This window comes from Lachnoclostridium sp. An181 (assembly GCF_002160325.1).
Classification (GTDB): Bacteria; Bacillota; Clostridia; order Lachnospirales; family Lachnospiraceae; genus An181.
The window spans coordinates 1-44,260 of record NZ_NFKJ01000017.1; the positions used below are offsets into that span (position 1 = coordinate 1).

Consider the following 44,260-nt stretch of genomic DNA (forward strand, 5'->3'; position numbering starts at 1 on the left):
CCTCTAAGTCGCCACGCTTCACTTGATTGTAGATTGATGTGTCTGTCCCTGTAAGGTCAACGATTTTTCCGTCCTCTGTGATTTCAAATTCAATCGGTTTCGCCCCGTCCGTCAGATAGCCCTCTGGAGCTTTGCTTTCCTCGATACGGTATTTTCCGTAAGGTAACAGGTCGGCAGAAGTAGAAGCCACGCCCTCAATGTCGGTAAGGATTGTCTTTACCACTTCGCCTTTATTGTAGAGCTTGCCCTTGACAAGTACAGCGTTGTCATTCAGAGAGATGATTTCAAATTCAGCGTCTTTCAAGGTCGCACTTCCTTGACCTTTGGTATCGATGGTTTCTAAATCTCTTTTCTGGATTTTCACACCGCCACGGATAACCTTGTCTGATACATGGTACTGATTGCTTCCAGACAGTACGGCAAGGTCGCCGTCCTCGGTAATCTGTGTAAGGTACATTCCTTTAATCTGTTCCTCGCTACCGTTTGCCTGCATATATGCACCGTCAAGAAGATAGCCATTAGGAGCTTTTGTTTCCTCAACGGTCAGCGTTCCTAAAGGAAGCACGTTCTTTCCGTCCTGTGTATAGAAGCTGTCCCCAGATACCTTGTATTCATCAGAAAGGCGGGAAACGTAATGGATAGTGCCGTCGCTGTCCTTTTCAGCGATTGTCTTTGTCACCCATGTCTTTGTCGGCTCGCTAGGAAGATTGTCAGCAGTATAGTGTCCCGCATAGAATTTCCATGTGAACTCCGCACCCTCTAAGGAAGCGTCGCCCTGTGGAGCGTCTTTCTGTGTTTCCATGTCAATCTTGAAAAGCTCAATAAGGGTATCTGTGACCTTTGGTGTATCTGATACATTGAGTGTCGCTGTCTTGCCAGCTTCCACATTTAAGGAATAGACAGTGCTGTCTACCTTATAGCCAGCAGGAGCAAAAAGCTCTTTGATGTAGACTGTACCAGCCTTTACTTCCACGGTATCAGTATTTCCGCTGTTATCAGTCGTAAGGGTGGCAAGCTGTTTCGTACAGTCCTTATCAGAATAGACACCATAGGTCGCACCAGCGATAGAGTAGAGCCCGTTCCCGTCGGTAATGCTGGCATTACTGGAAGTCTTTTTAAGTGTGGCATTTCCTACGGCAAGTTTCGCCCAGAACTGTCCAATGTCCTGTCCCTCGCCAGAGTAGATATAACCGCCACATTCATAGCGTCCCTTGTTCTCACTGGCAAAAGCTTTCGCCCCAGCGTAAACCTCGCCCTGTATAGCTTTAGGGATTTCATCATAGGAAGCTCTGACGTTATCGCATTGCCAACCAAGATGAACGCTCAATCTCTGCCATACGACGCACTGTTTCAAAAGATAGATATACTGACTGCTCAATCCGCTGTGGCTCTGCACATACTGATTAACATACTCGATTGAGAGGGCAACATCTGAAATCTGGTCGTAGCTCATGCGTGTGCTTGCGTCGGCTCTGGTCTTGTAGCCGTTGCGGAAGTTGGTGTTAATATCCACGCAGAAAGCGTCCTCTCCCTCAACGGTCATGTGTCCCTCATTGAACGTTGAACCGATAGAACCGTCATTCATTACTTTTTCAACGATACCGACACGCTCTGCACTTTCTGTCCAATATTGCTTCTCGGAAGCATGGACGGCTGTTGTCGGAAAAGCGGTAACGATAGTCGCAAAGGCAAGAAAGCCTGTGGCTAATCGCTTCAATATCTTTTTCATAGCTTTAATGTCTCCTTTCATTTTTGCAAAAAAATAGACGCTCATTTCTGAACGTCTATACAGTCTGAAAGGCTTGTCCTCTCTCAATATTTAATTGTTATAGGTACAACAGTTGCCTTTCTATAATAATGTACTTTGACTTGCGCTATTGATATCCGCCATGCCCGGCATCCAACATGATTTTATATGCCATAAAAAACTCCTGCATCTCTTTTTAGATTATGATATGCAGAAGTTTTCGTTCCTGATACTGTTCTTATTTATTTTATCAACATCTCCTCAAGTTCTTGCACAGAGGCTGCTATATTGTCTGCTCCTGCGTGCAAAAGTTCTTCTCTGCTGCCATATCCATACAGAACTCCAATGGCATTGATACCGACTTCTTTCGCCCCTGCTATATCATGCATCCTGTCTCCAACCATAACTGACTCTTCCTTGACAATCCCTTCCAACTGCCCCATGGCATAGCGGAGGACATCTGCCTTTTTCACCCGGATCTCCTCCAAATCCGCTCCTGCGATAAGCTCAAAATATCCATCCATACCAAAATGTGCTAAAATACGTTCTGCCATCACTTCTGGTTTGGAAGTGGCTACAAAGAGGCGTTTCCCCGCGCTTTTCAGTTTTCCGAGCAACTTTTCTATTCCTGGATATGGCCGATTTTCCTTCCATCCAATCTTCTCATAGCGCTCCCTGAATTTTTGGATCCCCAAATCTGCCTGCTCTTTAGAAAACCCGTAAAACTCCATGAAGGAATCGCGCAACGGCGGTCCAATGAATTTACACAGACTTTCTGTATCTTCCACCCCGATTCCAAACGAGGAGAGCGCATACGCAGCCGACAGGGTAATCCCTGTCTTAGGGTCTGTCAATGTTCCGTCCAAATCAAAAAACACATAGTTCCAGTCACTCATACTAACATATTCCTCCTCTTTTGATTTCCTATTGTACCATCTGTTTTTGTTTTCCACAATTCCTTTTCCCGAAAGAACAAAGTGGTCAAGCCCACATCAACTCCCCTTTCCCTCAATCTTGAGGGGCTTGAACACTTTGCGCGCCGCCACAATACCGCAAGGCGGTAACATACCTCATTGCGGCGTGTGCATTCCTCCCGGAGGGCTTTTTATTCTATAGGACAGTCCGAAGGACTTTCCTATAGAATAAAAAACACTGTCCTCACATTTCCTGTGATGAACAGCGTTTTCTTTGTTTTCATTATTTACAACTTTCCTTTTCTCTGACAATATTTAAGATACCTCTGACATCGCGCACCACATAGTCTGCGCCTGCATCCAGGTACACTTTTTCCGCTTTTGCAAAAGCAGCCTCTTTCTCGGCATCACTCATTCTTTCGTACTCTTTTTGTGACAGCCCCATCACGGAACTTCCCTCCACAATGCCGACAGAAATCATTCCCGCATTTTTTCCTTCTTTGATATCTGCCACCGTATCCCCGGCCTTGATGACCTTTCTCACATCCAAAAGCCCAAGAGCCTCCATGTTTTTGAAAATCATATAAGGATATGGGCGTCCTCTTTTTCCCGTGGAATCCGGACTGCACCAAAAATCAGGATCATATCCTTTTTCTTTTGCAGCAGGCACAACAACAGACATCATCTCATCCGTATATCCTGTGGTAGAACCGATTTTTAATCCCATAGCTCTTAATTCATCCACTGTCTCTTTTACATAAGGTTTCAGATCCGTGAAGTCTTTAAGGATTTCCATGATCTTATTTTCGCTGCACTCGTAAACCTTCTGCACATCCTCTTCTGTCCACATTTTTCCGTATCTGTCAACCCACAGATCCTGGATCCTCTCCATGGAGAGCATGGTGCGGATATGATCTATCTTGAGCATTCCCATCGGCTTTCTCACTTCCTCTACAGTCGGAGTGATCCCAAACTCTTTGAAAGCCTCAATAAACGCCTGTACGGGTGCAAAACTGCCGAAATCCACAGTTGTTCCGGCCCAGTCAAAAATAATTCCTTCTATCTTCATCTTTTACCTGCGCTCCTCTAAAAATGTTTTGATTATCTCATACAATTTTTCAATATCCTCTTTGTAAATCTCACCAATATTTCCCACACGGAAAGTGTCGGCATCTGTCACTTTTCCAGGGTAGATCGCATACCCTCTCTCTTTGATATACTCGTACATCTCAGGGAAAGAAAAAGCATGATGCTCCGGATAGTAGAAAGTCGTAATGATCGGTCCCTGAAACTCTCCTCCAATATACGGACGGATTCCAAGTTCACCCATTTTCTCGATCAAAAGCTTATTGTTCTCCTCATAACGCTTTGCTCTGGCAGGGATTCCGCCTTCTTGCTCCAGCTCTTTGAGCGCCTGCGCAAACGCCAGCACCACATGCGTCGGTGAAGTGAATCTCCACTTTCCGTCTTTTTGCATTGTCAGCCACTGATCGTAAAGATCAAGAGAAAGACTTCTTGCTTTTCCTTTGCTCTCCTTAAGTTTCTGACTGTTACAGATAATGAAGGAAAATCCTGGCACACCTTGAATGCATTTGTTCGCACTGCTTACAATAAAGTCAATTCCCAGTTTGCCAACCTCAATGTCCACACCGCCGAAACTTGACATTGCATCTACGATAAAAGTTCTTCCTTCTCCTTTTACTACGTTGGCCACGCTCTCAATGTCATTTAAAATTCCGGACGTTGTCTCACTGTGCACCATTGCCACGTGAGTGATCTTTGGATTCTCTCTCAACATCTCTCCAATTTTTTCTGCGGACGGAACTTTATCATAATCCTCTTTATAAAGGACATAGGAAATGCCCGCATGTTCAGCGATATCCACCATGCGCTCTCCATACGCTCCGTTTGCCGCGATCAAAAGAATATCCTCATCTCCGACAACACTTGTGATGACAGACTCTACTCCGAATGTTCCGCTTCCCTGCATGAGCACGACCGTATACTCCGGCTCACTTACATGTGCAAGCCCAAGAAGTTTGTCGCGGATTTCCAGTGTAATCTTTTTGTAGTCATCATCCCATGTGCAGTGGTCAAAGAGCATCTGCTCTTTGACCGTTTCTGTTGTTGTCAGTGGTCCTGGTGTTAATAATTTGTATTTCATGTTTCTTTCCTTCTCTTTCCTATTCAATTTCCGCTTTTGCAGCCTCTGAAATTTCCTCATGTTTCTTTAAAAGATCTACAGTCAGTTTTTCCGGGAATACCTTTGGATACTGTGATGCATTTTCCGAATTTGTTGTCTCCCCTTCATACAGTGCATTCGGATAACTCTTCATAAGTTCCTCTCTGCCTTTTTCAATGATACACTGAGCCATTTCCTGAGCCTTTGGATTTGTGTCATCGCCTTTATCCACAACTGCAATGGACTCTGTCAAAGAGAAGTTTCCTTCTGTAGGATCCACATAGTCAACCGGAAGTCCATCTGCCTTGTCTGCAACTGCCTGCTGACGGAGTCCGAATCCGATCGCCACCTCTCCTGCACGTACTTTTTTAAGCGGCGCAGAACCGGAATCCTCGATATGATCCCCTGCATTTTTATAAATCCCCGCAAGTGTTTCCTTTGCTCCATCCTCACCGTATTCACTCACCAAAGCCTGAACCAGAAGCCAAGCTGTTGAGGAACTCTTGATATCTGTTACAGATATCATGTCCTTATATTCTTCTTTTGTCAAGTCTTTCAGACATGTCGGTTTATCCAGATTGTTCTCTTTTAGCATCTCTGTGTTCACAATGATCGTTCCCTCCTGGGAAGTGATCGGAGCACAGTAATCAGATTCTCCTCCGTCGATCAGTTTATAGTCAAAATCCAGTTTCTGGAACATATTCTGATCTTCCTGTGCACTGTCCACATAAAATGTACTTAAGGTGATCAAATCTGCCTCTATATCTTTTCCTTCTGCCATTACTTTTCCGCCAAGCTCAGATGTTCCGAATGTCTGGAAAATATAATCTCCTTCATAGCCATTGTCGTCAAGAGTTTTCTTCATAGCCTCAATTGCCTCATCATCTGCATTGGAATAGATGATCACCTGTTCATCACTGCTGTTTCCTCCGCCATTACTTCCACATCCGGTAAGACCGAACGCAGAAACCATCATTGCAGCTGCACATACAAATGCCAATACTTTTTTAAACTTCATTTTATTTTTTCTCCTTTTTCGCTTTTTTACTTTTTCTATTTATTACAAATCCAAGGACACCTTTTACGATCAGGTTGGTCACCAGGATGAGTAATGACAGAACAAACACTTCGTTAAACTTTGTATAGTACTGAAGTTCTTTGATTTTTGTCGTGATCACCATGGTCCTCGCTCCTGCGATAAAGATCACCGCACTTACTGTCACCATCGCGTTTACAAAATAATAACTGAATACTTCCAAAATGGTCGGTATCATATTCGGTGTCACGATCCTGAAGATTGTTTTTGCCCAGGAATCTCCCATCAGCGCAGCTGTTGTCTCCCAGGAAAGATTCAGCTTGGAAAGCGTATTCTTCATCATCAGGTAAGGGGTTGAGAAAAAGTGCACCACATTACATACGATAATAAGAAGGAATGTATTTTGAAGAGAAGTTCCTGAAAATACAAGCATGAACGCAATACCGATGACCATACCTGGTATGGTGTTTGTGATGAGCGCAATACTTTCGATCACGCCTTTCCACTTTTGTCCGAGCTGGCTTCTTGCCGTGGCAAGCGCCGCTCCGTATGTAGTCACAAGTCCGAGAAGTGACGTACAGACCGCCACAAACAATGAGTTTTTGTATACTCCAAACAAGCTGCCATCCTCAAGTACTGCTTCCACATGCTCCATGGTAAAGTTTGTCCTGTACGGCCACTCTTCCACAAGCGGTACCACAAAGATTACTGCAAAGATGGAAAGCATTACAGCCAGAATGAGTACTGACACTACTGAGCATACCCCATCTCTCGCATAGTTTTTTTTGATCTCAACATCCGAAATTTTATTGTAACGGACATTGTACTTCTCCAGATAATGCAGCAACGTAATACTGATGATGGAAGGTATCAGCATCATCATCGCGACAACCGCGCCTCTGCCAAAGTCCGGAACACTTCCTAACATCTCGTTGTAAAGCACAGTTGCAACTACCTCGTATTTTCCACCCACAGACGCCGGAATACCGTAATCTGTAAAACTTAAGAAAAAGCACTGTACCATGGATGCTGCCAAGGTTCCAAGAAGAGGGCGTATCACCGTCTGCATGAATGTTGCAAACGGTTTATCACCCATGACCCTGGAGACTACCATAAACTTTTTATCTATAAAGCCCATGGTGTTAAAAATCAGAAGGAATGAAATCGGAAGTGTATAGATCACATAGCCGAACAGCAGTCCCCAGAATCCATATATCTCAAAAAGCTGGCGTCCGAAAAGTCTTGTCAGCAGCCCCTGTTTCCCAAAAGAATAAATTATAGCGAACCCGTAAGTGATGGTTGGGAGCAGCATAGGCAAGACTGCCAGCAATCGTATCAGCTTCTTAAATTTTTTATTTACATTTGTGTAGTGAATCGTGTACGCCAGAAAAAATGCAAGAACTGTTGCAATGACAGCTGCGGACAGCGACACGACCACACTGTTGCCAAGAGCCTGCAAAAAACCTCTCTCGCTGATGATTTCCACGTAATTGGACAGTCCGACCGCCCCGTCCCCCCTAAAAGACTGGAGCAGTAGCTGTATGATCGGAATTGCAAGAAATCCTGCAAAAACTAAGAGGACATACACATATATAATTTTGATCTCTCTCTCTTTGCGTTTCATACATTGACCACCTGTAAGTTTCTTCGGATGTCATTCTGGAACAAAGTGAAAATATTGTTTCTCTTTATCTCCAGCTGGTTCAAAATAAAGTCTTTGACAAATTTATTTTTTGGTTTTGCAATGATTTCCTCCGGTGTACCAAACTGTGAGATTTTTCCTTCATTGATGATCAACACTTTGTCGGACAATGTCAGCGCCTCTTCCGGATCGTGCGTTACAATGATCGTAGTTAAGTGATAATCCCTTGCAATCTGTTTGATCTTTTCTTTGATAGACTCCTTGATAACTCCGTCCAAAGCACTCAAAGGCTCATCCAAAAGAAGAATCTTTGGTTTCATTACCATTGTTCTGGCCAAAGCCACTCTCTGTTTCTGTCCCCCGGAAAGCTGTTCGATCTTTTTCTTTAAATGTTCTTCCAGCCCCAATAACCGAATCAACTCATCTACCTCCTCTTTTGTGGAGATATCCGGCTTATTTCTAAGTCCGTATGTAATATTCTGGTATACATTCAAATTCGGGAAAAGAGCATAATCCTGAAATACGATGTTAAATCCTCTCTTTTCCATTGGAACTGCTGTGATATCTTCCTCGTCAAAAAAGATATGTCCTTCATCCACATCTGTAATCCCCAAAATCAAGTTTAATAATGTCGTTTTTCCACATCCGGACGGTCCCAATATGGATACAATCTCTCCGTCCTGGATTTCCAGATCAATATTCTGTAAAATCGTTACGCCGTCATATGATTTTTTAATGTGCTGTAACTCTAACATTGTTTTTTCTCCTTTCGCTCTTCGCATTTTTATTTTACCGTCCAACACCCGCTCCTTTCTATCGCATTGCTGTTATATCAAAGTTAAATCATCGTAAATAAAAAACGCGGATTGTAAACAATCACTCGTTTACAATCCGCATTTTCCCTTTTTTTCACTTTTTATGTGAAATATCTATTAAATCAATGTCTCCCACTCATTTTCTTTAAACCCTGTGATAATACCTTTTTCCGTGATCAAAATCGGTCTTTTCACGAGCATTCCGTCTGTAGATAAGAGCTCATACTGCTCTTCCTCACTCATGGCAGGAAGTTTATCCTTTAATTTCAGTTCTTTGTACTTCAGACCGCTTGTATTAAAAAACCTTTTCAACGGAAGTCCGCTCTTTTGATGCCACTCTCTAAGCTCTTCCTTTGTCGGATTTTCCTCCACAATATGCCTGTCCACAAAAGATACTTCTCTCTCTTCCAGCCATTTTTTTGCCTTTTTGCAAGTACTGCATTTTGGGTATTCAATAAACATTGTCATTCTGACAACTCCTCCTTTTCTAATCGTAAATAGACTCCTGCTCCCAGCTGATAAACTCGCCGTTTTCTGCATTCATCTCAAACTCATATTTTGTCTCTCCGGATACAACACTGCCTTCGTATACCTGCATTCCGTCATCAACCTCAAGGTTCATGCGGATATTTTCCTCCTTTGCTCCCTTTGCTCTCTCCAAAACTGCTTTCTTTGCATCTGCCTCGGAAATTCTGGTGCCGGATGTGTTGGCTGTATTTCCCCCATTGTTAAAATCATTTTCCACATCGAAATCCGCACTTAAAATGCTGCCGTCCGCTGCACTGATTTCGTAATCATACTCTTTTGTCCCCGCATAGAATTCAACATTATATAAAGAAATCCCGTCGTCAATTTCTTTTTTTACCTGGATGGCCGTCACATCATTTTCCGCAACTTTTGCGTTTTCCAAAGCGATCTTCTTAGCCTCTTGCTCCGTGATCTCGCCGGATGTGTTTTGGCCGGATCCTTGCTTTGTACCTGCATTCCCTGACATCTTTGTTCCTTCTGTCTTTGTGTTGTCATACTCCGTGTAACTTTCCTTGTCTCCGCATCCTGCCGCTAAAATCATCAATCCTGCTGCAATTGCCGCTAATACCATTTTCTTATTTCTCATAAAATCATCCTCCATCTTATCTGTACCTATGTTTGTATTCTTTATCTTGAGGTCAGTATATACAGGAAAGATGAAAATAACATTAAATCTTTTTACTTTTTTATTTTTTTTGCGGAAACCAAAAACCAAAGGTACTTCCCTTTCCTTTTTCACTTTCTGCCCAAATTTCTCCTCCGTGCATCTGGACAATCCATTTCACCATCGGAAGACCAAGCCCTGCACCGGATTCATCCGGGCGATTTCTTGTTGGGTCTTCCTGATAAAACCTCTCCCATATATGAGGAAGGGCTTCTCTTGAAATACCGATTCCATTGTCTTTTACAGAACCGCAGATCCGCTCCCCTTCTCTCCATAGAGCAAATTCCACTATCCCTCCTTCCACGCCATAGCGCACTGCATTGCCAAGTAAGTTCACAAAAAGCCGTATCAGCATCGTTTCATCCGCATACCCCGTGAGCTCTGGTTCAACTTTTGTATAAATGATAATGCTTTTCTTGTCCGCAATCTCCTGCTGATCTTCTGCTACAATTTCCGCCAGCATACTCAAATCCACAAGTTCCCTGTTCAGTTCCAGCCGGTTTTGGTCCGCCCTGGAGAGCATCAAAAGCTGTGAGATCATCCTGGACATGGCCGCAGCTTTTCTTTTTATGACTTCTACATCTTCTCTGAACTTTTTGGGCATCTCCTCCTCGTCCAAAAGATTTTCACACTGGGAAAGTATGACTGCCACCGGCGTGCGAAGCTCATGTGAGACATCCGAAGTAAACTGTTTTTCCCTTGCAAACGTTTCTTCCAGCCATTCCAGCATCTGATTGAGACATTGAATAAGTTTGTGCAGCTCATCATTTCCCCTTCCCTCCGGAATACGTTTGCTCAAATCCCCACTTTCGTAAATCTCTTCAGCTGTCCTTGCTGCTGCATACACTGGTCTCATCACTCTTTTTGTAAATCTATATCCAATAAACGCGGTCAAAAGAACCATGAGCGGAAGCAAGATCAATGTAAAGCGCAGAAAAATCGTAATGCTCTCCTCTGCCCTTGTCACTGACACAATTCCCCGGACATACAATTTCCCATATCCCTCTATTTCAGCGCTGCTGTCATAAACATACCACCTTGTACCCGAATCCTGCAGAGTCCTTAACTGTCCTTCCTGCATTGGCGGTATGTCCATGAAACCGTGGGGGATTTTTCCGTAAATGATTTCTGAATTTTCATTGTACACGGAAAGATAGATACCTTGTTCCACTTCCATAATGTCATTGTCTATATCCAGCCCTCCGTCATCCCACCCGATATCCTGAAATGCATTTTCCACACTTTCTTTCAGCTCTGTCTGGATGGATGCCAAAATCGTTTCATTGCTCAGGGAGAGGAGGATCGCTATGATAACACAGGCAAGCAAAGTCATAAAGAAAGTATACAAAAGCGTCAGTTTCCATTTTACCGAAATTTTCATTTTACTTCTTTTCATTTCTGCACCCTCAGCACATACCCCGCGCCCCGGACAGTGTGAATCAGTTTTGGCTCAAATCCGTCGTCAATTTTCTTTCTCAAATACCGGATATATACATCAATGACATTAGAACCTCCTGCATAGTCATAGTTCCAGATATGCTGCTCGATCTTATCTCTGCCAAGTACGATGCCCTGGTTTAAAATCAAATACCTTAAAATAGAAAATTCTTTGTTTGACAACACAATCTCCTTATCGCCTCTAAATACCTGATGTGAATCCAGATATACCTTTAAATCCGCAATCTCATATTTATTTGTCTTCTGTTTCATCTGTTTCCTTGTCATCACACGGATTCTGGCAAGCAGCTCCTCAAAGGCAAACGGTTTCACAAGGTAATCATCAGCCCCGGTATCCAGTCCTTCCACCCTGTCCTCAATACTGTCCTTTGCTGTCAAAAACAAAACTGGAAGTTTTTCCCCTTTCTTCCTGATTTCTTTTAATACTTCAAGTCCTGATTTTTTCGGCATCATGATATCGAGAATTGCTGCATCGTACTCCGTTAATTCAAGATAATCCGCCGCCTCCTCCCCGTCAAAACAGGCATCCACCGTGTATCCTTCTTTTTCCAGTCTATTTTTGATAATCTTGTTTAAATCCTTTTCATCTTCCGCAATCAATATCCTCATTTCCATCACCTCCGAATGTTTTCCCTGCTATTTGTATTGTACCACATCATTATAATGACGAAAGATGAAAACAAAATGAAAACAAAAAGGAGCACATGGGAACAAATAACTGCGCCCCATGTGCTCTTTTTAGTTCTTTTGATTATCGTCTCCGATTATCTTCTTTTTTTCCATACAAACGCTGCTGCTACTGCTGCAAGGATTCCTGCTGCTGCCGGTAACGCTGCATTTGCCTCGTCTCCTGTCTTAGCAGATTTTGTTGTTGTTCCTTTTGCTGCGTTTGATGTATTGGCTGTATTTGTATCTTTCTTGTCTGCAGATGTGCCCTTATCGTCAGAGCTTGTCGTTGAACTTCCTGCATTTGCCACTGTACTTCCGTCTGTGCCTTTTGCAGGTGTCAGTTTTGCGATTGCTCCCTCAAGCGTTTCGGCTGCTGCGTTTACTTCTTCTGCTGTAGCCTGCTCATCTTCATAAACTGCTTTTGCATCTGCAAATGCTGTTCTGAATGCCGCAAAACTTGCTGTCTCGTAATCAGCCTCATTCAGTCCTTCCGCCTTATTCAAAAGTTCTTCCAGAGCGGTCTTGTCCGGAATCTTCTGAAGTCCTGCCATAGCTGTGAGAAGTTCTTTCCATGCTGTGTTGACTTCTTCCTGCATTGCATCGCCGTCTGCCTGCACTGCTTTTGCAGCCTCAAGTGCTGTCACAAACGCTTCTTTTCCATCATCCAGATAGGAATCAATGTTGTTATTCATCTCTTCTGCAAGCGCGATCACTTTCGCAAGGTCTGTCTTGTCTCCCTGTTTGAAGGACAGATACTGCATTGCACTGATGAGCTCTTTCCATGCATTGTCGACCATTTCCTGAGTTACAGTCGTATCACCATCCTGCACTCTCTTCAGAATGTCTTTTGCATTTTCAAGCGCTGCATTGTATCTTTCCACTACAGATTCCACTACACCCTCTGTACTTACGTTCTCTGTAAGAGAAAGTGCATACTCAAGAACTGCTGTGGAAACTTCTTCTGTTGGTTCTTCCGGCTGATCCGCCTCGTTTCTGTAAAGATTGAATTCAGCAGCACATCCATGCGTACCATTTTTATCTCCGGTTCCATCTTTTGCAATAAATTTTACAAATCTTGCCTCAACCGGATCAAATTTTACAGTCTTCAAATTTGCATTAGCTTCCCATGTGCCATCAGCAATAATCTGTGTCCAGTCTCCGTCTTCGCCTGTCTGGCTGACAAACAGATCATATTTTGTGATCTGACCATTTTTGCTGCCATCCTGTCTTGGAAGATAACTGAACTTATCAATGGAGATTGTATCATTCATATCGATCACGATCTCTGCCGGAAGCCCTTTATACGGACTCCACTGTGAATGCCAGAATGTGGACTCATCCCCATCAAATGCGTTGGTAATTTCTCCACCCGGCTGCTGATTATCTGTTGTCACAGTAAATGTAGAAGAATCGATCATTGTAGGATCTACATATTTACCCTTAGTAACAGATACATTGTCGATCACTGCATGCACTGCATTTTCTTTGGAACCAATTCTCTCGATCGGCAGCCTGAGTGTGGAAATGGAGATATTGTCCGCTTTCTTCATGCCGGCATCTGTATAGGAGCCTACTGCACTATAAGCGTCACCATCCACGTAAAGTGTTGTCTTTGTTCCTTCTGTTGCGATCACAAGGTGAACTTTTTCATTGACCGGAAGTTTGTATCCAAAGGAGTAGTCATAGTTCTCTCTTGTAAATCCAAGTGTGCCATCTTCCATGATGCGGATATCATGTGAATCATATTCTGCATCTGTCTCAAAAAGAATCTGGCCTGGCTGCGCCTCTTCTGTCAACGTGATATCAAAAGAGAGCATATTTCCACTGCCAAGTTTATCAATTGGCGTGCTTACATAACTTTCTTCTCCATTCAGTTTCAACTCTCCATTTTCAATGGTTGCGCCTTTGCCTTCTGCTAAATCTCTTCCATTTTCAGAGCTGTCTTTGAACTCTTTTCCTTCCTCAAAAGAGTAGTCCATGTATTCATTGTTGCTGTCCGCATCTTCCACAGCGTATGGATTGTTTGTCGGAGCTTCTCCGATTTCTTCTACTGCTGCCTCCATCTCCTGGAAGGTAAGGTCTTCGCCGTCTCCCCACAGCTTGCTTGCCATTGTCGGAGCTGCATCTGCAAATCTGTCGTAAATGTCTGCCTCGGAAATACCGTTGGAACGTTTGTCCACGCTGTCGTTCCAGATAGCATAAGCACTTCCCAGCATCTGCTCGGAACCTGCCGGAACAACGGAACCTCCCATGTTGTTTGGCTCCCAGGTATTGTAAAGATTCTGTGTATTCAGGTAATCATAGTAATATCCGGCTGCCGGAACCATGTAGAGTGTACCGTCCACCATATTGATCAGATCATAGCCGTCGTTGTACATCTCAATTGGATTTGCCCATCCAGTGTTCCAGATGTTCATCTGAACATTATCGCTGCGAACCGGAGTTTCTCCTTTACGCATAGAGAGACTTCCCCACAGACGAACTGTACGTCCGGAATCCTGCACATATTTCAACATATCATCCGTGAATTTTCTGAACTGTTCTGCATATGTACCATCGTATTCGTCTGTACCTACATTTACGATTGTATTTTCATCAAATACCGGATTCTCTCCATTTAAGTACTCATCCCAGATGGACTGTACAAATTCAAGGGATTCATCGTATTTACTGTACAGATTCAAATGGTCTGTCTCGCGGCCATTCTCACCAAATTTCAGATCCGGGCGAACCTTTGTAAGTGCAAGGGAATGCGCCGGTGTATCGAATTCCGGAACAATATCAACGCCTTTCTTTCTTGCCTCCTGAATCCAGGAACGGAACTCATCCTTTGTATAGAACAGATCCTTGCTTGTCATATCTGCTTTGTTAAGGCCGCCGTTGCCGCCTTCTTTGATATCTGACTCCAGACGGAATCCAGAATATGCAAGCATCTCATCCTCTCCGGCATTCTGATAGTCTTCAAGGAAGATGTAGTTATCATTTAAGTGAACCTGGAAGTCATTCATCTTATACCATGTCATCTCTTTTAAGATGGAATTCAATGTCTCTCTGGAAATTGGTTTTCTCGCAACGTCCAGCATGAAACCTCTCAGTTCGTATTTTGGATAGTCTCTCACTTCACCTTTTGCAATGGTGTTGCCTGTCTGGCTCAATACCTGAAGGATGGAACGAGTTGCCCAGTAAGCGCCCTGCTTGTCCACAGCTTCTGTCTTTAAGACATCGCCCACTTCCATATAATATCCTTCTTCTTTCAGGCCAGCGTCTTCGCTTCCAAGTGTAAAGTAAAAATCATGTGCTTTTGCATCGCTTTCTGCACCGTATACAATTTCAATGTCTTTTCCTGTCACATCTTTGTAGTCCTTTTTGAACTCTTGAGCCATGTAGGAAAGATCATCTTTGTATGTCTCGTTGATCACAATCCTGGAGGCATCGCTTGTCTCAAAATTTCCTTCTGCGCCTGCCCACTCAGCAAGTTCCGGTACAACAACCGGTTTTTCATTTCCAGTGTTTTCCGTGATCTTTCCCGGAACAGTTACCTGGAATGCAGAAGTCTCAAGAGTCTCTTCTCCTCTTTTCAGTCTGAAGTTTACTTCCACTGTGGTATCTACCAATGGCTGATAAATGGTCAAATCTCTGTCAATAATCTGCTCATAGTCTGCACCGACGAATTCGATCTCAACTCCAGCCGGAACTTCAGGCATCACAAACTTATCCTGCCCTTTCTGTACCTGCGGAACCTCAAGCGTGGATGCAATTTCGCTTAAGGACTGATTTTCCTCAATATCTATCACATCCGGATAAGCTTCAAACTCATATACAGATACCGTATCCCATGTCACACCTTCTGAAGTGGAATCAAATGCATTGACATACAGTCTTACATATTTTGCAGTTTCCACCTGATCAAACGCAATGGTCTGTGTCTTTTCTGCCGGAGCAGCTGTAAATGATTTTACATCTTTCCACTCCTGTCCATCATTGGAAACCTGGATTTTGTAATCTGTTGCATTTCTTCTCTCCCATTCAAGCACAACAGTTCCTATCTTGGTCTCTTCGTCGAACTCCAGCTGCAGCCATTTCTGACCTTTGCCCACATCACTTGCCCACCTGGATTTCGTATCATCCTCTGAACCTTTTCCGTCATTTGCCTTGTCAGCAGTAAACGCAGTACCTGATTCATAGCCGTTGGCTGTCGCAGTTGCGTCAAGTGCTAGGTTGGCCTCTGTCTTTTCCTGGAGGATTTCAAATTCGTAGAGTGAGACAGACTGCCAGTTCAGGTCTCCCGGTGTATAGCCGTCAACTACCAATTTTACGAATCTTCCTGTTGCAGGTTTTTCAAGCTCAATTCTGGTGGTCAAAGACGAAATCTCTTCTTTATCCGGTTTGGTATAAACCGTGCTGTACTCACTTCCATCTTCCGATACCTGGATCTTAAAGGATGTAATGTTCGTGCGTTCCCATTCAATTACAAAACTGTCAAATGTCTTGCTCTCGTTAAGGTCAACAGTGAGCACTTTTTCGCCCTGGTTTGTGTCCTGGTTTGTGGACCATCTGGACTGTTCCGGTTTCTCCGCATCGCGGTTCACGATACCGTCAATCGCCTTGTCCGCACCCCAGTAATCTGTCTCTGCATCATTCACCGTAGCTGTTCCGCCAAGTGCATGGTTCACAGTGTAGGTCAAATCTCTTGCAGCCAGCTCACGAGCGCTTGCCTGGAACGGCATCACGGATGTAACAAGCATGGAGGCTGCTACTACGGATACCACTCCTTTTTTTAATTTTTTGTTTTTCATAATGCTTGTCCTCCTTTACACATTGTCATCTTACCACAATCTGGTTTGAAAAAGAACCCCTATTTCTATAATATTTCCCCAATCAATTTCTTACTTTTTTGATTTAACACATCTTCTTTTTATTCATTATTTACATATATAATAAATGTAAATATTCCCGTTAAAAAGTTTTGTTAAAATAGGAATTGACAAACAAATTTTATCACTATATACTGTATATGCTGTAATTAGTTAGGTAGCGAACAATTTATTTTGGAGGTGAATCAAATGGACTCAACATCTGAGGGCATTGCCGATAAAAAGAATTGTAAAGATGCCGGGCGACTTATCAATATTCTTTCCAATCAGCTCAAGCGCCATTTTCTATTGCCGGACGCAGACAGCGGTCTGACACATATGCAGCGTAATATTTTACATTTCATTTTATTCGCCAGCCTCCACAGGGAAATTTACCAAAAAGATATTGAAGAAGAATTTCAAATCCGCAAATCCACTGCTACAGGGATTCTGCAGCTGATGGAGAAAAACGGATTTATCAAAAGAGAGAGCGTTGCCAGAGATGCAAGGCTAAAAAAACTTCTCCCAACTGCAAAATCTTTGGCTCTGCGAAACGACATTCTCCAAAATATCCAAAAAGTAGAACAGAAAATGCTGCACGGCATCCCTGAGTTTGAGCTGGAAATGTGTATGAACACATTGCAGAAAATGTCCGAAAATCTGATGATGGACGAACAGAAACTAAAACAAAATAATCAAGGAGGACGACATGAACAGAAAGTTATTTAAATCCATCCGGGAATACAAGCGCGAATCCATTCTTGCACCTGTCTTTGTCATCCTGGAGGTTCTCATGGAAGTACTTATCCCTCTGCAGATGGCAAAGATCATCGATGTGGGAATTCAAAACGGAGACCTTCCTTATATCGTAAAAATGGGTGTAATTTTGGTCATTCTTGCTATGCTTGCCCTTTTCTTTGGCGCAAAAGCAGGAAATTATGCTGCTATCGGAGCTGCGGGCTATGCCAAAAATTTAAGGCATGATATTTTTTATAAGATTCAGGATTTTTCCTTTAAAAATATCGACCGTTTCTCCACACCAAGTCTTGTTACAAGACTCACCACAGATATCACTAACGTACAGATGGCTTACATGATGAGCATCCGCCTTCTGGCCAGAGCTCCGATCATGATCATTCTTTCTTTGATCATGGTTCTGACGATCAATATAAAGATCGCATTGCTGCTTTTAATAACCATCCCGATTCTTGGCGGAATCCTCATCTTTATTGCAAAAAAAGCGCATCCGCACTTTGTCCAAGTATTTGATGAGTATGACGTACTTAACAATTCAGTACAGGAAAATGTCAATGCTGCCCGTGTTGTAAAGGCATATGTGCGTGAAGACCACGAAATCAAGAAATTCCACGGAATCTCCACCGTTGTATTTAACCTCTTTACAAAAGCGGAAAAAATTGTTGCGTGGAACTCTCCGACAATGCAGTTTACCATGTACACAGTCATCCTTTTCATGGTCCTTATCAGCAGCGAGGCGATCGTGACTGGTACTATGGAGACCGGAGAACTTACAAGTATCATTGTGTATGCACTGCAGATCCTGATGTCGCTTATGATGGTTACCTTTGTATTTGTCATGATCATGATCGCGGAGGCTTCCTCGGATCGAATCGCTGAAGTGCTTGATGAAATTCCAGAGATGGAAGACCCTGCTGATGCAGTCAAAGATGTGCCGGACGGATCCATTGATTTTGAAAATGTAAACTTCAGCTATGCCGGAAAGGGCGGTACATTATCTTTGAAAAATGTGAACCTTCATATTAAATCCGGCCAGACGATCGGCATTATCGGAGGAACCGGTACTGCAAAATCAACCCTTGTACAGCTTATTCCTCGTCTGTATGACGTAACGGAAGGCTGTGTAAAAGTCGGCGGCATAGATGTGCGCAAGTATGAACTTGAAGCGCTCCGCGACCAGGTATCCATGGTGCTGCAGAAAAACGTACTTTTCACGGGAAGTATTTACGAGAACATCCGATGGGGAGACGAACACGCCACAGATGAAGAAGTGCAAAGAGTATGTAAACTTGCTCAGGCGGATGGATTTATCCAGGAATTTCCGCACGGTTACCACACTCAGATTGTAGAGGGAGGAAACAACGTATCCGGTGGGCAAAAACAAAGGCTTTGTATTGCCAGGGCTTTGCTCAAAAAACCGAAAGTACTCATACTGGATGATTCTACAAGCGCTGTCGATACAAAAACAGATGCATTGATAAGAAAAGCATTCAGGGAAGAGATTCCGAACACGACCAAGATCATCATTGCCCAGAGGGTATCGTCCGTGGAAGATGCAGATCAGATCATTGTCATGGAAAACGGCAAGATCAATGGTATTGGTACTTCAGAAGAGCTTCTTAAAACAAATAATATTTATCGTGAAGTTTATGAATCTCAGGTAAAAGGAGGTGCGGAGAATGAATAAAAGAGACGGAAGAGTTTCTAAAAATACAATTAAAACAGCAAAACGGCTTCTGAAATATGTAACAAAATATTATAAACTGCCATTTATTGCAGTATTTTTCTGCATTGTCGTGAGTTCCATTGCTTCAATTTCTGTGTCACTTTCTTTGAAGTTCCTGTTGGATGACTACATTATTCCGTTGATCGGCAACCAAAATCCCGACTATACGGAGCTTTATAAAGCTTTAGGCGTACTTGGAACTATTTTTCTCTGCGGTGTGCTGGCGACCTTCACTTACACCAGGCTCATGGTAGTCATTGGCCAGGGTGTACTGCGAAAAGTCCGCGATGAGATGTTTGAGCACATGCAGAAACTTCCAATCCGTTATTTTGACCAGAATACAAACGGTTCCATCATGAGCCTTTACACAAACGATACTGACACATTAAGGCAGATGATCAATCAAGCGCTTCCTCAGGTCTTGATGTCCTTTCTGACCATTATTGTAACCTTTATCGCTATGATCGTGTTAAGCCCGCTTCTCACTATTTTGGCGGTTCTTATGATCGTGCTGATGGTTTTTGTTACGAAAAAAATCGGCGGAAACAGCGGCCGTTTCTTCGTCCGCCAGCAGCTTGCCCTTGCTGATGTCACCGGATTTGTGGAAGAACACATGCACGGGCAGCGCGTCATCAAGGTTTTCAATCACGAGAAAAAAGCAGAGGAACAGTTTGATGAGCTGAATGAAAAGCTTTTCACTGCAGCATCAAGCGCCAATACATTTGCAAATATGATGGGCCCTGTGATCGGCAACCTTGGAAACCTTCAGTTTGTACTCACCGCAGTGTTCGGAGGATTTTTGTTTGTCATGAATATCGGCGGGATCACACTTGGTGTACTTGCATCTTACCTGCAGTTTACAAAGAGCTTTACACAGCCGTTCATGCAGGTTGCACAGCAGTTCAACTCCATTGTCATGGCCCTGGCAGGTGCGGAGCGTATCTTTAGCATGATGGACGAGGAGCCGGAAGTGGATGAAGGATATGTCACCCTTGTAAATGCCAAAAGAAATGCGGACGGCTCACTTACCGAATGCAAAGAGCGAACCGGACTTTGGGCCTGGAAACACCCGCACCAGGCAGACGGCAGCGTGACATACACAGAACTGAAAGGGGATGTCCGTTTCTACGATATGACCTTTGGTTACACGGATGAAAAGATGGTTCTGCACGATTTGACGCTCTACGCAAAACCTGGTCAGAAACTTGCCTTTGTAGGTTCCACAGGAGCCGGCAAGACAACGATCACCAACCTGATCAACCGGTTCTACGATGTTCAGGACGGAAAGATCCGTTACGACGACATCAACATCAACAAAATTAAAAAAGCGGATCTTCGCCGTTCCCTTGGAATCGTTCTGCAGGATACCCACCTGTTTACGGGGACAATCTTGGAAAACATCCGCTACGGAAACTTGGATGCAACAGACGAACAGGTTTACGCAGCAGCAAAACTTGCACATGCTGACCAGTTCATCAAAATGCTTCCAAAAGGATACGACACCATGCTGACCAATGACGGTGAAGAGCTCTCCCAGGGACAGAGACAGCTGTTGGCGATTGCCCGCGCCGCAGTTGCGGACCCTCCGGTATTGATCTTAGACGAAGCGACCTCCAGCATCGATACCCGTACGGAAAGCATTGTACAAAAGGGTATGGATAACCTGATGAAAGGCCGTACTGTATTTGTCATTGCCCATCGTCTGTCCACGATCCGCAACAGTGATGCGATCATGGTACTGGATCACGGAAGAATTGTGGAGAGAGGTACACACGAAGAGCTGATCAAAGAAAAAGGAATCTATTACCAGCTTTATACCGGTAAACTGGAACTTTCATAATTTCATAAAAAAGAAAGCAGGACCACAGCGCAAGTCGGCTGTGGTTCTGCTCTTTTTATATCATTATTTGTACAGGATCACCGATTCATATGGTTTCAGGGAAATCTCTCCTCCCTGTATTTGATGATCCTTGTAATTGCTCAAAAGGCACTCATATTCTTCCAGGTTCACTCCAACACTCCACCTTGTCTCTTTGCCGTAAAAATTGTGGATGGCCAAAAGTTCTCTGCCCTGCCAGGTCCTTTTGTAAGCAAAGATATCCGGATGTTCCACTGCAAGAGCCTCAAAATCTCCGTACGCGATCACATCATACTGTTTTCTAAGTGAAATGAGTTTTTGATAATATGCAAAAATGGAATCCTCATCCTGCAGTTCTTTCCTGGCATTGATCTCCTTATAATTTGGATTGACCTCAATCCATGGAGTTCCGTCGGTAAATCCACCTTGTTTTTCTTCATTCCACTGCATCGGTGTTCTGCTGTTATCCCTGGAATGCACTTTCAGGATTTCGTACGCTGCTTCCTTGCTGATCCCCTTTTCCTGGAGGATGCGGAAATGATTGCGGCTCTCCACATCCTGATACTGTTCAATATCCGTGAATCCGGCGTTTGTCATTCCAAGCTCTTCTCCCTGATAAATATAAGGCGTTCCGCGAAGGCAATGTATCACGCCTGCCAGCATTTTTGCTGATTCCTTCCAGTATTTTCCTTCATCTCCGAATCTGGACACTACCCTTGGCTGGTCGTGGTTACACCAAAATACAGCGTTCCATGCATGATGCTCTGCCATGTTTGTCTGCCAGTCAAACAAAATCTTTTTCAATTTCCGGAAGTCAAACGGCACAAGCACCCATTTTTCATTGCCCATGAAATCCACTTTGAGATGATGAAAACTAAACACCATGGACATTTCATGGCTGTCCTCCCCTGCGTATTCATAGCAGTTTTCCATGGATGTGCTGGACATCTCCCCGACAGTGATAATCTCTGCGTCTGTTCCAAAGGTCGTCTCGTTGAGCTCTTTTAAATACTGATGGATCTTCGGGCCATCTGTATAGAAACGCCTTCCGTCTCCTTCATGGTCATCTTCGTAAGCGCCCTTGCTGATCAGGTTCACCACATCAAACCGGAATCCTTTGACTCCTTTCCCCATCCAGAAACGCACGATTTTCTGTATTTCTTTTCTCACCTCTTCATTCTCCCAGTTCAGATCAGGCTGAGACACATCAAAGAGGTGAAGGTAATACTCATCAAATTTTTCTACATACTGCCACGCACTGCCGCCAAACTTGCTCTCCCAGTTTGTCGGCGGCTCTCCGTTTTCTTTTCCTTTGCGGAAAATATAAAAGTTTTTGTACTTCTCGTCCCCTGCAAGGGCTTTCTGGAACCATTCATGGCGGTCCGAGGTATGGTTGAATACCATGTCCAGCATCAGACCAATCCCCCGTTTTTCTGCCTCTTTTGAAAGCTCTTCAAAATCTTCCATTGTACCATAGCGCGGGTCAATGTGATAATAGTCCTCCACATCGTATCCATTATCCTTTTGCGGGGATACAAAAAACGGAGTCATCCAGATATAATCTACGCCAAGTTTTTTGATATAATCGAGCCTTCCGATAATTCCTTTCAAGTCGCCCAAGCCATCTCCATTACTGTCTTGAAAAGATTTTGGATAAATCTGATATACCACACTTTTCTTAAAATCTGCCATCTGTCCATCCTCCTTCATCTATTCATAAGTCACTACCGCAGTTTTTCCTGCTTCTGCCACCTGTCCTGTCAGGTACTGGATATTCTCTGCCTCTCCCGCCCCTGTCACGATCAGCATTGTTGTCAGCGGATGTCCTGCTGCTTTGATCTTTTCCGGCTCAAACCGGATCAGCGGCTGGCCGCATTTTACAAAGTCTCCCTCTTTTACAAGGAGATCAAATCCATCCCCGTTCATATCAACCGTATCAATACCAACATGAATGAGTACATCCATTCCATTTGCAAGAGACAGTCCGCACGCATGTCCGGAATCTCCCATCACTACCGTTACCTTCGCATTTGCCGGAGCTAAAACTGTGTTGTCTGTCGGCTCAATTGCAAGTCCATCCCCCATGATATGCTGGGAAAACACTTCATCCGGCACTTGTTCAAGCGGTATTACCTCTCCGCTTAAAATTGCTTTCAATTCTGTGCCAGCACTCTCTTCTGACATCAGCGCTGTTTCATCTTCCTTGTGTTCCTTGTTTTCCTGCCCCATCATGTCTTCCCCGGAAAGTTTTCGTTTTCCGACGATCAAGGTAAGAATAAACGGAATCACGATCGCTGCCGCCATTGCACCCAGGAAAATGAGATAATACTGGGACTTGATGGACAAAATTCCCGGAAGTCCGCCTACTCCGATGCTCACTGCTTCCACACCAAATCCTACGGAGATCATGGCTGCCACAGAGGAACCGATCATACCACAGATCAGCGGAAAACCATATTTTAAGTTCACCCCAAAAAGCGCTGGCTCTGTTACTCCAAGATAGCAGGAGATACATGCCGGGATGTTGACCTGCTGTGCACGTTCATTTTTTTTCTGCAGAACGGACATGGCCAGTACACTGGAGCCCTGTGCAATATTGCTCAGTGCGATCATCGGCCAAAGTATCGTGCCGCCAAGCGTGGATGCCATCTGACTGTCAATTGCATTGGTCATATGGTGAAGACCAGTCATGACAACCGGGGCGTACAAAAGTCCGAACACTGCTGCAAACAGAAATCTGACATCAGAAGTCAGCCCTGCGTAAACCACATCCGCGATTCCGTTTCCAATCTTCCATCCAATCGGTCCCACAACCATGTGCGCGATAAACACTGCCGGCACAAGGGAACAAAACGGCACTACGATCATACTGACAACTGCCGGACAGTGTTTGCGGAAGAATTTCTCAAGGTATACAAGCACAAACCCAGCCAGCATCGCTGCAATGACCTGTCCCTGATATCCGATCATATCCACTTTGCCGATTCCAAAATCCCAGTACGGAATTTCACTTGCCGGAGTGGAACCCACATCAAATCCATTTAAAAGCTGGGAAGATACCAGTGTCAGTCCCAAGACAATACCAAGAATCTGGGTAGTTCCCATTTTCTTTGTGATGGACCAGACAATTCCAACTGGCAGCAGCCAGAAAACAGCCTCTCCGATCAGCCAAAGGAAACTGTCTATCCCTGCCCAAAACTGGGAGATCTCCACCAATGTTTTTGTTCCGTTCTCAAAAAAATTAATACCGTCAATGATGTTTCTAAATCCAAGCACAAGGCCTCCGCAGATCAGTGCCGGGATGATCGGCGCAAAAATTTCACCAAGATTACTCATGAGCCGCTGAATCCAGTTCTGATTTCCTTTTGCAGCCTCCTTTGCCGCCTCTTTGCTGATTCCCTCGATTCCTGCATATTTGGTGAACTCATTGTAAAATGTGGACACATCATTTCCAATGATCACCTGATACTGTCCTGCCTGCGTAAATGTTCCTTTGACACAGGAAATCTCTTCGATTCTTTTTGCGTCCGCCTTTTTCTCATCCACCAGGACAAAGCGCATCCTTGTCATGCAGTGTGACACTGCGGAAATATTTTCTTTTCCGCCGATAAATTGCAGGAGCTCCTTTACCTCCTTCTCATACTTTGCCATGTTCTCTCCTCCTTTTAATCACGAACTTGTTTGAACAAGTATAAATTACCACACTTGTTTAAACATGTCAACATATTATGCGTCATATTCCTTGACTTTTTATTTCCACTATTTATAATAAGTATGTACGTTTTACCAGGACAGGATGTGACAAAATGCCAAAAAGTAAATACCATACGATTTATAAAGATTTAAAATCAAAAATTGAGATTGGGGATTATGCTTATCAGGAGCTGCTGCCCTCAGAGCATACGCTGGTCCAGACATATGACTGTTCCAGAAACACTGTGCGCAGAGCGATTCAGGAGCTTGTAAAGGACGGTTATGTGCAGACCATGCAGGGAAAAGGCGTGCGCTGTATTTTTCTTCCTGCTGAGCAGGCTTCCTATACCATAGGCGGAATCGAATCCTTCCGGGAATCCTCCATCCGAAATCACAGAAACGGGACGACCAAGGTTTTATGTTTCGTGGAAATAACCGCTGATGAAAAGATTACAAAACGGACCGGCTTTCCCGTTGGCACAGAGCTCTATTACCTTCAAAGGCTCCACTACCTGGACGGCATTCCGCTGATCATCAATCACAACTATTTTTTGAAAAGCGCTGTGCCCGGCCTCACTCCTGAGATTGCGAAACAGTCTATCTATGAATATCTGGAAGACACGCTGCACATGACAATTGTAAACAGCAAGCGCATCATGACCGTGGAAAAAATCACGCAGATTGATGAAAAGTATTTACATATCAATGCAGATGATTACAATTGCATGGCTGTCATCAGCAGCCAGACTTTCAACAGTGACGGCGTCATGTTTGAATTCACACAGTCCAGGCATCGGCCGGACTACTTTCGTTTCCAGGATAACGCAGTCCGCAAAGCGCCGAAATAAATACAAAAAGCACCTGATTTTTGGGAATTGTTAAATCTTGTTCCTCCCAAAAACCAAGTGCTTTTTTCCATTCTAATTTCTCTATCTGCCCTGTTCCGCAAAATAGGCGTCCAGACACGCCGCTGCCGTCTCCACACATTTTTCACAGCTTGCCAGTACCTTTCCTGTCTCAAATCCTTTCAGTTCCCTGCAGTAGAGCGAGCCGCACTCTTTTTTAAATTTTTCCGCCATCTCGCGCACTTTTCGGTAAGTATCGGCTTTTGTGGCAATAGGATTTTTCATATCGCCGGCACTGTTTGTAAGGCCAAGAGCCAGAAACATTCCTGTCACTGCCCCGCATGTATCTTTCAATCCGCCCATGCCAAGGCCGAATCCTTCTGTCATTTTAAAAACATCCTCCTCTTTTACACCAAGTTCCTCACAATAAGAACAGACAACTGCCTGACAGCAATTGTATTTTCCTTCTGTAAATTTTTTTACTGCTGTATCTTTATTTGCCTTCATCTTTTGTTCCTCCTCATCTTTGTCTGTTATCTAGTATACGCCCAAGACTCTTCTTTGTCCATATCCCCGCGTGCCAGACTACATCAGCCTGCAAAAGAAAAACCCGGACTTTCAGTATCCGGGTTTTTCTTTTTTCTATCTTTTCTTTCTTCTCATCACCAAAACCGTTGCTGCCAGCCCCATTGCTGTCAAAGACGATGCTCCTGTTGCACTGGATGCATCTCCTGTCTTCACAGATTTTATTACAGTTTTGCCGCGCGTCTCATCTGCTTTCACACTGTCAGAGTTTTCTGCACTGTTTCTCTGAGCACCGGTTTTGTCAGTGGATACGGCATTTGCCACCAGTCCATCCAGTGCATTTTCAAGATTTACGGCCGCATCCTCCACTTCTTCTTTTGTTGCCCTGTCATCTGTATATACATTTTTTGCCTGTGCAAGAGCGGCTCTCATCTGTACAAAACTTTCGGTTTCATAGTTTTCCCCTTTTAATACACTTGCACTTTGAATCAGTGCTCCAAGCGCATCTTTGTCCGGTATCAGCCGCAGTTCGCTCATTTCCTTTAACAGGGCTGTCCATACAGCATCCACTTCTGTCTGCATTGCATCCTGATCCGCATAGGTCTTTTCTGCCATGTTCAGAGCATCTTCAAATCCTTCTTTGCTCTCTTCAAGATAGAGGTTTAAATCCAGTCCATTTGCCATTTCGATCACTTTTCCAAGATCAGTCTTATCTCCCTGTTTAAATGACAAGTACTGCATGATACTGATAATATCCCTCCAGCTTTGGTCTACCATGGCCTGGGTCACAGTTTCATCGCCAGCCAAAACTTTCGCAAGGATTTCCTGCCCATTGGACACTGCCATCTGGAATCTGTCCGCCACGGATGAGATGACTCCATCTGTATCCGCTGTTTGGGCAAGTTCAAGCGCATACTTCAATACTGCTGTGGAAATTTCCGTCTCTTCCTGCACTGCTTTTTGTCCTGTAAAATCCAGTTCTGACACGTATGTCCACTGTTTTCCTTCAGAACCTTCCTCTTCCATCAACCATGTATTATGAATGGTCAGTTTTATATACCTTCCGGTCAGCACCTGGCCAAAAGATGCAACTGCGTCTTCCTGATCCGCAAAACTTCCTTGCACCTTTTTGCCTTCACCATTTCCTGCTTTCAGCAGTTCCAGGTCATTGGAAACCTCCACTGTAAAGTCTTTGATATAATCTCTCTCCCCACGTCCAAGTCTTCGGATTCCACTTAACTCATACTTATCTCTCAGATCAATAATAATGGAATGCGGAAACGGATATGCTGCCTCACCATTGCTGTTTGTCCAGTTTGTATGCCATGCTGTGGAAGTATTTCCATCGATCGCTTTTTCCGGTGCATACAGTCTGGACTCACCATAGTCTCCTTCCCCGTGGTCTCCATGCCAGCTATCGCACTCTGCAACAGTAAACGCACTTTTATCAAGAAATGTCCACTGTCTGCTGCTCTCCAGTCTTTCCATGAGGTATGCAATCTCCGCGCAGAATACCTGCTTTTCCTCTGTCGTCTGTGCTGTGTTTGCCTGTTCCACCTGTTCTTTTAATCTGGCTGCGATTTCCTCATCGTATGTAAATCCTTGCTGTGCGGTTTCGTATTCCTCCAGCATGCTCTCTGCCTGGGAGATCAACTCGTTTAGTTTTGCATCGTAATCCGTGGTGTCTTCCTCATATACAGCGGTTCCATAGATTGCAAGAATCTCATCATCCGTAAGCGCGCGGTTCCACATCTGAAGATTGTCCATCAGAAAGTCCGGACAGCGGTAATTTCCGGTTCCGTCTGATCCGATTTTTACAGAATAGTCCGTCTGCATGGAACCAATGGAGGAAAGATCTTTGTTCGCACTTTCTTTTCCGTCAATGTAGATCTTTGTCACCTGCTCTGTTCTGTCAAAAGTTACTGTAACCATCTTCCAGTTTCCTGCAAAACTGTCATATCCATCATAATCAATTCTTGTGCTGCCATCCGCTGCATTCACCCCGACAGAATTTAAATTGCTTAGCCTGAATCCTACATACCATCCAGGATTGCCGCCGCTGCTCCAGTTTTTATTGCTGATAATGGAAGAATCTCCATTAGCACTGTTGGAGTAAATCCAAAAGTTCATGGTCAGGCTGTCATTCTCATCAAGATTCATGGCATCATTCTTTCCAAGATCAACGTAATTTTTGCTGCCGGATGCGATATGGATTGCTTTTCCCTTGAAACCGTCTTCAAATGTCACGCTGCCTGAACTCTTCGCCGTAATCTTTCCTTCACTGTCTGTCAGATCCGAATTGTCAAAGTTCATGTCCACAAACTTTCCATCTTCGATCGTCTCAGGCAGTGTATTTGGAAGTTCTTCGCTCTCCCCGCCTGTCTTGAATACCATATCCTCCACTTTTGATGCATTGTCAAAAGAATCATAGGCCTGTACGATGACACGATACCTTGTATTTTGTTCTAATCCGGAAAGATAAAACTTCATCTGTTCCGGATAAGGTCTTAAATAGTATCTGGAGTACGCCTCAAAACTTCCGGTCACTCCTTTTGGGATTTCATATGAAGAGTCCCCTGCATAATCATAATTCTCCGGAAGTACTTTGTAGCTTGCGTCTTCATTTGTCAGAAAGTCTTTTACTGTCACTTTATAGTATTCTACAAGCTGATCATCCACTGCCTGATCAAATACAAGATTTGCCGTTGTTTCTCCAACTTCCTCCACAGATAATTTTGCATCCTCTTCAAACCAAGGGGAAACTTTATTGCGTTTCTCTGTTGTATACTGAAAACCTTCTTTTCCTTCTTCTGTGTTGATCACCCAAGGGATCCCCATCCAACGCTCATTGGTCACATCAAATCTGCGGATGACCGTGGAACCGTCTTCCATGACAGATATAAAGTTACATGTCAGCTCATAGTGCCGATCCTCCATATTTCCCTGCACCCAGTTGAGCACTTCATTTTCGATCGTCCTGGAGTCATCCACTTCCAGATAATCCATGGAGCCATTATTCACCACCGTAAAATTATCCTGATAGATACCATCTTCCACTTCAGATCCATAGTGAGAATGTGCAGTCATAACGATTGCCTGAGGCCAGTCTGCCAGCGCCTTCTGAAGATACGCCGTCGTATTTCCGATATCCTGATAACTTCCCGTTGTTGTCCCGGACACACCTGTGTGGATCTGAATAAAGATCGGTTTTCCCGGATCATAGTCCTCCCTGCTTTCGATCTCCTTCAGAGTGTCCCTCAAAAAAGCATCGTATGTGGATGCAGAACGATAATCCAGCGTAATAAAATCAAAACCATTGATATTAACATAGAAATTATTGTATCTGTTTCCTTCTTTTGACTTATAATGCCAGTACTGCTCCCATCCTGCCTCGTCAAAAACTTTCTCCATGTTCGCCTGAATATCGTGGTTTCCTGTCGCAAACTGTACTGGCAGCGTGCCAAATGTTTCCTCAATAAGCTGTTCCACTGCTGTATAAAACCGAACGCTATTTCCCGGCTGTTCCTCTCTTTCATTTGCCTCCACATCACCGTCCAGCAGTACCGTATTGGCATCAAACCCAATCTTTTCTGCCCATTCGTCAATGTTTTCAAACGCCCATTTCTTTGATTCATAGCTTGCTACATGAGTGTCAGACATACTGATAAACTCCAATGCAGCATCCTTTTCATTGTACGAATTGTTTGCCTCATCTACCATCTCCTGTGTAAGAGCCACAGGTTGTTCCATTTCGGCTGCCCTAGCATTTGTCTGCCATGCCGGCAGTCCTGACACGAGCATTCCCGCCGCTAAAACTATGCCAAGCAATTGCTTTCTTTTCATCATGTCTCCTCCCTTTCATAAATATCTTGACAATTGCCAGCATAGCAAACCTATATTAAAACAAAAAATGGGCTGGAGTAAAATTACCGTAAATTTTCTCCAACCCGACTTTTCCCATTTTTAATCTATATATTGCCCTGTTCCGCTCTCAATCTCAGAAATTCCTCCGAAACCTCCAATTTCAATTTTGTACCATCTGTCCCCGTTTTCGATCACAAATCCGTATTCATTCCAAAGCCCTTCACTGCTCACCTCTTCAGACACAATATCCCCGCCTCCGCTCTCTTTCAGCGCAATATCTCTTGCCTCTCCTGTACTCACTCTAAGCGTCATGATCAAAATGAACGCCACTGCTGCAATTACTACAACTGCTCCTACAATAATACCGATCATTCCTTTTTTAGAAAACTTCTTCATAATTGATTCCTTCCTTTCTTATCTGTTCTACTGCCATTATAGATATGGATTGTTAAAGAAAGATTAAAAGCGAAAAATTTTTTATAACTCAATGATCTTCGCCCTGTGCCGGATATATGGAAGGAACTTCTGCAAAAGGTCGGCTGTCTTCATCTTCAGATGGCTTGTATTGATACCCGGATTGCATCCAAACCACTCTTCATCCGCCACTTCCTTGTCCAAGATCAGCTGTACATAGTCGTCCTCATCCTGGACAAGTCCCATCACGGACGCTGACCCTGGTTTTGTTCCAAGATACTTTTCCATCAATTCTCCAGGCGCAAAAGAAAGATGGGAGACTCCTATCTTCTTTTCCAGCATTCCGGTATCCAGAGCTTTCTTTGCCGGCATCACCACAAGAAAAAAACTCGTCTTCTTTTTATTGCACAAAAAAATACTCTTTCGTATCTCCACCCCAAGTGCCTTGTCAATTTCTTCACACTCTTCCATCGTCTCCACAACATCATTGTCCACTCTTTCGTAGGAAATTTTCAGCTTATCCAGTGTCTGATAAACTTTTTTCTCAAGTGGGATTCTTTCGTCCGTTGGCGCTGTTGTATAAATTTCGCTGATTTGTACCATTTACTATTCCTCCTTGTACCCTCTACATTTTACTCTTATCCTTTATGGTAGCACACCTAGTATTTGTGTCAAGATTTCCAAGGAAAAATCATTTTCCCAGTATTTTTATAAATCCTGTCATGAACGCCATTCTCCTCCAATATACTGTCTAGCAGATAAAACAAAATCGGAGGATTCCCATGTCTCATTCACAATGTTACCCTTTTATTAATACTCCTCTGCCATATGAATACAGCGCATTGGAGCCTTATATTGACGAAAAAACCATGCATCTGCATCACGACCGGCATTTGCAGACCTACATTGACCGCCTGAATGCAATTCTAAAAGACCATCCAAGACTCCAGTCCTGGACTTTGGAAAAACTTTTGCAAAACTGGTGCATCCTGTCGTGCGATCTAAAGGTACCTGTCCGCAACAATGCCGGAGGAGTGTACAATCATCAGTTTTTCTTTGACAGTCTTACTCCGCACTGTCCTTTTTTGCCGTCCTTACATTTGGTTCAGGAAATACACAGCCAGTTTTGCGGTTTTGACAGGTTTTTGACGCTGTTCAAAGAATCCGCTCTGGCTGTCTTTGGCTCCGGCTACGCATGGCTTGTTCTCGAAAAGAGAAGACTTAAAATCATAACAACTGCAAATCAAAATACACCGAATCTGCAAATGCAGACACCGATTTTTAACATTGATGTCTGGGAGCATGCGTACTATCTGAAACATTATAATGAGCGCGCTGCGTATGTAGACGATTGGTTCCAGGTACTTGACTGGAAGAAGGCAGATGAACGGTTTGAAGGAGCAATGATGTAAAGTCGCAAAAAGGGATTGCCAAATGGCAATCCCTTATATTTATGCCTATGAAAATCCGATAGCCAAAATGTAGCCAAATTTTTACTACCTCGTTTATTACTTTTTTTAATCGCAATCAGATTTTTTACGTTTTAAAAATATGCAAGTCACACCGACACCACCAAGTACACCTATCACTCCCAGAACTATCCAGACGATATTCAACATAGATTTTGAATTGCCTTGACCGATAACATAGTAACTTAAATGTGATGTTTTAAAAATCAAAAAACCATTATCTAATGTGGAATCTAATTTTGTTAATTCATCATTCTCTTCAATTCTGTAAACACTACATTTCCTTCTGTCAACACTATCAGGAACAGGCATCCTAACTTCAATTTCTCCATCTGGTTGAATTTCTACACCTTTTTCTCTAAGCGTAATATTATAAACATTATAATTTGTCATTTTTTCATTGATTGAATCTGGAAGTTTCTCTAATTCCTCATCTCTTTTGACTATATACGCATCTAAAACTGTATCATTATTAAAATCACTTTGTTGTGTAACAGTGACTGAACTATTAGCCACGAAATTCTGCATTCCATGTTTCGTAGTATGTATTTCCATTTTTCCTCTATCAATATTGTACTGATAATCAGTCAGCGGCCATGCTGTTGCTAATATCTGATCAACAAAATTTACAATCTTATACTGAGGAACAACTGTTGTGAATGCTGTATCTGCAACATTATATCCCATTCCTTTCAGTACATTAAGTATTATATCTGCTGCATTGATATCTAAATTTTGAAATAAATTAGACACAGTTTCATAAACATCAAATATTGAATCTGCTGAAACCGAAAAAGCTATCGCTGTTGAAATATTTTCGGAAGTTTCCTTGATTAACTCTTGTACTATCGTTTTTTCTGTTTCTTCATCAGAAATAGATTTGATTAGGGAGTTTACCAATGCACTCATTAACTCTTTAACAGTAGCCGCCTGCGCATCAATTTTTAAGTCAATTGTTGAAGCTGCACACACTGTCCGAACAAATGTATCAACCCCCATATATAATGTAGAAAAATTTGATTCATTACCATCTGAGGTAATAATAATTTCCGCATTTTCCGGAATATCTTCAAGTGTTACAGGTGTGTGTTTTGCATTACTCTCTTTTGTATAAAATGGAGTATCGCCATCAAATATATCCTTAATATCCAACCACACATACTTAAATCCATTTATTACTTTTTCTATTCCCGAACTATCGGACCTCGGATCCAACGGTACTAGTTTTATAAGTGTATCCTCTTCATCGTAAACCTCAACCACACCATATGCATAAGAAGTGTTATAAGCATTGAAGGTTATATCATGCATACCATCATTGTCTGTTGTACATTTATAATCTGCCACATAGATACTTCCACTGGACTCATACGGTATTGGAAAAGTTGAGCATCTAAAATAATTACATTTATTTTCTACTGTAATAGGTATTGTAATTTTAGCTCCACTCGACTTTTCTGTAAAAGTCAATTCTGCTGTTCCCTTCTTTAATCCTTTAACTGTTAATATTTGAGATCCTTCTGACTTTTGAGTATCAGTCATTTCAATTATTGATGGATTACTAATACCTAACGCATATTCCTCTATTGGTGTATGATTACCATTTACAGACAATTGAAAAAGAATTTTTACTTCCTGTTCTACGCCAATTGTCGAATCTGGATAAGCTGTATATGCTTTTATTTTCGCTCCTTCGTAATTTTCTATAGCTTCTATAATCCCGTAATAATCACATAGTCCATTTCCAACATAATGTCCTGATTCATTATCAAATTCCGCTCCGTCATATGGATTAATTGATTTTTTCTTATCATATACATCGTCAAGCAACTTCTGATACTCTGACTCAGAGGCAACTTGTTTTCCATTCCAATAATAGTTATATATTGGCATTCCCTCAGAATCAAATTGGATATTACTATTGTCTGGCGCACCAAATTCACCTTCAGCAAGCAATACAAACTTTTCGTTTTCTATACAATATATTTTATCATGATAAACATCCATATGTCCTCCAGAGTCTATGAACAAGTTTTCTCCTTCTATATATGAAAAACCTGAAGCATACATTCTTTGCTCAATTACAGAATTGTCATAATAACTACAAAGTACAGATCCATACGCTATAATTCCAAAATCAATATATAATTCTGGAATTTCATCTCCATTAACATTTACTAATTTATATTCCCCACGATAAGAATCATACAACTCATCGTATATCTTAGCATTTTCATTAATATAATCAATATATGCCTTTTTCCATCCCTCATTATACATCTTTTCTGGTTCTTCTTTACTATTTCTCCAAAAAGATATATCAGAAATACAGCTATTTTTTACATGAAATATTATATTTAAATTCCCTTTTTTATATTCTTGCCATTCTGTATTCTCTTCTTGAAGTTTCCAACCTTCTTTCAGCAATTCATTTTTCGCCTTATTATTTGTTTGTCCAACAAAAATATTAAAAATACTGTATTTTGATGAATCTATATAAATATCATCTACACTACTACTACCTTGATAATTTCCATATTGTATTCCTTCTCCTAAAATCCATTTTTCATGATTTCCCACTTCATCTGTAGAAGTTCCACCTATCACTCCATACATATATTCAAACTCATCAATATACTTACTCACATCTTTTGAGTCTGACAAATTACTTGCCATTACTTTTGTTGGACATGCACCTAATATTAAACAAATGCTTAATAATAAACTAATTATTCTTCTCATTCCGCACCTCCCGCTGCTATTACATTCCTCATTTGTACTTCATACTATCTTACATTCCTTCCTTTTCTTTTTACAAACACCATTTTCTTAACCTTGATTCTATTATACTATCCTTTATTAGTAATTACCATTACAACCAAAACCGTTGATAGAGCAAACGAATTGTCAGTTGACATGAAAAAGACTACTCCCGGATTGCAAGGATATTTCATACTGTAGAATTCTACGAGAGAGTTCCTTGCAGATTCCTTTACATATCTCTGTTTTTTTCTGTCCCTTTTCCTCTGCGTCCTACATCTCCCTTCCCTGCGGTAATTCACCAGGACGATTACCTTTTCCCAACTATAGTTGAGGATAACATATCACAGCCACATCTTGAAATGATTTTCCAAATCGACAAAAAGCCCGAGAAACCTAAGTTTCTCGGGCATATATTTACAGTTATAATACAATCTTCAATTACTCGATGATAGATGCAACACGTCCTGATCCTACAGTACGTCCACCTTCACGGATAGCGAATGTCAATCCCTGCTCCATAGCTACTGGATGGATCAGTTCGATTGTCATTTCGATGTTATCTCCAGGCATGCACATTTCTGTTCCTTCTGGAAGTTCGCAAACACCTGTTACGTCTGTTGTTCTGAAGTAGAACTGTGGACGGTAGTTGTTGAAGAATGGTGTATGACGGCCACCTTCATCTTTTTTCAATACGTAAACCTGAGCTGTGAATTTTTTGTGGCATTTAACGCTGCCTGGTTTACACAGAACCTGTCCACGAACAATCTCATCACGAGCAACACCACGGAGCAATGCACCGATGTTGTCACCAGCCTGAGCTTCGTCAAGAAGTTTACGGAACATCTCAACACCTGTTACGACTACTTTACGGATTTCTTCTTTAACACCAACGATCTCAACTTCGTCAGATACATGAAGAACACCACGCTCTACTCTACCTGTAGCAACTGTACCACGTCCTGTGATAGAGAATACGTCCTCTACTGGCATAAGGAATGGTTTATCTGTATCACGCTGTGGGTCTGGTACCCATTCGTCAACAGCGCTCATAAGTTCAAGGATTTTGTCTCCCCACTCGCTGCTTGGATCTTCCAAAGCTTTCAGAGCAGATCCGCGGATGATCGGAGTGTCATCTCCCGGGAACTCATACTCGTTCAGGAGTTCACGGATTTCCATCTCTACTAATTCAAGAAGTTCTTCATCGTCTACCATGTCACATTTGTTCATGAATACTACGATGTAAGGAACACCTACCTGACGGGAAAGAAGGATGTGCTCTTTTGTCTGAGCCATAACACCATCTGTTGCAGCTACTACAAGGATAGCACCGTCCATCTGAGCTGCACCTGTGATCATGTTCTTAACGTAGTCAGCATGACCTGGGCAGTCAACGTGAGCGTAGTGACGTTTCTCTGTCTCGTACTCAACGTGAGCTGTAGAAATTGTGATACCACGTTCTCTTTCTTCCGGAGCTTTATCGATGTTTTCGAAAGCTACAGCTTCACCTGTTCCCAATCTCTCATGAAGAGTTTTTGTGATAGCTGCTGTCAAAGTTGTTTTACCATGGTCAACGTGGCCGATGGTACCAATATTACAATGTGGTTTGTTTCTTTCAAATTTAGCTTTTGCCATTTTGAATAATCCTCCTTAAATATCTTATGCCTCATGGCACTGATTACTGGTTTTCTAAATTTACTCGGCTGACTTTGATTATATTGCAAATCCCTTGATTTTTCAAGCCTTTTTCATAAATTTATTACCAAACAGATGAAAGTGTTTTCCACACTCTCACCTGTGATTTATTAAGCATTTTTGTTTGATAAAACTTTCTCCTGAACAGACTTCGGAACCGGCTCGTATTTCTCAAAGAACATAGAGTAGTTACCACGTCCCTGTGTCCTGGAACGAAGGTCTGTGGAGTATCCGAACATTTCGGACAACGGTACATATCCGCGTACGATCTTTCCGCCGCCAAGGTCATCCATACCTTCGATACGTCCACGGCGGGAGTTGATGTCACCGATAACATCTCCCATGTATTCTTCCGGCATCGTTACCTCTACCTTCATGATAGGCTCAAGAAGTACCGGCTCGCCTTTCTTCATCGCATCCTTGAATGCAAGAGAACCTGCAATGTGGAATGCCATTTCAGAAGAGTCGACTTCATGGTAAGAACCATCGTATACATTTGCGTGTACGCCGACAACCGGGAATCCTCCGAGGATACCGGATTTCATTGCCTCTTCGATACCTTCGCCTACTGCCGGGATGTATTCCTTCGGAATCGCGCCACCGACAACAGTGGATTCAAATTTGTAAGTTTCCTCGCCATTGACATCCATTGGCTCGAATTTAACTTTACAGTGTCCGTACTGTCCACGTCCACCGGACTGTTTTGCGTACTTGCTGTCAACCTCAACCGGTTTTGTGATCGCTTCTTTGTAAGCAACCTGAGGAGCACCTACGTTAGCCTCTACCTTGAATTCACGAAGGAGACGGTCAACGATGATCTCAAGGTGGAGCTCACCCATACCAGCGATGATTGTCTGACCTGTTTCATGGTCTGTATGCGCACGGAATGTCGGATCCTCTTCCGCAAGTTTTGCCAAAGATTCACCAAGTTTACCCTGGGATGCCTTTGTCTTCGGCTCAATAGCAAGCTCGATAACCGGCTCAGGGAATTCCATGGATTCAAGGATTACCGGATGCTGCTCGTCACAGATTGTATCACCTGTTGTTGTGAATTTGAATCCGATCGCAGCTGCGATATCACCTGAATATACTTTGTCAAGTTCCTGTCTCTTGTTTGCGTGCATCTGAAGGATACGTCCAACACGCTCTTTTTTGCCTTTTGTTGCATTCAGGACATAAGAACCGGAGTTCATTGTTCCTGAGTACACTCTGAAGTAAGCAAGTTTTCCTACGAATGGGTCTGTCATGATCTTGAATGCCAGAGCAGAGAATGGCTCTTCGTCAGAAGAATGTCTCTCAATCTCATTTCCATCCATATCCACACCTTTGATAGCCGGGATATCTGTTGGAGCCGGCATGTACTCAAGAATAGCATCCAGAAGTTTCTGAACACCTTTGTTTCTGTATGCAGAACCACAGCATACAGGAACAGCTGTACATTCGCATGTTGCTTTTCTAAGAACTGCTTTCAGTTCGTCGATAGATGGTTCTTCCCCTTCCAGGTACATCATCATCAGATCGTCGTCCAGTTCACAGATTTTTTCTACCAATTCTGTACGGTACAGCTCTGCGTCATCCTTCATATCATCCGGGATATCGCACACTGTAATATCATCGCCCTTATCATCATTGTAGATGTAAGCCTGCATCTCCATCAGGTCGATGATTCCCTTGAATTCATCTTCTTTTCCGATTGGAAGCTGAAGACAGATGGCATTTTTACCTAATCTTGTCTTGATCTGTTCTACGGCATTGTAGAAGTCAGCACCCAAGATATCCATTTTGTTGATAAATGCCATTCTTGGTACGTTGTATGTGTCAGCCTGACGCCATACGTTTTCTGACTGAGGTTCTACACCACCTTTAGCACAGAACACACCTACGGCACCGTCAAGTACACGCAGGGAACGCTCAACCTCTACAGTAAAGTCAACGTGTCCCGGAGTATCAATGATATTGATACGGTGTTCCAGAGCATCTTTCTTTGGCTTTGTCTTTTCTTCCAAAGTCCAGTGACATGTTGTAGCGGCTGAAGTGATCGTGATACCTCTTTCCTGCTCCTGCTCCATCCAGTCCATGGTTGCAGTACCTTCATGAGTATCACCGATTTTATAGTTAACACCGGTATAATATAAGATACGCTCTGTAAGAGTAGTCTTACCTGCATCGATATGAGCCATGATACCAATGTTTCTGGTTCTCTCTAATGGATATTCTCTTCCAGCCAAGGTTTTTTCCTCCTATAAATAAATCAGGTCAATTACTCTAAGCAGCTCCGCGCACGGAACTGCTTTTTGTAATATTGAACTTATAAATTTTATTAGAATCTGTAATGAGCAAATGCTTTGTTTGCCTCTGCCATTTTGTGCATATCTTCTTTTCTCTTTACAGATGCACCTGTATTGTTAGCAGCATCCATGATCTCATTTGCCAGTCTTTCTTCCATTGTCTTCTCGCCTCTTTTGCGTGAGAAGAATGTAAGCCAGCGAAGTCCTAAAGCCTGTCTTCTGTCAGCTCTAACTTCAATCGGTACCTGGTAGGTAGCTCCACCGATACGTCTTGCTTTAACTTCCAGAACCGGCATGATATTGTTCATTGCTTCTTCAAATACTTCGAGAGCTGGTTTTTCAGTCTTCGCCTCTACTCTTGCAAATGCTCCGTATACAATTTTCTGAGCTACGCCTTTCTTACCGTCTAACATGATGTTATTGATAAGCTTTGTAACCACTTTATTGTTGTACAATGGGTCCGCTAATACGTCTCTTTTTTGAGTATGTCCTTTACGTGGCACGGTCCTTCCCTCCTTAATTCTTATTCACCGGATTTTCCGGTCTTAATTAGATCATCGGTACTCACATGTGTCTTTCTACTTTTCCAAGCATGTGTTCGTGCGGGACTTTATCCAACCGCCATGGCGGTATTTATCGATATAAAACCCGCAACCAACAGGAATCATAGTTCTGTTTGTGATACGATTTAACAATCAGTTACTTTACCAATCAAAATCCGCCGTATTATTTCTTAGCGTCTTTTGGTCTCTTAGCACCGTATTTAGAACGAGCCTGTCTTCTCTTTGCAACACCTGCTGTATCAAGTGTACCACGTACGATATGGTATCTTGTACCTGGTAAGTCCTTAACACGACCTCCACGGATCAGAACAACGCTGTGTTCCTGAAGGTTGTGTCCTTCACCTGGAATGTAGCTTGTCACTTCGATTCCGTTAGAAAGACGAACTCTGGCGATTTTTCTAAGAGCTGAGTTAGGTTTTTTAGGAGTTGCAGTCTTAACTGCTGTACAAACACCTCTTTTCTGCGGTGCAGAAACATCAGTTGTTCTCTTTTTCAGGGAGTTGTATCCTTTCTGAAGAGCTGGTGCTGTAGATTTTTTTACAGATGTCTGACGTCCTTTTCTTACTAACTGGTTAAATGTTGGCATGCTTTTCACCTCCTGAATTTTTGGTTGCTGAGTTGATACTCTGTTATTTATGCGCATGCGAAAAAAACATATCTTTCCATGCACGCTTGATTATTGTATTATGAAAAACCCGCCATGTCAAGGGCAAATCCTTGAATTTTACGTGCTTTTTACCAGTATCTTCTATCCCAGCAAAAGGCTCCAGAGCGGCAGTGTCACAAGGGAAAGGATTGTTGTGACAAAAATCATGGCTGTGGCGTAATCCTCATCCCCGTCATATTTTGAAGATAAAAGCGCTGTTGTGACCGGTGCCGGCATCCCTGCGATGATGACCGTCACACCTCTCATCAACGGGGCAACCGGAAGAAATGCAGTGATGACAAATACGATCGCCGGGATCCAGACAAGGCGCATGCTTGTATAAAAGATCATCTGCTTGTCAATGAGTCCCTTTGGATTCATTTCCGCCAGCATCATCCCCACAAGCATCATACTAAGCGGCATATTGCACCCGCTGATGCCGTTAAATGTGCTGTCGAGAAAACGCGGCAGTTCCAAACCGGAAATCATATACAGCATTCCCAAATAAATGGCCACAATACATGGATGGGTCAAAACTTTTTTCAATAAATTTTCTTTTTTGCTGCCCATAAAACATGCAGTCCCGATAGACCACATAACAATCCGCACCGGCAGCATAAACACGGACGCATACAAAAGCCCTGAGGAGCCATAGATTCCTTCCACAACGGGATTGCCAAGAAATCCTCCATTTGACACGATCGTTCCATACTCAAGGGTTGGGCGTCTCTTTGTTTTCTCTTTTTTATATAGAGTTTTGCCAAGCAGTACGGAGATGACATTATAGCCCACAGACAAAAGAAGGATCTCTCCCCACGCCAGGAGCATATTCCACTCAAATTCCATCTGAAATGCACAGAAAATATTAAAGGGAAGAGTCACATAAATGCAAAGATCCACCATGTCCTGGCGCCCCCTTGTACTGACAATTCCCTTTCTGCGGATCAGATAACCCACTGCAACAAATGAAAACATCATAAGCTGCATATTTACCATATTCTCAAACATGTTTACAATCCCAGCTCGTCCGCAATCTCCAGCATGGAATCTTTTGCGATCTGCGCAAACTCTTCCAGTGAAATGCCGGTAAATTCGATGGATTCCATATAATCCCTGTTCGCCCCGGCCGCAAAGCGAAGTTCATTAAAACGTTTCAAGATAGATTTTGTCTTCACACTGGCCAGTTTTTTATCCGGATAAATCTGGGCAACAGCTTTTACAAAGCCACTCATCGGATCAGCTGCCAAAAGCGCATACTGCAGTGTTGTCTTTGCCTTCATCCCGCACTTTGGATTGTGAGCCTTGATCGCATCAAAAAGAACCGGGTCTTCGATTCCTTCTTTTTTCAGAATCTCCACAGATGTCGGTCCATGCACGCTCATATCGTGCTGCCAGTCACACTGTTCTTCATCCAGATCATGAAGGAGTCCGCAGATTCCCCAATATTCCACCTGATCCGGCGCTAATTTTTTTGCAAGACCTTTCATGATGGCCTCGACTGCATAGGAATGCTGGATGTAATTTTCACCCTGCATGTATTTCAACAATATTTCGTGTGCCTGTTGTCTTGTGATTGCCATTGTCAAACCCTCCCTGTATATATTTCCATATATTTTTTATTGTAGTACACGCCTTTATTCTTGTAAAGCAAAAAAGAGAGCCGCCCAAAAATCAGACGACTCTTTTTCTCATCCAACTAAGATGTTGTGCAATCCATTTACCTGGAATCACACCTTTTTCTTGCGAAACGCTGCGACAACAGCGACTCCTGCTGTTAGTGATACGGCCGCTGCCACTGCTGCATTTGCGGCATCTCCTGTCTTTGAAGATTTTTCTGCCGACGCTTTTGTAACTGTTTTACTGTCCTCTGCCTGTACATTTACAGTTTTATCTGCCGCATCTGTTTTGTCTGTTTGTTTTCCTGCATTTGCGATCACTTTATCGATTGCCGCCTGCAGGTTCTCAATTGCCATCCCAACTTCTGCCTTTGTGGCCTCCTCATTTGCATACACACTCTTTGCATCTGCAAGGGCTGAGCGGAACATTCGCGCATCTTCCCCTGTAACATTGGCAAGATTGATCGTCTGGGCAGAAACGATCAATGCCTTAAGTACATCCTTGCTTGGTTTTAGTCTCAAATCACTCATCGCCTTCAAAAGCGCTCTCCATGCATTGTCCACTTCCTCCTGCATTGCGTCCCCATCTGCATAAACGGCCTTGGCAGCTGTCAGGGATACATTGAATGCATCCTGTCCTGCCTCCAGATACTTGCTCAAATCAAGGGTATTTGCCATCTCAATGACTTTGGCAAGATCTTCTTTCTCCCCCTGTTTAAAGGAAAGATACTGCATCACGTTTATCAGGTCTTCCCATGTCCGGTCTACCATTTCCTGTGTCAGAGTCTCATCTCCTGACTCCGCTCTTTTCAGGATCTCCTGCGCCTGGGCTTTCAAGTCCTCAAATCTTTCTGCCACAGATGTGATCACACCTTCTGTGTCCGCCTTATCTGCAAGTTCAAGCGCATATTCCAGCACTGCAGTGGAAACGGTTTCACCCGATTGCGTCCATGTGATTTCCACTGGTTTAGAAACATAATCGCTCTCTCTTTCCGCCCCTGCACATTCTGCCATCATATATATTTTTGCTCCTGCCTGCAGGTCTTCTGGTAAAGTAAATGTCCCGGTACCATTTTCGGCAAGTTCTGTGTCCAGCTTTCCATAATAGAGAATTTGTGCATTATCTTTCCGATAATCTTTATCTGTAATCATAATCGATATCTGATTGATCGGCACATCGGTATTGTTGTCTGTGTATGTGTATGGAATGACTACGGTATTCCCATTGACGGTAACGTCTTTTCCATCTGCAATTTTTACTGTTTTCCCAGCGTCCAGCAAGGTCAGTTTCCACTCCCTTGTATCAGGATCCAAAGCAACCGGTGAAATCTCCTTTGTTTTATCTATTTCAACAGAGGAAACCATCAGGACATTGGACAAATCCAGGTTCAAAGACGGGCTTACTCCCTGTTCCCTTGTATTCCAGACAAGTTCCGTTCCAATACTTCCGTTCCAGGCAACCCATCCGACAAAATCCGGCTCGTACCAATCCGATGACCGCAGCCAATATCTGTCACCATACTCCACTTCAAACACACTCTTTTTTGCCCGTTCCGCACTTAACTTGTCTCTGTCCGGATCATGAGGATAGAGCAGATTTGCTTCCATAGCGCTGAGCATAAATACTTTTCTTTCCGGGGCTGCAAAATCCAAAAACCAGACTGCGTCCATATCATTTAATCCATACTTTCCATCAGATGCCTCAAGATTTGTGCTCGCTATAGCAGATTTCTCTATTTCTGAAAAGCTCTCCTCATAGAATTCTCCATTCAGCCAAATATCCGGGTCGCTGCCTCCAAATTCACACTGTTTCCCGGTTTCCTGACCTTCATTGGGTTTATCATCCGCATCAAACGGCATTTCCTTTAAAACATCCTGGCAGTCAAGAAAGAGCGTATCTCCCGTCTCAACTGTCTGCCCCATTCCATCGCCTTTCCTAAGCACACGATACAAAACAGGCATCATGGTTCCTTCATTATCGAATTCTCCAAAATATATCTTATGGTCATTGACATGATCCCATGTCCCATCTTTTGGCGCCAGAAAATCTTTTGACAGGTTCATATTTTTTACCGGAGTCTCCACTTCAAAGACAACCGTATATGTTTTTGTATTGCCCTCCTGCGCCGTAACCTTCAGCTCTGCCCTGGCAGTTCCATCTACAATCTGCACAGGAACTGCTTTTGCGGTCGTAGTTGCACATACTGTTTCTGCGCTCAAAAGAATGTCTCCTGTTGTTGCTGCCGGTAATTTTACCACATAAGAATCCGTATCAGCGGAAAAATCCGGGACATCGACTGGCTCTCCACCATTGATGCTGTATTTCAAAGAATTGATCTCCGTATTTCTGGAGTTTAACCGGAACACTTTAAAACAGTCCACATTGAGTGTTATTCCCGATGCCGCCACATTTTTCTCTCCGCTTGTTTCTATGCGGATCTTATGCGTCCCTGTTTCTTCAAATACTTTTGTATATACCCGTCTGTTGAATTGCTCGGCAGCACTGTACTGATCATCCGTAGCCACCAAGACATCGTCCAGATAAATATTGGCAATCCCCGCTCCGCTTCCGCTCTTTGTATATACGGAAATTGCATCTCCCGTAAATTCATATTCAGCAGAGCCCTTTTGAGAAAAATAAATATGCGTATTGCCATGGCCTTGGGAACCGTTTTTCACAAGTCTATATTCTCCGGTCTTTGCAACCTCTTCCGACTCTGCTTCTGCAAATTCCACTTCCGCCGCACCTTCCTGGGGCTCTTCATCCATATCGATCCGGCTGTATGTAATCTTACCGCTTAACTTTGTGTCCTGCGCCTGCATAGCGGATACTGTTCCCATCATTCCAGCAGACATTCCGTAAAACAGCATTCCAGCCGAAATGGTTCCAACGACAAATCGATTCCACATTTTCTTTTTCATTCTTTTTCCTCCTCGTATAATAAGTTTGTAAGCATAAAACAGCTTACAGACTTATTCTTTTTTGATTAGACAGAAGGATAATTCTAAACATCCTTTCAGAAGAGGCTTCTTC

Annotated in this window: 31 protein-coding genes; 5 read left to right on the plus strand and 26 right to left on the minus strand. The window is 43.1% G+C overall.

Features of this window, described 5'->3' with window-relative positions:
- From B5F18_RS10310 to B5F18_RS10360, 12 genes are all read right to left on the minus strand, one after another.
- Nucleotides 1-1,729 (minus strand): MSCRAMM family protein (locus B5F18_RS10310; RefSeq protein ID WP_242955846.1); only part of this gene is annotated, 1,729 nt, incomplete at its 3' end.
- A 260-nt stretch (nt 1,730-1,989) separates the two neighbouring features.
- Entirely contained in the window at nt 1,990-2,643 is a 654-nt protein-coding gene (locus B5F18_RS10315; RefSeq protein WP_087157582.1) for an HAD family hydrolase, read from the minus strand.
- A 301-nt stretch (nt 2,644-2,944) separates the two neighbouring features.
- Nucleotides 2,945-3,730 carry a phosphonoacetaldehyde hydrolase gene (gene phnX, locus B5F18_RS12755; protein ID WP_242955847.1) on the minus strand — a complete coding sequence of 262 codons (786 nt, stop codon included), beginning with the start codon at nt 3,728-3,730 and terminating at the stop codon, nt 2,945-2,947.
- A 3-nt stretch (nt 3,731-3,733) separates the two neighbouring features.
- The gene (locus B5F18_RS12760) at nt 3,734-4,825 is read right to left on the minus strand and encodes a 2-aminoethylphosphonate--pyruvate transaminase (RefSeq protein ID WP_242955848.1); all 1,092 of its coding nucleotides are present in this window, start codon (nt 4,823-4,825) and stop codon (nt 3,734-3,736) included.
- Nucleotides 4,826-4,844: 19 nt separating this feature from the next.
- On the minus strand, nt 4,845-5,861 hold the full coding sequence (locus B5F18_RS10325; RefSeq protein ID WP_087157583.1) for an extracellular solute-binding protein: 1,017 nt from the start codon (nt 5,859-5,861) through the stop codon (nt 4,845-4,847).
- A 1-nt stretch (nt 5,862) separates the two neighbouring features.
- On the minus strand, nt 5,863-7,503 hold the full coding sequence (locus B5F18_RS10330) for an ABC transporter permease subunit (RefSeq protein WP_087157584.1): 1,641 nt from the start codon (nt 7,501-7,503) through the stop codon (nt 5,863-5,865).
- Complete coding sequence (locus B5F18_RS10335) at nt 7,500-8,276, minus strand: ABC transporter ATP-binding protein (RefSeq protein WP_087157585.1); 777 nt, start codon at nt 8,274-8,276, stop codon at nt 7,500-7,502. Before B5F18_RS10335 ends, B5F18_RS10330 begins: the two co-directional genes overlap by 4 nt.
- 177 nt (nt 8,277-8,453) lie before the next feature.
- Nucleotides 8,454-8,804 (minus strand): arsenate reductase family protein, encoded by a 351-nt coding sequence (locus tag B5F18_RS10340; protein WP_087157586.1) that lies wholly within the window; start codon nt 8,802-8,804, stop codon nt 8,454-8,456.
- 19 nt (nt 8,805-8,823) lie between these two features.
- Nucleotides 8,824-9,450, minus strand: a complete 627-nt coding sequence (locus B5F18_RS10345) for a PepSY domain-containing protein (protein WP_162607580.1) — start codon at nt 9,448-9,450, stop codon at nt 8,824-8,826.
- A gap of 100 nt (nt 9,451-9,550) precedes the next feature.
- On the minus strand, nt 9,551-10,924 hold the full coding sequence (locus tag B5F18_RS10350) for a sensor histidine kinase (RefSeq protein ID WP_242955849.1): 1,374 nt from the start codon (nt 10,922-10,924) through the stop codon (nt 9,551-9,553).
- On the minus strand, nt 10,921-11,595 hold the full coding sequence (locus B5F18_RS10355; RefSeq protein ID WP_087157588.1) for a response regulator transcription factor: 675 nt from the start codon (nt 11,593-11,595) through the stop codon (nt 10,921-10,923). Before B5F18_RS10355 ends, B5F18_RS10350 begins: the two co-directional genes overlap by 4 nt.
- A gap of 155 nt (nt 11,596-11,750) precedes the next feature.
- A complete protein-coding gene (locus B5F18_RS10360; RefSeq protein WP_087157589.1) occupies nt 11,751-16,451 on the minus strand; it encodes a discoidin domain-containing protein in 4,701 nt (1,566 codons plus the stop codon).
- A 267-nt stretch (nt 16,452-16,718) separates the two neighbouring features.
- Here B5F18_RS10360 and B5F18_RS10365 point away from each other — a divergent pair, with 267 nt between their 5' ends.
- From B5F18_RS10365 to B5F18_RS10375, 3 genes are read left to right on the plus strand one after another with little or no spacing between them, the layout of a single operon-like run.
- A complete protein-coding gene (locus tag B5F18_RS10365; RefSeq protein ID WP_087157590.1) occupies nt 16,719-17,237 on the plus strand; it encodes a MarR family winged helix-turn-helix transcriptional regulator in 519 nt (172 codons plus the stop codon).
- Complete coding sequence (locus tag B5F18_RS10370) at nt 17,218-18,951, plus strand: ABC transporter ATP-binding protein (RefSeq protein WP_087157591.1); 1,734 nt, start codon at nt 17,218-17,220, stop codon at nt 18,949-18,951. The genes B5F18_RS10365 and B5F18_RS10370 overlap by 20 nt, the downstream gene beginning before the upstream one ends.
- Entirely contained in the window at nt 18,944-20,830 is a 1,887-nt protein-coding gene (locus tag B5F18_RS10375) for an ABC transporter ATP-binding protein (RefSeq protein WP_087157592.1), read from the plus strand. Before B5F18_RS10370 ends, B5F18_RS10375 begins: the two co-directional genes overlap by 8 nt.
- A 63-nt stretch (nt 20,831-20,893) precedes the next feature.
- On the opposite strand, the gene treC is transcribed toward B5F18_RS10375, so the two are convergent.
- Nucleotides 20,894-22,540, minus strand: coding sequence for an alpha,alpha-phosphotrehalase (treC, locus tag B5F18_RS10380; protein WP_087157608.1), 1,647 nt, complete (start codon nt 22,538-22,540; stop codon nt 20,894-20,896).
- A gap of 18 nt (nt 22,541-22,558) precedes the next feature.
- Nucleotides 22,559-24,499, minus strand: a complete 1,941-nt coding sequence (gene treP / locus B5F18_RS10385) for a PTS system trehalose-specific EIIBC component (RefSeq protein WP_087157593.1) — start codon at nt 24,497-24,499, stop codon at nt 22,559-22,561.
- A 155-nt stretch (nt 24,500-24,654) separates the two neighbouring features.
- Here treP and treR point away from each other — a divergent pair, with 155 nt between their 5' ends.
- A complete protein-coding gene (gene treR, locus B5F18_RS10390) occupies nt 24,655-25,389 on the plus strand; it encodes a trehalose operon repressor (RefSeq protein WP_087157594.1) in 735 nt (244 codons plus the stop codon).
- Between the two features lie 81 nt (nt 25,390-25,470).
- On the opposite strand, the gene B5F18_RS10395 is transcribed toward treR, so the two are convergent.
- The 4 genes from B5F18_RS10395 to B5F18_RS10410 form a co-directional block, all read right to left on the minus strand.
- The gene (locus tag B5F18_RS10395; protein WP_087157595.1) at nt 25,471-25,893 is read right to left on the minus strand and encodes a C-GCAxxG-C-C family protein; all 423 of its coding nucleotides are present in this window, start codon (nt 25,891-25,893) and stop codon (nt 25,471-25,473) included.
- Nucleotides 25,894-26,028: 135 nt separating this feature from the next.
- Complete coding sequence (locus B5F18_RS10400) at nt 26,029-29,757, minus strand: LamG-like jellyroll fold domain-containing protein (RefSeq protein ID WP_087157596.1); 3,729 nt, start codon at nt 29,755-29,757, stop codon at nt 26,029-26,031.
- A gap of 117 nt (nt 29,758-29,874) precedes the next feature.
- Nucleotides 29,875-30,171 (minus strand): hypothetical protein, encoded by a 297-nt coding sequence (locus B5F18_RS10405; RefSeq protein ID WP_087157597.1) that lies wholly within the window; start codon nt 30,169-30,171, stop codon nt 29,875-29,877.
- Between the two features lie 81 nt (nt 30,172-30,252).
- Nucleotides 30,253-30,792 (minus strand): prolyl-tRNA synthetase associated domain-containing protein, encoded by a 540-nt coding sequence (locus tag B5F18_RS10410; protein ID WP_087157598.1) that lies wholly within the window; start codon nt 30,790-30,792, stop codon nt 30,253-30,255.
- A 179-nt stretch (nt 30,793-30,971) separates the two neighbouring features.
- On the opposite strand from B5F18_RS10410, the gene B5F18_RS10415 reads away from it, so the two are divergent.
- A complete protein-coding gene (locus B5F18_RS10415) occupies nt 30,972-31,601 on the plus strand; it encodes a superoxide dismutase (protein ID WP_087157599.1) in 630 nt (209 codons plus the stop codon).
- A gap of 105 nt (nt 31,602-31,706) precedes the next feature.
- On the opposite strand, the gene B5F18_RS10420 is transcribed toward B5F18_RS10415, so the two are convergent.
- From B5F18_RS10420 to B5F18_RS10455, 8 genes are all read right to left on the minus strand, one after another.
- Complete coding sequence (locus B5F18_RS10420; RefSeq protein WP_087157600.1) at nt 31,707-34,400, minus strand: hypothetical protein; 2,694 nt, start codon at nt 34,398-34,400, stop codon at nt 31,707-31,709.
- A 459-nt stretch (nt 34,401-34,859) separates the two neighbouring features.
- On the minus strand, nt 34,860-36,053 hold the full coding sequence (tuf, locus tag B5F18_RS10425) for an elongation factor Tu (protein WP_087157601.1): 1,194 nt from the start codon (nt 36,051-36,053) through the stop codon (nt 34,860-34,862).
- A gap of 170 nt (nt 36,054-36,223) precedes the next feature.
- Nucleotides 36,224-38,341 carry an elongation factor G gene (fusA, locus tag B5F18_RS10430; protein ID WP_087157602.1) on the minus strand — a complete coding sequence of 706 codons (2,118 nt, stop codon included), beginning with the start codon at nt 38,339-38,341 and terminating at the stop codon, nt 36,224-36,226.
- A gap of 92 nt (nt 38,342-38,433) precedes the next feature.
- Nucleotides 38,434-38,904, minus strand: a complete 471-nt coding sequence (rpsG, locus tag B5F18_RS10435; RefSeq protein ID WP_204217107.1) for a 30S ribosomal protein S7 — start codon at nt 38,902-38,904, stop codon at nt 38,434-38,436.
- A gap of 223 nt (nt 38,905-39,127) precedes the next feature.
- Nucleotides 39,128-39,550, minus strand: coding sequence for a 30S ribosomal protein S12 (gene rpsL / locus B5F18_RS10440; RefSeq protein ID WP_087157604.1), 423 nt, complete (start codon nt 39,548-39,550; stop codon nt 39,128-39,130).
- Nucleotides 39,551-39,712: 162 nt separating this feature from the next.
- Entirely contained in the window at nt 39,713-40,618 is a 906-nt protein-coding gene (locus B5F18_RS10445; protein WP_242955850.1) for an AEC family transporter, read from the minus strand.
- Nucleotides 40,619-40,620: 2 nt separating this feature from the next.
- Nucleotides 40,621-41,190 carry an HD domain-containing protein gene (locus B5F18_RS10450; protein ID WP_087157605.1) on the minus strand — a complete coding sequence of 190 codons (570 nt, stop codon included), beginning with the start codon at nt 41,188-41,190 and terminating at the stop codon, nt 40,621-40,623.
- 147 nt (nt 41,191-41,337) lie between these two features.
- Nucleotides 41,338-44,148, minus strand: coding sequence for a DUF6273 domain-containing protein (locus B5F18_RS10455; RefSeq protein WP_087157606.1), 2,811 nt, complete (start codon nt 44,146-44,148; stop codon nt 41,338-41,340).
- Nucleotides 44,149-44,260 lie beyond the last annotated feature (112 nt).

Excerpts from the sequence above, each read along its gene's own strand:
- B5F18_RS10365 (WP_087157590.1), top strand. The coding sequence starts at position 16,719 with ATGGACTCAACATCTGAGGGCATTGCCGATAAAAAGAATTGTAAAGAT.
- phnX (WP_242955847.1), bottom strand. The coding sequence starts at position 3,730 with ATGAAGATAGAAGGAATTATTTTTGACTGGGCCGGAACAACTGTGGAT.
- B5F18_RS10335 (WP_087157585.1), bottom strand. The coding sequence starts at position 8,276 with ATGTTAGAGTTACAGCACATTAAAAAATCATATGACGGCGTAACGATT.
- B5F18_RS10450 (WP_087157605.1), bottom strand. The coding sequence starts at position 41,190 with ATGGCAATCACAAGACAACAGGCACACGAAATATTGTTGAAATACATG.
- B5F18_RS10330 (WP_087157584.1), bottom strand. The coding sequence starts at position 7,503 with ATGAAACGCAAAGAGAGAGAGATCAAAATTATATATGTGTATGTCCTC.
- B5F18_RS10405 (WP_087157597.1), bottom strand. The coding sequence starts at position 30,171 with ATGAAGAAGTTTTCTAAAAAAGGAATGATCGGTATTATTGTAGGAGCA.
- B5F18_RS10340 (WP_087157586.1), bottom strand. The coding sequence starts at position 8,804 with ATGACAATGTTTATTGAATACCCAAAATGCAGTACTTGCAAAAAGGCA.
- treP (WP_087157593.1), bottom strand. The coding sequence starts at position 24,499 with ATGGCAAAGTATGAGAAGGAGGTAAAGGAGCTCCTGCAATTTATCGGC.
- B5F18_RS10410 (WP_087157598.1), bottom strand. The coding sequence starts at position 30,792 with ATGGTACAAATCAGCGAAATTTATACAACAGCGCCAACGGACGAAAGA.
- B5F18_RS10350 (WP_242955849.1), bottom strand. The coding sequence starts at position 10,924 with ATGAAAAGAAGTAAAATGAAAATTTCGGTAAAATGGAAACTGACGCTT.
- B5F18_RS10375 (WP_087157592.1), top strand. The coding sequence starts at position 18,944 with ATGAATAAAAGAGACGGAAGAGTTTCTAAAAATACAATTAAAACAGCA.
- tuf (WP_087157601.1), bottom strand. The coding sequence starts at position 36,053 with ATGGCAAAAGCTAAATTTGAAAGAAACAAACCACATTGTAATATTGGT.
- treR (WP_087157594.1), top strand. The coding sequence starts at position 24,655 with ATGCCAAAAAGTAAATACCATACGATTTATAAAGATTTAAAATCAAAA.
- B5F18_RS10355 (WP_087157588.1), bottom strand. The coding sequence starts at position 11,595 with ATGAGGATATTGATTGCGGAAGATGAAAAGGATTTAAACAAGATTATC.
- B5F18_RS10415 (WP_087157599.1), top strand. The coding sequence starts at position 30,972 with ATGTCTCATTCACAATGTTACCCTTTTATTAATACTCCTCTGCCATAT.
- B5F18_RS12760 (WP_242955848.1), bottom strand. The coding sequence starts at position 4,825 with ATGAAATACAAATTATTAACACCAGGACCACTGACAACAACAGAAACG.
- B5F18_RS10315 (WP_087157582.1), bottom strand. The coding sequence starts at position 2,643 with ATGAGTGACTGGAACTATGTGTTTTTTGATTTGGACGGAACATTGACA.
- B5F18_RS10345 (WP_162607580.1), bottom strand. The coding sequence starts at position 9,450 with ATGAGAAATAAGAAAATGGTATTAGCGGCAATTGCAGCAGGATTGATG.
- B5F18_RS10325 (WP_087157583.1), bottom strand. The coding sequence starts at position 5,861 with ATGAAGTTTAAAAAAGTATTGGCATTTGTATGTGCAGCTGCAATGATG.
- B5F18_RS10395 (WP_087157595.1), bottom strand. The coding sequence starts at position 25,893 with ATGAAGGCAAATAAAGATACAGCAGTAAAAAAATTTACAGAAGGAAAA.
- treC (WP_087157608.1), bottom strand. The coding sequence starts at position 22,540 with ATGGCAGATTTTAAGAAAAGTGTGGTATATCAGATTTATCCAAAATCT.
- rpsL (WP_087157604.1), bottom strand. The coding sequence starts at position 39,550 with ATGCCAACATTTAACCAGTTAGTAAGAAAAGGACGTCAGACATCTGTA.
- B5F18_RS10455 (WP_087157606.1), bottom strand. The coding sequence starts at position 44,148 with ATGAAAAAGAAAATGTGGAATCGATTTGTCGTTGGAACCATTTCGGCT.
- B5F18_RS10400 (WP_087157596.1), bottom strand. The coding sequence starts at position 29,757 with ATGATGAAAAGAAAGCAATTGCTTGGCATAGTTTTAGCGGCGGGAATG.
- B5F18_RS10360 (WP_087157589.1), bottom strand. The coding sequence starts at position 16,451 with ATGAAAAACAAAAAATTAAAAAAAGGAGTGGTATCCGTAGTAGCAGCC.
- B5F18_RS10445 (WP_242955850.1), bottom strand. The coding sequence starts at position 40,618 with ATGTTTGAGAATATGGTAAATATGCAGCTTATGATGTTTTCATTTGTT.
- B5F18_RS10420 (WP_087157600.1), bottom strand. The coding sequence starts at position 34,400 with ATGAGAAGAATAATTAGTTTATTATTAAGCATTTGTTTAATATTAGGT.
- B5F18_RS10370 (WP_087157591.1), top strand. The coding sequence starts at position 17,218 with ATGAACAGAAAGTTATTTAAATCCATCCGGGAATACAAGCGCGAATCC.